The organism is Calditrichota bacterium, from assembly GCA_013112635.1.
Classification (GTDB): domain Bacteria; phylum Calditrichota; class Calditrichia; order Calditrichales; family J004; genus JABFGF01.
Genome location: JABFGF010000002.1, coordinates 634,384 through 692,054 on the forward strand (window position 1 = coordinate 634,384; position 57,671 = coordinate 692,054).

Annotated in this window: 44 protein-coding genes (2 of these 44 only partly in view); 22 read left to right on the forward strand and 22 right to left on the reverse strand. The window is 36.8% G+C overall.

What is annotated here, in order from left to right:
• The 7 genes from HND50_07870 to HND50_07900 form a co-directional block, all read right to left on the reverse strand.
• Positions 1 to 299, reverse strand: the 5' portion of a protein-coding gene (locus tag HND50_07870; protein NOG45132.1) for a hypothetical protein. 292 nt of this gene lie to the left of the window's left edge; only the first 299 of its 591 coding nucleotides appear in the window; its start codon is at positions 297 to 299; its stop codon lies beyond the left edge, outside the window.
• 14 nt (positions 300 to 313) lie between these two features.
• Complete coding sequence (locus tag HND50_07875) at positions 314 to 1,447, reverse strand: site-2 protease family protein (protein NOG45133.1); 1,134 nt, start codon at positions 1,445 to 1,447, stop codon at positions 314 to 316.
• A 41-nt stretch (positions 1,448 to 1,488) separates the two neighbouring features.
• Positions 1,489 to 2,196, reverse strand: coding sequence for a protein-L-isoaspartate(D-aspartate) O-methyltransferase (locus HND50_07880; GenBank protein NOG45134.1), 708 nt, complete (start codon positions 2,194 to 2,196; stop codon positions 1,489 to 1,491).
• Between the two features lie 107 nt (positions 2,197 to 2,303).
• On the reverse strand, positions 2,304 to 3,245 hold the full coding sequence (locus HND50_07885) for a histone deacetylase (protein NOG45135.1): 942 nt from the start codon (positions 3,243 to 3,245) through the stop codon (positions 2,304 to 2,306).
• 7 nt (positions 3,246 to 3,252) lie between these two features.
• Complete coding sequence (locus tag HND50_07890) at positions 3,253 to 4,998, reverse strand: GAF domain-containing protein (protein ID NOG45136.1); 1,746 nt, start codon at positions 4,996 to 4,998, stop codon at positions 3,253 to 3,255.
• A 120-nt stretch (positions 4,999 to 5,118) separates the two neighbouring features.
• Positions 5,119 to 5,457, reverse strand: coding sequence for an STAS domain-containing protein (locus tag HND50_07895; protein NOG45137.1), 339 nt, complete (start codon positions 5,455 to 5,457; stop codon positions 5,119 to 5,121).
• Between the two features lie 113 nt (positions 5,458 to 5,570).
• Entirely contained in the window at positions 5,571 to 5,876 is a 306-nt protein-coding gene (locus HND50_07900) for a hypothetical protein (protein ID NOG45138.1), read from the reverse strand.
• Between the two features lie 80 nt (positions 5,877 to 5,956).
• Here HND50_07900 and HND50_07905 point away from each other — a divergent pair, with 80 nt between their 5' ends.
• The 4 genes from HND50_07905 to HND50_07920 all read left to right on the forward strand — a co-directional run bounded on the left by HND50_07905 (position 5,957) and on the right by HND50_07920 (position 11,921).
• Positions 5,957 to 6,979 carry a methyltransferase domain-containing protein gene (locus HND50_07905; GenBank protein NOG45139.1) on the forward strand — a complete coding sequence of 341 codons (1,023 nt, stop codon included), beginning with the start codon at positions 5,957 to 5,959 and terminating at the stop codon, positions 6,977 to 6,979.
• A gap of 88 nt (positions 6,980 to 7,067) precedes the next feature.
• Positions 7,068 to 10,133, forward strand: a complete 3,066-nt coding sequence (locus HND50_07910) for an amidohydrolase family protein (GenBank protein NOG45140.1) — start codon at positions 7,068 to 7,070, stop codon at positions 10,131 to 10,133.
• Positions 10,133 to 11,437 (forward strand): amidohydrolase family protein, encoded by a 1,305-nt coding sequence (locus HND50_07915; protein ID NOG45141.1) that lies wholly within the window; start codon positions 10,133 to 10,135, stop codon positions 11,435 to 11,437. The genes HND50_07910 and HND50_07915 overlap by 1 nt, the downstream gene beginning before the upstream one ends.
• A gap of 22 nt (positions 11,438 to 11,459) precedes the next feature.
• Positions 11,460 to 11,921 (forward strand): DUF1456 family protein, encoded by a 462-nt coding sequence (locus HND50_07920; GenBank protein NOG45142.1) that lies wholly within the window; start codon positions 11,460 to 11,462, stop codon positions 11,919 to 11,921.
• A gap of 2 nt (positions 11,922 to 11,923) precedes the next feature.
• Here HND50_07920 and HND50_07925 read toward each other — a convergent pair whose 3' ends face one another.
• From HND50_07925 to HND50_07945, 5 genes are all read right to left on the reverse strand, one after another.
• Positions 11,924 to 12,622: a hypothetical protein gene (locus HND50_07925; GenBank protein ID NOG45143.1), complete on the reverse strand. Its 699-nt coding sequence runs from the start codon at positions 12,620 to 12,622 to the stop codon at positions 11,924 to 11,926.
• Entirely contained in the window at positions 12,619 to 13,890 is a 1,272-nt protein-coding gene (locus HND50_07930; GenBank protein NOG45144.1) for a hypothetical protein, read from the reverse strand. The genes HND50_07925 and HND50_07930 overlap by 4 nt, the downstream gene beginning before the upstream one ends.
• Positions 13,891 to 13,968: 78 nt before the next feature.
• Positions 13,969 to 14,418 (reverse strand): DinB family protein, encoded by a 450-nt coding sequence (locus tag HND50_07935; GenBank protein ID NOG45145.1) that lies wholly within the window; start codon positions 14,416 to 14,418, stop codon positions 13,969 to 13,971.
• 48 nt (positions 14,419 to 14,466) lie between these two features.
• Positions 14,467 to 15,234 carry a TIGR00266 family protein gene (locus tag HND50_07940; GenBank protein NOG45146.1) on the reverse strand — a complete coding sequence of 256 codons (768 nt, stop codon included), beginning with the start codon at positions 15,232 to 15,234 and terminating at the stop codon, positions 14,467 to 14,469.
• Between the two features lie 143 nt (positions 15,235 to 15,377).
• A complete protein-coding gene (locus HND50_07945) occupies positions 15,378 to 16,715 on the reverse strand; it encodes a DUF1565 domain-containing protein (protein NOG45147.1) in 1,338 nt (445 codons plus the stop codon).
• A 204-nt stretch (positions 16,716 to 16,919) separates the two neighbouring features.
• On the opposite strand from HND50_07945, the gene HND50_07950 reads away from it, so the two are divergent.
• The 5 genes from HND50_07950 to HND50_07970 all read left to right on the forward strand — a co-directional run bounded on the left by HND50_07950 (position 16,920) and on the right by HND50_07970 (position 22,108).
• Positions 16,920 to 17,354: an Hsp20/alpha crystallin family protein gene (locus tag HND50_07950; protein NOG45148.1), complete on the forward strand. Its 435-nt coding sequence runs from the start codon at positions 16,920 to 16,922 to the stop codon at positions 17,352 to 17,354.
• Between the two features lie 110 nt (positions 17,355 to 17,464).
• Entirely contained in the window at positions 17,465 to 17,620 is a 156-nt protein-coding gene (gene tatA / locus HND50_07955) for a twin-arginine translocase TatA/TatE family subunit (protein ID NOG45149.1), read from the forward strand.
• A gap of 168 nt (positions 17,621 to 17,788) precedes the next feature.
• Positions 17,789 to 20,404, forward strand: coding sequence for an ATP-dependent chaperone ClpB (clpB, locus tag HND50_07960; protein NOG45150.1), 2,616 nt, complete (start codon positions 17,789 to 17,791; stop codon positions 20,402 to 20,404).
• A gap of 92 nt (positions 20,405 to 20,496) precedes the next feature.
• Entirely contained in the window at positions 20,497 to 20,706 is a 210-nt protein-coding gene (locus HND50_07965) for a hypothetical protein (GenBank protein NOG45151.1), read from the forward strand.
• A gap of 85 nt (positions 20,707 to 20,791) precedes the next feature.
• On the forward strand, positions 20,792 to 22,108 hold the full coding sequence (locus HND50_07970; GenBank protein ID NOG45152.1) for a hypothetical protein: 1,317 nt from the start codon (positions 20,792 to 20,794) through the stop codon (positions 22,106 to 22,108).
• 1 nt (position 22,109) lies between these two features.
• On the opposite strand, the gene HND50_07975 is transcribed toward HND50_07970, so the two are convergent.
• Both HND50_07975 and HND50_07980 read right to left on the reverse strand, forming a co-directional pair.
• Positions 22,110 to 22,481 carry a response regulator gene (locus tag HND50_07975; protein ID NOG45153.1) on the reverse strand — a complete coding sequence of 124 codons (372 nt, stop codon included), beginning with the start codon at positions 22,479 to 22,481 and terminating at the stop codon, positions 22,110 to 22,112.
• Between the two features lie 9 nt (positions 22,482 to 22,490).
• Positions 22,491 to 25,700, reverse strand: a complete 3,210-nt coding sequence (locus tag HND50_07980) for a PAS domain S-box protein (GenBank protein NOG45154.1) — start codon at positions 25,698 to 25,700, stop codon at positions 22,491 to 22,493.
• Between the two features lie 606 nt (positions 25,701 to 26,306).
• Between HND50_07980 and HND50_07985 the strand changes: the two genes are divergently transcribed.
• Entirely contained in the window at positions 26,307 to 27,557 is a 1,251-nt protein-coding gene (locus tag HND50_07985; protein NOG45155.1) for a hypothetical protein, read from the forward strand.
• A gap of 71 nt (positions 27,558 to 27,628) precedes the next feature.
• On the opposite strand, the gene HND50_07990 is transcribed toward HND50_07985, so the two are convergent.
• From HND50_07990 to HND50_08005, 4 genes are all read right to left on the reverse strand, one after another.
• Positions 27,629 to 28,924 (reverse strand): MFS transporter, encoded by a 1,296-nt coding sequence (locus HND50_07990; GenBank protein NOG45156.1) that lies wholly within the window; start codon positions 28,922 to 28,924, stop codon positions 27,629 to 27,631.
• Positions 28,925 to 28,974: 50 nt separating this feature from the next.
• Positions 28,975 to 30,288 (reverse strand): peptide MFS transporter, encoded by a 1,314-nt coding sequence (locus HND50_07995; GenBank protein ID NOG45157.1) that lies wholly within the window; start codon positions 30,286 to 30,288, stop codon positions 28,975 to 28,977.
• A gap of 96 nt (positions 30,289 to 30,384) precedes the next feature.
• Positions 30,385 to 31,158, reverse strand: coding sequence for a phosphatase PAP2 family protein (locus HND50_08000; protein ID NOG45158.1), 774 nt, complete (start codon positions 31,156 to 31,158; stop codon positions 30,385 to 30,387).
• 47 nt (positions 31,159 to 31,205) lie between these two features.
• Entirely contained in the window at positions 31,206 to 32,666 is a 1,461-nt protein-coding gene (locus tag HND50_08005; GenBank protein NOG45159.1) for a peptide MFS transporter, read from the reverse strand.
• A 170-nt stretch (positions 32,667 to 32,836) separates the two neighbouring features.
• Between HND50_08005 and HND50_08010 the strand changes: the two genes are divergently transcribed.
• The 6 genes from HND50_08010 (at position 32,837) to HND50_08035 (ending at position 41,147) form a co-directional block, all read left to right on the forward strand.
• Positions 32,837 to 34,318 (forward strand): MATE family efflux transporter, encoded by a 1,482-nt coding sequence (locus HND50_08010; protein ID NOG45160.1) that lies wholly within the window; start codon positions 32,837 to 32,839, stop codon positions 34,316 to 34,318.
• Between the two features lie 118 nt (positions 34,319 to 34,436).
• A complete protein-coding gene (locus HND50_08015) occupies positions 34,437 to 35,837 on the forward strand; it encodes an aldehyde dehydrogenase family protein (protein NOG45161.1) in 1,401 nt (466 codons plus the stop codon).
• Between the two features lie 37 nt (positions 35,838 to 35,874).
• Complete coding sequence (locus tag HND50_08020) at positions 35,875 to 36,711, forward strand: DUF2911 domain-containing protein (protein ID NOG45162.1); 837 nt, start codon at positions 35,875 to 35,877, stop codon at positions 36,709 to 36,711.
• Positions 36,712 to 36,836: 125 nt separating this feature from the next.
• Positions 36,837 to 38,612: a HAMP domain-containing protein gene (locus HND50_08025; GenBank protein ID NOG45163.1), complete on the forward strand. Its 1,776-nt coding sequence runs from the start codon at positions 36,837 to 36,839 to the stop codon at positions 38,610 to 38,612.
• A 95-nt stretch (positions 38,613 to 38,707) separates the two neighbouring features.
• Positions 38,708 to 39,799, forward strand: a complete 1,092-nt coding sequence (locus tag HND50_08030; GenBank protein NOG45164.1) for a response regulator — start codon at positions 38,708 to 38,710, stop codon at positions 39,797 to 39,799.
• 61 nt (positions 39,800 to 39,860) lie between these two features.
• Entirely contained in the window at positions 39,861 to 41,147 is a 1,287-nt protein-coding gene (locus tag HND50_08035) for a site-specific DNA-methyltransferase (GenBank protein NOG45165.1), read from the forward strand.
• Positions 41,148 to 41,181: 34 nt separating this feature from the next.
• Here the strand turns inward: HND50_08035 and HND50_08040 are convergent, their stop codons facing one another.
• A complete protein-coding gene (locus tag HND50_08040) occupies positions 41,182 to 42,327 on the reverse strand; it encodes a hypothetical protein (GenBank protein NOG45166.1) in 1,146 nt (381 codons plus the stop codon).
• Positions 42,328 to 42,427: 100 nt separating this feature from the next.
• Between HND50_08040 and HND50_08045 the strand changes: the two genes are divergently transcribed.
• Positions 42,428 to 43,693, forward strand: a complete 1,266-nt coding sequence (locus HND50_08045) for an NAD(P)/FAD-dependent oxidoreductase (protein ID NOG45167.1) — start codon at positions 42,428 to 42,430, stop codon at positions 43,691 to 43,693.
• Here HND50_08045 and HND50_08050 read toward each other — a convergent pair.
• Together HND50_08050 and HND50_08055 are read right to left on the reverse strand one after the other, a co-directional pair.
• A complete protein-coding gene (locus HND50_08050) occupies positions 43,690 to 49,293 on the reverse strand; it encodes a tandem-95 repeat protein (GenBank protein ID NOG45168.1) in 5,604 nt (1,867 codons plus the stop codon). The genes HND50_08045 and HND50_08050 overlap by 4 nt on opposite strands.
• A 239-nt stretch (positions 49,294 to 49,532) precedes the next feature.
• Positions 49,533 to 49,952: a hypothetical protein gene (locus HND50_08055; protein ID NOG45169.1), complete on the reverse strand. Its 420-nt coding sequence runs from the start codon at positions 49,950 to 49,952 to the stop codon at positions 49,533 to 49,535.
• Positions 49,953 to 50,160: 208 nt separating this feature from the next.
• On the opposite strand from HND50_08055, the gene HND50_08060 reads away from it, so the two are divergent.
• Complete coding sequence (locus tag HND50_08060) at positions 50,161 to 51,318, forward strand: fused response regulator/phosphatase (protein ID NOG45170.1); 1,158 nt, start codon at positions 50,161 to 50,163, stop codon at positions 51,316 to 51,318.
• Between the two features lie 4 nt (positions 51,319 to 51,322).
• Positions 51,323 to 51,811 carry an STAS domain-containing protein gene (locus HND50_08065; protein ID NOG45171.1) on the forward strand — a complete coding sequence of 163 codons (489 nt, stop codon included), beginning with the start codon at positions 51,323 to 51,325 and terminating at the stop codon, positions 51,809 to 51,811.
• A 25-nt stretch (positions 51,812 to 51,836) separates the two neighbouring features.
• Here HND50_08065 and HND50_08070 read toward each other — a convergent pair whose 3' ends face one another.
• A complete protein-coding gene (locus HND50_08070; protein ID NOG45172.1) occupies positions 51,837 to 54,542 on the reverse strand; it encodes a carbohydrate binding family 9 domain-containing protein in 2,706 nt (901 codons plus the stop codon).
• A 90-nt stretch (positions 54,543 to 54,632) separates the two neighbouring features.
• On the opposite strand from HND50_08070, the gene recO reads away from it, so the two are divergent.
• The 3 genes from recO to HND50_08085 form a co-directional block, all read left to right on the forward strand.
• Positions 54,633 to 55,382: a DNA repair protein RecO gene (gene recO, locus HND50_08075; protein NOG45173.1), complete on the forward strand. Its 750-nt coding sequence runs from the start codon at positions 54,633 to 54,635 to the stop codon at positions 55,380 to 55,382.
• 165 nt (positions 55,383 to 55,547) lie between these two features.
• Positions 55,548 to 56,831 carry a glycine--tRNA ligase gene (locus tag HND50_08080; GenBank protein NOG45174.1) on the forward strand — a complete coding sequence of 428 codons (1,284 nt, stop codon included), beginning with the start codon at positions 55,548 to 55,550 and terminating at the stop codon, positions 56,829 to 56,831.
• 5 nt (positions 56,832 to 56,836) lie between these two features.
• Positions 56,837 to 57,671, forward strand: the 5' portion of a protein-coding gene (locus HND50_08085; GenBank protein ID NOG45175.1) for a hypothetical protein. 299 nt of this gene lie beyond the right edge of the window; only the first 835 of its 1,134 coding nucleotides appear in the window; its start codon is at positions 56,837 to 56,839; the stop codon falls past the right edge of the window.

Sequence of the window (57,671 nt, forward strand, 5' to 3'; positions counted from 1 at the left end):
GATTTTTCGGTAATTGTTAAAGAAAAGTCCTGAACTGCGTTTAACGAAATATCAATATAGGTTTTTCTTCCGGAGCTTGTTCTGGCTGTGCTAAAATTTATGGTTAAGTCATTTCCATTTACATTGCCATGAAAAACTGGTCTTGCAACAAAACTGTTTCTTATAATTTTCCCACTGTAATTATCTTCAAGGTCCAACATATTTCGATGAACAACATCCCATAAAGATTTTCGAAGATAAATCAACCCCGCCCAGGCAAGCAATAATAACAAAACAACCGATGCAGCAATCATAAGCATAAAAACAATTTCTCCTATTGAAAATAAATGGGCATGGGTGAAAAACAAATTATAAAAACTATGTATGAAATATAGCCAATTAGTTTTCGGCCAACTCCAATGTTAATCGATTCATCCAAAGTTGGCGGATGTTTAAACTTTATAAACAGAATAATTAAAAATGGCCAGAGAAAATACACCCATGAATTGTATTGGGAAATCAAAACAATATTTAACGCAATAAGAGCAGCAAATCCGGCGACTGCTATTCGTGCTGATTTTCCGCCAAACATTGCATGGGTAATGTGTCCGCCATCCAGCTGGCCAATCGGCATTAAATTAAGCGCAGTAATAAGCAGCCCAAACCATCCGGCAACGATATATGGAAAATGATACACTTCACTCATAGGCAAATAAGATCTGCCTGTTTTTTCTGCAATAAAATCGAATAAAATGTTGCTCCCAAAAGTAAGGGCTCCCGTTGTATCGGTGGCAATTGGATGCAATGATCCGATAAACTCCCACATTGCTTCTTCATTCGGGATTTGGTGAAAACCAATAATGAGAAAAATTAAACTTACAACAAAACCGGCAATGGGTCCTGCAACCCCAATATCAAAAAGTGCTTTTTTATTCGGGATCTGCTCCTTTAGGCGGATAAAAGCGCCAAGTGTCCCAAAATTGACTATAAATGGAAAATAGATGGGCAGGAAATACGGAAGTGTTACATTGAGCCCATAAAAACGGGCGAAAAGATAATGCCCCATTTCATGGCAAAACAAAATTGAAAGCAAAGCAAAAGAATAATTAAATCCGTAACTGAAGTTTTCCCATGAAGAAAACGGGTCCTTTTCTCCAAGTTGAACACCCGTTATTGTAGTGGTTAAAATGGTAACAAATAATAACAATATGGGAACGAATACCTGGTTCTTTCCAGGTTTATGATCCGATGAAAGAATCCTGAGGTAGTATTTTTTCTTGGAAAATTCAGCCTGAGAATAAAGTCCTTTACTTAACAGCTCTTCCTGTATTCCACGTATTTCATCATCTGTTAATTTATTTATGTCTTGCTTGTAAACCAGAAATCCATACATCCGCGCCCATTTATCAAGCTTTAAACGTCCGCGAATAACCGGTTCTGCAATTTCTGCACGTCTTTTTGAGTACAATTAATTCCTTTGATTTGTGTTACTAAAGCAGCGAATAAACATTAATCCTGGTTTTCCTGTTCTTCTTCTTCCTGAATTTTTCCTGTCATCGGAACAAACCGAACCGGTAAAACACTGTCCATTGTGTGGCCACCGTTATTTTTGCTAATTACAACTAATTCCTGAACATATTTTCCAACCGGCAAAATCATTCTGCCACCAACTTTTAGCTGTTCAAGCAAACGAGGCGGTATTGTTGATGGAGCAGCCGTAACCATAATCGCATCAAATGGGGCTTGTTCAGGCCAACCAAGATAGCCATCGCCCTGTTTGATAATTATATTTTCATACCCCAGGCTCGTGATTGTTTTTTGTGCACTTTCAGCAAGCTCTTCTATAATTTCCATCGAGTAAACTGTATCCGCAATTTGGGCAAGTATTGAAGCCTGATAACCAGAGCCTGTTCCAATTTCTAAAACCCGGTCACCAGGTTTAATGCGTAACTCATCTGTCATAAAAGCCACAATATAGGGCTGGCTTATCGTCTGTCCTTTTCCAATTGATCTGGCTTCATCATTATAGGCTGCGGCTTGATCTTCTTCCGGTACAAATTTATGTCTTGGAACAGTTTTCATGGCATTAATTACTAACGTGTCTTTTACACCGCGTGCTAAAATCTGGCGCTTCACCATCTCACTTCGTAGTTGTGTAAATTGATCTTCTGCCATTGTTTCCCTGTTTTTGCTGGTACAGGAAAATACAAAAAACATAGCTAAACAAACCAAAATTATTTGTTTGCTAAAATTCCCATAAGAAAATTCTATTAACCGTTTATTAATCACCATTTTTGCCTTCTTTTCACATCATGAAAAAAGTATTATTGGTTTAAAACCATTAAATGTTCGGTCACGCTTTCTGCAAGGCCATTTAAATCATATCCACCTTCCAGCATTGAAATAATTTTCCCATCACAATGATCATTTGCAAACGCGGTTATTATCTTTGTCATTTGTGCAAACCCATCACTGCTAACATTCATGCCGCCGATTGGATCTGAAACATGCGCATCAAATCCTGCTGAAATAAAAACTAAATCCGGCGAAAAAACTTTTCCAATTTTAGATAACGCGTCCGAAAGAATTTTACAATACGTCCCATCATCCTGGCTGGAATCTAAAGGAATATTGAGCGTGTAACCTACACCTTCATCAGCTCCTGTTTCATTCGAAAACCCTGTCCCGGGAAAAAGTGGAGACTGATGCAAACTCAAGTAAAACACATCATCACGATTATAAAAAATATCCTGTGTCCCGTTTCCGTGGTGAACATCCCAATCAATAATCAAGGCACTTTTAATATACTTTTTTTCAATGGCATAAGCGGCGGCAATGGCAATGTTATTAAAAATGCAAAATCCCATAGATCGGTTTTTCTCTGCATGATGGCCTGGTGGGCGAACGGCGGTAAAAATTCTGGAATGACTCTTTTCCTTAAAAACTAAATCCACGGCGTGTATGCCGGCACCAACAGCTTTTAAAGCCGCGCTTATTGATTGTTCACTTAAGATGGTGTCACCATCAATAACAAAATTTTCTATACCGTTTTGGGCAAGATTGTATTCTACCAGATTTTTGTTATGGGCAAGACAAAGTTGATTTTTAGTTGCCGGAGGTGGTGAGAAGTGTGAAAGCCGGGTCCAAATTCCTGATTTTTTTAAATGAGATTCAATGGCCCGTAATCGGTCGGCTCTTTCCGGGTGAAACTCTCCCGGATTGTGTTCAAGAAAAATGGGATCCGAAATATAGCCAATTGTGTTCATTAGGAAATTAACTTAATCTTGGAAAATAGATTTTGAATGTAGTGCCCTTATTTACCTCAGACTCAACTTCAATGCGACCCTTTTGTTCTTCAATAAGTTTCTTTACAATAGCCAAACCAAGACCTGTTCCGCCTTTTTTACCGCTTGTTACAAAAGAATCAAACAAAGTTTGTTTAATCTCGTCCGGAATACCCGCACCTGTATCGGAAAGAAGGAACACAACGTCGTTTTTTTCTTTATTGGCCGTAATAGAAAATTTTCCACCAGGCTCCATGGCTTCAAGTCCATTTTTCATAATATTCATAAAAATGCGCTGTATTTTTTCCGGGTCAACATAAATCATACTTGCAGTATTACAGGCTGTTTCAAACTCAAATCCTTTTTTCTTAACATCGCCTTCAAAAAATTTCTGAAACTCTTCAAGTATTTTATTAACTGCGCATTTGACTGGCAAAATACTGGATTTTCCTTTTGCAAAGTCCAATACATCGGTGGTCATGTTCGTTAAAAACTTAATTTGCTGAGTTATGATTTCAGAATATTCTTTACGTGTTTCAGCATCATCTTCATCCTGCAGCAGATCAACGAAGCCATAAATGTTACCCATCGGTGTGCGTAAATCATGCACTATTGTACTCATCATATTTCCTATGGAAGACAAACGGTCTGCTTTGATTTTTTCTTCTTTTAACTGAAATGTTTCAATGGCGCGGGAAATCTGGCCGCTAAGTGATGAAAGAAGACGAATGTCCGCCGAGCTAAAATAATCATTTTCAGTTGATTTGTTGTAAACCTCTAAAATACCGATAACTTCATCATTAATCTTTAAAGGAACACATACCAAATGTTTAATATCAACACCTAATTTTTTTGAAAACTCTTCACTAAAAAGCTTATCATTCTTAACATCGTTTGAAAAATAGAGTTCGCCACTTTGAACAACCTTTCCAACAATACCTGTATTTCCGGAAAAATGAAGGCTGTTGGCTTTTTCTGAGTCTATATTTTTAACAACGCGTTTAGAGTATTCATTTGTTTTGCGGTCGCGTAAGGTTATCAGCGCTGCTTCTACAACAATGGTCTCTGTAATTTTTTCAATTAAGATATTGAGTAGTTCGTTCAGGTCATAGGCTTTATTTAACTCTCGTTCAATATCAAAAAGCAAGTCCAGTTCATTTACTTTCTTTTCAAGCTTGGAATATAAATTTGAATTATTGATGGCGATAGCAATTTGAGAAGCCATACTTGCTAGCAATTCCTCGTCTTCTTCTTCAAAAACACCTTCACGTTTGTTTAATATCTGAAGTACACCAATAATATTTTTTTCTTTTTCTGCATCTTTTGATGCCTCAAAAATAGGCATGCACAAAATCGATCTTGTTTTAAAACCTGTTTTCTTATCAATCGCCGGGTTAAACCGATCGTCTTTATAAGCATCTGGAATGTTAATAACATCTCCGGTTTTAGCCACATGGCCTGCAATGCCAACTCCAATTTTCAGGCGGATTTCCAATATTTCTGCGTCTTGTGCTACTTTGGACCAAAGTTCGCCTTTTTCCTTGTCAACGATATAAAATGTCCCCCGCTCAGAATCCATCAAGTTGTTAACTTCCTGGATTACCAGCATAAGTAAACGTTCAATCCTTAATTCAGAACTTAAAGCCCGCCCAATTTGCTGGATGGATTTCATCTCAACGGATTTTCTATTGAATTGCTTTTCTAGTTCAGAAATCGATAATTTATGTTCGTCCATGGATTTACTTCCCGAATTATTCTTTAAGTGGCCGATAAAATATACTGTATCATATGCCTAAAACAAAAAAAGGGATCAGGTAAATTATACCTAACCCCTTTTAAGATTTTTTTTATTTTCTTATTCTATATTCGATACTGCCCGCTCAACCGTTTCATAGCTATCAAAAACTTTTATGAGCTGAGTTATTATAAGTAAACTTTGTACTTTTTCTGTAACCCGTGCCAAGGCAAGCTTTCCATCCGAATTTTTTAAGGTTGTCATACTGGCCATTAAAACGCCCATCCCGGAACTGTTCATCCATTTAACGTCCCCAAGATCGATAACTACTTTTTTGATTCCATCAGAAATCAATCCTTTTATATGTTCATGCACTTCTTGTGTCTCGGGGCCACCCATCATTTTACCGGACAAAGTAAGTATCGCTACATGATTCTCGATTTTTTCTTTAATCTTCATTGAAATCTCCCCAAGTATGGACTCTTTTAAAAGCAATGAAAAAACATATAATAAAATATAGATTGAGTCAAATTTTTTAAGTTATAATTATGTTTGACTCTTTACTGTTCTGCTTACTCGTTGTTTGAACTTTCTTCTTTTTCAGGGTAGTAGGCATGAATTTTACTATCGAAAAATTCATCTTGTGCAATAACGGTTGGATTTATTTCTTTTTCAAATTTCATATCTTCCATCAATTCACGATCGTAAACATCAGCTTCATCATACATATCCATATCATTCAGGATTTCATTTTCTTTTTTCTCTTCAAGACGAACGGAATTAATTTGGCGGGCACGTGCTGATATCAATAAACACGCTTCATAAATATTAATATTTTTTTTGTGCATTTTTCTTAAATCAAGCGTTTGAATCGCCATTCAATTCTCCGGGTTGTTGTTAAAATAGCTGATAAATTTATCAAATTGTTTCGTCATTGTCAAAAGAAACTTGATGGATTTTGAATTATTATGTCCAGAACCATATTCATATTTTTTTTATTATTGAAGATTTTATTTATCTTGGCATATCTGGTTTTTCTAATCAATCCAAAACCTTTACTCATTTTACCTATCCTATGTTGAAATCATTTATAAAAAAACTTTTGTGGCCTCCCCATTTATGGAAGGCTTTCACAGCGAAAAAAAGAAGAAAAAAAGTAGCCCGCTCTGCTGAAGACCCACAACTTAAACTGTATGATAAAATTCTCAATACAGGATTTTTACATTACGGTTATTTCGATGACCCAAAGAAGTCAGCCGGAGATATTTCACTGAATGATATTCGCCATGCACAAATCCGCTACGCTGAATTGATTCTGGATCAGATTTCAAATATCAAAGATGATATATTAGATGTGGGTTGCGGAATGGGCGGACTGATTGGACTCCTTCTCGAAAAAAACATACCAACAACCGGTGTTACTCCAGATCGCGTTCAGGTTAACTACATCTCTGAAAAATATCCTCAAGCCACATTGATTCATGCAAAATTTCAGAAGATGCCGGTTTCAGAGTACGAACAATTTTTCAGCACGATTGTTCACTCGGAGTCTTTGCAATATATGGGGCTTAATAAAGCGATTGAAAAGGTTCTTACGCTATTAAAACCTGGTGGCCGCTGGATTGTGGTAGATTATTTTCGAACTGATGAAGCTCATGAGAAATCTGGCCACTACTGGAATGATTTTGTACAAAAGCTTGAAGACAATAATCTTGAGATTGTATACAAACAAGACATTACTGCAAATATCCGGCCGACCCTGGATTATATTTATATGTGGGGTAATGAAATAGGAAAGCCTATTTTTGAGTTCATTGTTGCAAAGCTTGAAAGAAAACATCCCGGGAAGCATTATTTACTAGAAGAAACAATCGCTGCACTTGATCACAAAATCGAAGATAATTTAGATATTGTAAATCCTGATATTTTTACAAAAGACAAAAATTATATCTTGGTGAGTATTGAACGAAAAGCCGGGTAATGCTCTTTGTATTTTATATCTTCCAGGGTTCTCAATATCAATTATACAGCCTCTAAAAATTTACTTCTTAAAATTGAAAGGAATGTAAATGTTAAGACTTGTCTTTTTTTTCCTGATTATTTTAGCTACCTTTTTATTTGCTCAAACGACACCTCAATCCGGCTTATCTTCCAACACTCCAGATTTAGTTGTTTATATGAATGCCCGGATTAGCAACCCGGGACTATCAAAAGTTTCCAACACACTTATACTGGATGGTAAAACAATTGTTGCTGTGGGCGATAATTTAAAACCACCAAAAGGCTCGCAGATTATTGATACCAAAGGCGGCTTTATTTATCCGGGTTTCATCGAGCCATACACCCGTTATGGTGTCCAGGAATTAAAAAAAGGAAAGCGGGAAAGAAAACCAAAACCGACTATTTCGAGAACCGGGATGATCCATTGGAATGCGGCTGTGAAACCACAGAGGTCAGCAGCAAATGAATTTAATGCCAATGCAAAAAAAGCAGAAGAATGGCGAAAATCCGGGTTCACATTTGTACAGACAAACGGAATCGATGGGTTGTTCCAGGGCTCTGCTGCTGTTGTTTCACTGGGACAAGGTTTAGCCAACAATCTTATCCTAAATGATAATAGTGCTCAGTTTATGTCCTTCTCAAAAGGAACATCCGTGCAGGACAACCCTTCATCTCTTATGGGTTCAATTGCTTTGATCCGGCAAACTTTATATGATGCAAAATGGTATCAAAATGCCTGGAGTGCTTTTGACTCTAACCCAAACCAGCAAAGACCGGAGAAAAATATTTCTCTTCAGACACTGGCAAATGTCGTTAATAAAAAACAACCGGTAGTTTTCGGGGTATCAAATTATCTTGATCTGATGCGCGCCTCGAAAATCGCTGATGAGTTTGGATTGAAATTTATTTACAAAAGTGGTGGAGACGAGTATAAACGACTAGACGATATTAAAAAATTAAAAGCCACTTTAATTGTTCCAGTCAACTTTCCCGCAAAACCATTTTTAACCTCAGCCGACTTCGATGCGGATATCACCCTTGGTGAACTTAAACATTGGGATACTGCTCCTGAAAATGCAGCCCGGTTAGCCAAAGCCGGAATCCATTTTGCTTTTACCACAAATGGATTAAAAGATAAAAAAGCATTCTTAAAAAATGTCAGACAGGCTGTAAACAGAGGGTTGGATAAAAAAACCGCCCTCGCTGCACTTACAATTGTACCTGCAAAAATTGCCGGCATTTCTCAATTAGCCGGTTCTTTGGAAAAAGGCAAATCTGCCAGCTTTATTATTTCGGATAAGGATATATTTGAAGAGAATGCAACTATACAAACTGTAGTTGTTGAGGGAAAACGGTATGAAATTAATCAGCCACCGGAAAATGATGTTCGTGGTAAATGGCTACTGAAAAGTACAGGTTTTGAAAATGATATTACGTTATCTATAGAAGGAAAAATTGCATCACCAAAAGCATCCTTTCAGATTGACAGTTTAAAACTAAAAAGCAGCGGTTTTAGCATAAAAGGCAGCCGCATAGTTTTTAACATTACAAGTGACACTCTAAGTATTAATGCCCCACTTCGTTTTACTGGTCGGGTGACCGCTGAAAACCTTTCCGGCAAATCAGTAAATGCAAAAGGAGAACAAATTTCATGGACCGGGAAAAAGATTGATCCTTTTAATGAAAAAGAAAAAAAGAAAAAGGGGAGTAAAAAAAATAAATTAGCTTCATTTGAAACTACTTTTCCCAACAAAGCTTACGGAAGGAAATCGATTCCTGCTGTCACCAAAACTGTTGCAATAACCAATGCCACAATCTGGACTGCCGGAGAAAAAGGAACATTGGAAAACAGTGATATTATTTTCATGAATGGAAAAGTTTTGAAAATAGGGAAAGGCTTATCCATTCCAAACAGCGCCTTGAAAATTGATGGAACCGGGTTGCACATCACACCAGGCATAATTGACGAACATTCGCATATTGCCATTAGCCGTGGTGTAAACGAAGGATCCGAAGCCGTTACAGCTGAAGTACGAATTGGTGATGTTTTGAATCCAGACAATATTCACATTTACCGTCAACTTGCCGGAGGAGTTACAACCTCACAACTTTTACACGGTTCAGCAAATCCGATTGGCGGGCAGGCGCAGGTTATTAAATTGCGATGGGGTGCAAATGCTGACGGGTTAAAATATAAACATGCTCCGCCTTCCATTAAATTCGCTTTGGGAGAAAATGTTAAACAATCCAACTGGGGCGACAATTATAATTCACGCTATCCACAAACCCGGATGGGTGTGCGTGAAATAATGTGGGACACTTTTCAAAGGGCCAGAGATTATGAAAAAGAAATGATGGCATATGAAAAACTTTCATCATCAAAAAAGAAGCAAACCGTGCCACCGCGACGTAATCTTGAACTGGATACGGTTTTAGAAATTTTAAATAGCGAACGATTTATCCACTGCCATTCTTATGTTCAAAGTGAAATATTAATGCTAATGCGCCTGGCAGAAGAATTTGATTTCCGGGTTGCTACTTTTACACATATTCTCGAAGGATATAAAGTGGCCAAAGAGATGGCTGAACACGGTGCCATGGCTTCTACTTTTGCCGATTGGTGGAACTATAAATTTGAAGTTTATGAAGCCATGCCATACAACACAGCCTTGATGGCCAATAATGGTGTTGTTTCTTCAGTAAATTCTGATGATGCAGAAATGGCCCGACGTTTAAACCAGGAAGCTGCAAAAGCAATCAAGTACGGCGGTCTTTCAAAAGAAGAGGCAATAAAGCTTGTTACAATAAATCCTGCGCGTCAGTTAAAAATAGATAAGCATACCGGCAGCCTGGAAATTGGTAAAGAAGCAGATTTTGTAATCTGGAACGATGATCCTCTTTCAATATATGCCAGTGTTGTGCAAACCTGGATTGAAGGCCGTAAATATTTTGACGTTGAAGAAGACAAATTGCTTCGGAAACAGATTAAAGATCAACGCACTGCCCTGATTAAAAAAGCACTTCTTTCAGGAAAAGATAACGGCAATTCAAAAGGAAATGGCCAAAGACAAAAGCCTCCAAAAGAGGATTACAAATGTGATGATTTGACGGATTATATTGGAGGGCTTGAATAATGAAAATTCAAAAATATCTTAGGTTTTCTTTTTTAATAGTATTTATTTCTGTATTCAGTTTGTTTGCTAATGATCTGATTCCCGGCAAAAAACAGGACAAACCGATTGCTTTAACCAATGCCAAAATCTTTACTGTATCCGGTGAAATAATCGAAAATGGCACAATCATTTTTAATGATGGCAAAATAACTGCTGTCGGGGAAAATGATCTGAAAATCCTGCAAGGCTCAGAAGTTCATGACCTAAACGGAAAACATGTCTATCCCGGTATTATCGCTGCATATTCCCAACTTGGGCTAATGGAAATTCCTGCTGTTCGTGCTACACGTGATTATTCTGAGGCTGGCTCCTATAACCCCAATGCCCGTGCCGATATTGCCTACAATCCAGATTCTGAAGTTACGCCAACTGTACGTTCCAACGGGATAACCACTGCATTAATTGCGCCAATGAGTGGGCGAATTTCCGGGATATCATCCGTACTAAATCTGGATGCATGGAACCGTGAAGATGCCACTATTTTAAAAAATGCCGGGATGATTTTAAACTGGCCGGGGATGACGATCCGAACAGCCTCCTGGATAAAAGATTCACCGGCAAAACAGCAAGAAAATATTGATAAATCTCTTAAAGAAATAGATGATTACTTTGAGCAAGCCAAAGTTTATTATGAGGCCCGCAAATCAAATCCTGAAACAAAAATTGATATTCGTTTTGAATCGATGACAGATGTTTTGGATAAGAAAATGCCATTGATTATTTCAGCTAACGAGTACAAACAAATAGAGGCGGCAGTTAATTTTTGCAAGCGTCATAATCTTAAAATGATTTTGCTTAGCGGGATGGATGCCTGGAAAATGACCGGCTTGTTAAAAGAAAATAATATTCCGGTTATTTTGCGCCAAACACATACATTACCCCAGCGCGAAGACGAAGATTATGATATAGGATTTAAACACCCGGCTTTGTTGCGGGAAGCAGGTGTAAAATTTTGTATTGCTAAAACTACACGCGTTACATGGGCTTTATTCAACCTTCCTTTTTATGCAGGGACAGCTGTAGCCCATGGCTTAGATAAAGCAGATGCGCTAAAAGCGATTACACTGTGGCCGGCAGAAATATTAGGTGTGGACGATAAAATCGGCTCTCTTGAAGTTGGTAAAAATGCCACCCTTATTGTGAGCAGCGGTGATCTTTTGGATATGCAATCCAACAATATTGAAATGATGTTTATTGATGGCCGAAAAGTAGATTTAGATAATAAACATAAGCGGCTATATCGCAAATATAAAGCACGGAAATAACATTGGAAAAGAGAAACCCAAAATGACTAACAATGATGTTTTACGCCGGATCCGTTACAGCTTCGATTTTAGCGATCCGAAAATGATTGCAATATTTAAAGCCGCGAACCATGATGTTACCAGAGCCCAAATCAGCAGCTGGTTAAAAAAAGATGATGATCCCGATTATCTGGCCTGCAATGATATAACCATGGCTACTTTTTTAAATGGTCTAATTAATGAAAAGCGTGGCAAAAAAGAAGGGCCGCAACCCGAACCGGAGAAACGGCTGAATAACAATATCATTTTTAGAAAACTTAAAATTGCGTTGGATTTGAAAGCAGAAGATGTTTTGGCAATTATGGATTTAGCCAACTTAAAAATGAGCAAACATGAGTTGAGTGCCTTTTTCCGTAAACCGGGACATAAGCATTTCAGGGAATGCAAAGATCAAATCCTACGAAATTTTTTAAAGGGTGTGCAACTTAAATATCGTAAAGAATAGTTTTATTTCAATCTTTCCAGCTCAGCATTTATTTCGGTCAATGTCTTTCGGATCAGCGTAGAGAGAGTTTTATATCTTGCTTGGATTTGAGATTTAAAACCGATGTTTACAACAAACAAATTCGTAAAGGCTGAATCTTTTATTAATTTTTTAAACTCCTTCGATTGAAGCAAATTCTTCTTGTTATAAATGCTAATTAATGAGATCGGCGCCTCTTTCATCATATAAGGCATAACGTGCTCTAAAATCATAGTGCGGTCTATATGGATGTATTCTTTAATGTGGCTGTATTGATTTGCATAAATGTTAATAATTTCCGTTAACACCTTTTTATTTGATATGAGCTTTAACTGCCCTGTTGCCTGCAATTGTTGGAAGTGAACATTGCGGATTTCAAAAGTTGAGTAGTTGGCAAAATAATTAAGCGCATTTTTGATTGAATCCGGGTTGGCCTTTTTGTTGTTAACGTTTTGAAGAAAATACCGGTAATATCCGGAATAATCTTGTATTGTTTTTGCCTCATTAAAAATTGTTGTGGAATCCACCACAAGGTCATCATGGATGGCTTGCAAAGCTTCGATTTCGGCTTTATTGTTATCTCTTTCTTTGCGCCATTCGTTTAACATAAATGAAAGAGAAATCCCAAAAACAATTATTATAAATTCAAGAAAATATTCCGGAAGTTTATGCTTTATATTCATTCAAATAATCCATGTAAGGTTAGTGAAATGCCTTTGTATTTTGTTCCATGTAACGGGTGTTCTTTAGGAACATTGATATCCCCTTGAGAATAGCGTAAATCAACATGAGACAAAACAATATTTAAAAAGTCATCCTGATAATCGCTATTTATAAATTTAAAAATTCCGCGTGTTGAAAATGTCATTGCCGAATAGTGAACATATTGAGGAAAACCAGGGCCTTTCATTTTGTGAATTCCAAAAGATGCTGTTTCAAAAAGGTTTATGCGAACAGATGTATTAACCTGAACTTCTTCATCCGAATTTCCCTGATACATGTGCTTTCCCAAATCTATATCACCAAACCCATTTTGATATGACGCATCGACACCATTTCTTTTTACGAGAATGTCTTGTGCTTCGCGGGCCACCTCAAACTCAATAAATTCTAAGGGAATGTTATTAAACTCAGACATAAGTCCAAAAGAAAAACCAAGACCAAATTTAGCTGTTCGTGGCAAAGGATCAGCTTGTTCCGGATCACCATAGCTAATCATGTCTCCAATATTTGTGGTAGCATACCCCAGATAAGCATTAGAGAAAAGACTAGTGTTTTCATCTAGTAATACAGCTTTATCAATATTTTGTAGATGATTCTTTAAAATCGGTAAATCCACCATAAATCCAAAATCATGAGCGTTTGCATCTGCTCTTTCATCATCAATCTCCCTATCCACTGTAATTTTATGCGGCGCAGGGTTTGAGTTTATTTTTTTGTACGTATAACCAAATGAAAAGTGGGCAAAATATTCAAAACCAAAACCTACTGAATAAGCATCGTACATTTCATGAGAGTTAAATGCCCCCAATGTAAAGCCACCATCATCTGTATAAACATTTTCACCAAGGTCAAGCAATGTGTGCATATATCCAAGCCCAACATTTAGATCAATATCTTCGTAGACATCTTCAAAAATGTATCCGCCTGCAAAAGCTTGGCTTTGTAAATATAAATCATCAAAATCGAAACCTGGCAGCCAGTTCATTTTTTGTGGGTAAAATTGCGTTGAGAAATTATTATCACGACTAAAAACCCCCAACTGTGCCGGGTTATAATAAAACCCAAACGTGTCATCCGAAGGTAAAACCGTGTTTGCTCCCATATATGCACCAAGACCTGGTGAAGGGCCAATTTGAACAAATGGAACAGCAGTGCTTCCAGGTCCTTGCGAGAAAAGAATAAATGGTACAAAAAACAGAATTGTTAATAAAAAGGTACTCTTTTTCATGTTAACCTCATATGGAAATGTTCTAAGTTTCCATAATATAACTAACGGAATTGCAATATTCCAGATAAAAAGAAATACTTACCCAAGAAGCCGCCGGTGATAATTGATTTGCCCTAAATGATAATTAAGATGCCCATTTAGATGGATAAGAAAAAAAGCTGTTGTCATTTCGTAACCTAAAACCTGTTCAGGATATATTTTTTCAAGATCTTTTTCTGTCAGGCCGGACAGCGTTTGTTTAACTACATCCTGGGTTGTTTGTAGTTTACTAAGCAGGTCTATACGTGAAATGTTTTTTACAGAAAACTCTTTTTCTCTATCCCGGATGTAGCCGCTGTCCCCAAGTACATTGCCAATAAAATATTGCAGGTTACCAAACAAATGCAGGCACAAATTCCCTGCAGAGTTGTTGATTTCTTTGTCAACAATCCAGAGTGCACTTTCATCACTATAAAGCTCAACTTGTTTTTTTAAGCGCTTTAAGTCACGCTCAAATAATGATTTTAATGATTCAATTATCGTGGCCATGAAAGCTCCTTCTTTTGACTCATTTAAGTTTCAAATCCCGCAACCTGATTATCTGTCACCACTAACAATATTACCTAAAATGCCACCGCCTAAACCGGCAACACCTTTTTGTTCTCCTTTACCACCATAATTTGATGCCGCCGCAATACGATCAGCCAAACGAGAAAAAGGCAAGCTTTGCAGAAACACAGTTCCCGGCCCGGAAAGCGATGCCAAAAATAATCCCTCGCCACCAAAAAGGGCATTTTTAAATCCACCAATAAACTGGATATCATAATCAACGGTTGGCGCCATGCCAACCAGGCAACCCGTATCGACACGCAACGTTTCACCTTGCTCAAGATATTTTTCAATTATCGTTCCACCGGCATGGATAAAGGCCATTCCATCACCACTTAAGCGTTGTAGAATAAATCCTTCGCCGCCAAATAACCCCGCACCTAATTTTTTTGTAAATGAAATTTCAATCTCGGTCCCACTGGCTGCACACAAAAACGCATCTTTCTGGCAGATAAAATTCTTCCCAAAGTCAGCCAAATAAACCGGAATAATTTTTCCCGGATAAGGTGCACTAAAAGCTACATGGCCTTTTCCGCTTCCATTAAACAGGAATGTTGTAATAAAAAAACTTTCCCCGGTAAACATTCTTTTAAATCCACTAAACATACCACCGCCTGTATCGGTTTGCATCTCAATATCTTTTTCCATGTACATCATTGCACCTGCTTCAGCGCGAACACCTTCACCCGGATCAAGTTCAATCTCTACTATTTGCATGTCATCACCGATAATGCGGTAATCAATTACATCTGCCATAAAACCCTCCAAAAATTTTTATTTTTCCTAATTTTATTCTATTCATTTTTGTTATATCCAATCAAAAGGTTGGAGAAACAGATTACTGGAAAAATGTACAAGTACAGATTGTTAGCATCATTCCATTATTCCAATAATTCGTTTTAAAACTCATAAGCTCCAAAATCAAAAATCCCATTTTGGGGACGCTTTTTTCCGTCGATATCAGTTTTAATAAAATTAATATCTTTTGCAGAATCAATCGCGGGCGAGCCATTTTTTAAATGATAATCATGTTCTGACGGATTTACAAAAAAGCTGTTCACTTTATTAGGATGGATCGCAAGATTAAATTGTGTAATTTCTTTTGAAAAAATTTTGGGCATCTTTTTGCCGGTAAAAAGATTGTTCTCAACTCGAAAGTCGCCTGGCAATTTCCCGACCTTTCTCAAATGTTTTTTTATACCGCTACCAAAAGTATTATTTAAAAGATGCAGTTTTTTCATGTCATCTTCGAACCGAATTGCAATTTTGTTCTCATAAAAAAGTGAATTAATTACTATCACTTCTGCAGGAAACCTTAGCCGCATGGCAATTTCATTATCCCAAGATTTAATTCCATCCAACGTGCAGGTAACCGGATTTTTAATATTAAAAGCTGCTGCATTTTTTATACGTGTTGAATGAAATCCATAAGCCGAACAGTTTTTGATTTTTATATTGTGGGCCTTTGGATTATCCTCTTTATCGGCTTTAAGGTCTATTGCATTTTCCGCCATTATTTTACCAATAGCATCATTGGGCAATCCGGCCTCAGCGCTTTGATTTGCAGAAATAGGCTCAACCCAAAATGTACACCCTTCAATTAAAACGTTGTCCCAATCCGAGCGTGATGGAGAAATTTGGATGCAGTCACCGGTGATCTGAAAAATTTCACAATTCCTTATTGTAAGGTTTTTAACACCGGCGGTGCTGATGCCATGCGGCTCTTTTTTTGTTTTCGCATACCAACTAAATCCATGATGTATTTTACAATTTTCGATTAAGACATTTTCCACTGAAGCGATGGTAACAATATCTCGTTTTGAATTTTTAAACTCACAACCAATTATACTGACATTCCCCTCATTAATATCACACACAGGGCTTTCATCCCAAGCGCCGTCAAACAAAATATTTTTAACAACAATGTGCTCATTATTTATTTTAAGGGCTTTGCCTCCGCTTATAACTTGTACCACATTATTTTTAAAAGACTGTATCACGATTGGCTTGGCCGGCAAACCATCATTTTCCGTGTGAATCGCTTCATTATATTTCCCACTCAAAATATTGACAATATCGCCGGGTTGATCCGCCTGATCCAGTGCTTCAGAAATAGTTTTAAACGGTGCTTGACGGGAGCCGTTGTTAGAATCATTTCCTTTTTTGCCATCAACAAAATACTCCCCGGCAAATAGAAGGTTGGAAATAAGAAACAGCAGTAAAAAAAACTTTGTCATTTTTTAATAACCAATTTGTTAGCAGGTAAAGAGAAACTAAAATAAAAAACTCATTCTAACAAGATTGAATTCGTTTGGCAAATGGGCAGGATTTTCTGGCAATCTGACTTGCTGATTTTTAAAAACCTGCGTATAAGTCACAAAAAAACGGTTGGCATAATCATTGAAGTAATAAAAGCAACTTTCAACAACTGGAGAAAAGTTATGACATTTCAAAGATTTGGACCAAAGCGTAGAATGATAAATTTTAAAGGTGATTTTGACCGCCTGTTTGAAGAGTTTTTTGGTGGTTCTGATGATGAACTGGATAAAGGAGATGTTTCTCCAAAAGTTAGTATTGAAGATAAAGCAGGTGAGTATATTGTTCGATATGAGCTTGCCGGCCTCTCTAAAGAGGATGTAAAAGTCACTTATAAAAATGAAAAATTATACATTACAGGTGATAAAAAAGAAGAAGCAGAACAAGCGGTTTATTATAAGAATGAACGGAAATTTGGTAAAATTGCCCGTGGTATTGAAATACCGATGTTGATAAAAGCAGATGAAATTGATGCAGTTTTTGAAAATGGGCTTTTATCCGTAACGCTGCCAAAAGAAGAAGAGGATAAAGAACCAGGTATTGAAGTAAACATTAAATAACAACTCTGCGGCCTTCGTGGAATTCTTTAGCTTCGAAGGTCGCTTTATATTCTTGATCTTCAATGATTTGAAAAGTAGATTCATTACAAAACACATTTATTGAGGATTTTATGAATTTTGGAACAACAGAAATACTAATAATTGCTTTTATCATCGTTCTACTTTTTGGCGCAAAAAAATTACCCGATTTGGCAAAAGGGCTTGGCTCCAGTATTAAACAGTTCAAAAAAGGAATGGATGAGGAAGAAGAGAAAAAGAAAGAATAATTATTTAAAACGTACCCGCTTTATTTCCTTTAATCCCTCCTTTTTATTTTATAAATCTATTTTTTCTGTCGTTATTTGAAGAATATCAATCTTTAGTTTAAATCAAGAATGCAAGTTAATTGTAAATTGACTTTGCACTATTGAATGTTTTGACGAAATGGGAAAAAAATGAATTTTGAAAAATATACACTCAAAGCTCAGGAAGCAGTTTCTTCTGCAACTAAGTTTGCCCGAAAAAATGAAAACCAGCAAATTTCTCCTGCACATCTTTTATATGCTTTATTGGAAGATGCCAATGGAATCGTGAATACTGTTTTTAACAAATACGCGGTTGACCTGGAAACCTTCAACAGTTCACTAAACCAAAAAATAAATCAAATACCGAGGGTTCATGGCAATACAACTGAACAGGTCTATTTAAGTCCAGAGATTTCCACTGTTTTTGCCAAAGCCGAAGAAGAAGCAGAATCATTAAAAGATGAATTTGTCAGCACCGAACATTTACTATTAAGTTTATCCGATGGCTCATCCGATATTGCCAAACTGCTCAATAAAAACAGAATTACAAGGAACAATATTTTAATGTCTTTAAAAGATATCCGTGGAAACCAGAGAGTGACTGATCAAAATCCTGAAGCAAAATACCAGGCATTAGAAAAATACGGACGTGACTTAACTGAACTCGCCTTAAAAGGAAAATTAGATCCTGTGATTGGACGTGATGAAGAAATCCGCCGTGTTATGCAGGTCTTATCGCGCCGTACAAAAAACAACCCGGTGCTGATTGGGGAACCGGGTGTTGGTAAAACAGCCGTTGTTGAAGGCATCGCGCATAGAATTATTTCCGGCGATATGCCTGAAAACCTACAGGACAAAAAAGTTGTTGTTTTGGATTTAGGCGCATTAATTGCCGGGGCAAAATTCCGGGGAGAATTTGAAGAACGCCTAAAAACTGTCCTTAAAGAAGTAATTGAAGCTGAAGGTAAAATTATTCTTTTTATTGATGAGCTTCATACGTTGGTTGGCGCCGGCGCTTCAGAAGGTGCGATGGATGCCTCCAATATGTTAAAACCTGCTTTGGCCCGAGGGGAATTACACACGATAGGTGCCACGACTTTAGACGAATACCGAAAATATATTGAGAAGGACGCTGCACTGGAACGCCGTTTTCAACCGGTTGTGATTGACCAGCCAACTGTAGATGATACAATTTCAATCCTGCGTGGATTAAAAGAAAAATATGAGCTTCACCATGGTGTGCGTATTAAGGATTCAGCTATAGTTTCGGCCGCAGTTTTATCCGATCGTTATATCTCAGACCGTTTTTTACCGGACAAAGCCATTGATTTGATTGATGAAGCGGCATCACGATTAAGGATTGAAATCAATTCCATGCCAGAGGAACTGGATGATGTTTTGCGGCGCATAAAACAATTGGAAATTGAATCTGTTGCGTTAAAAAAAGAAAAAGATAAAAAATCCCGGGAACGTCTCGCCAATGTACAAAAAGAGGTAGCCAACCTAAAAGAATCTTCTTCCAAGTTGCATTTGCAATGGAAAACCGAAAAAGGGATTATTGCCAAAATTAACAATCAGAAAAGCAAAATTGATGACCTTAAAAACCTGATGGACCGTTATGAGCGTGAAGGCCAGCTTGATAAAGTTGCAGAGCTGCGTTATGGCTTAATACCGGCAACTGAAGAAGATATAAAAAAGCAGCATCAAAAGCTGATCCAAGCCCAATCTGCACATAAAATGCTAAAAGAAGATGTTGAAGATGAAGACATCGCACAAATAATTGCCAAATGGACAGGAATACCTGTTCAAAAAATGCTGGAAGGTGAAAAAGAAAAACTGTTGCAAATGGAAGATCGGCTAAGCCAAAGGGTTGTCGGCCAACCAGAAGCCATCTCCGCAGTTTCCAATGCAATCAGGCGGTCACGAGCTGGGCTAAGCGATGAAAGTAAACCGCTCGGATCATTTATTTTTATGGGCTCAACCGGTGTTGGCAAAACAGAGCTTGCCCGTGCTTTAGCAGAGTTTTTGTTTGATGATGAATCAAACATGGTTCGCATTGATATGTCTGAATACATGGAACGCCATTCTGTTTCACGATTGATTGGTTCGCCACCCGGATATGTTGGATATGAAGAAGGTGGACAATTAACTGAGCAAGTTCGCCGAAAGCCTTATTCTGTTGTTCTTCTTGATGAAATTGAAAAAGCTCATCCTGAAGTTTTTAATATTTTACTGCAGGTTCTAGAAGATGGCCGTTTGACAGATAATAAGGGACGAACCGTAAGTTTTCGAAATACAATCATTATTATTACTTCAAATTTGGGAGCAGAATATATCCGCGACCGATCGGCCGGACTTGCTGAAAATAATGGTTCTATTCAAGACAATATTTATGAAGACATCAAAGAAAATGTTTTACAAATACTGAAAAAATCACTACGTCCGGAGTTCTTAAACCGCATTGACGATGTGATTGTTTTCCATCCTCTAAATAAATCTGATATTCGGCAAATTGTTAAAATTCAATTTGAACATGTTAAATCTCTACTTAATCAAAAACAGATTTTGGTAGAAATATCGGAAGAGGCGCTTGATTTTCTGACCGATCATGGCTTTGATCCGGTTTTTGGCGCAAGGCCGTTAAAACGTCTAATACAAAAAGAGCTGATCAACGATATAGCCAAAGAAATAATTGCCGGAAATATTGCGGGTGGAGAGAAAGTAATTATTGATGCGCGGGATGGTAAAATACTTATAAAGCATTAAGCTATATCCGTAAATATATTTGAATTAATCTGTTACTTTTTAAAAATTGTTACATCAAACAGCTAAAACAGACACACTAAGATTAGGAAAATATGAATCCCAAATTTTTAAAAATTGGACTTTTTGCAGCTTTAGGAGCGAGTGCAGGCTTTGCATATTATTATTTTATCGGTTGTAATAGCGGGCATTGTGTTATTAGCAGCAATCCTTACATCAGTACAATTTATGGGTTGGTAGCCGGAGTTTTTATGGGATGGCCAACCAAACAAAAATTGAAAGAAAAAGATGAAAAACAATCCTGATTGGTTTTAGGATAAACTAAAGTTCTGCTCATTCCACACGAATTGAATATCCTGTTAAAAATTAAATATTTCAGCCGGATATTCAATGACTCAAAAACTTACCTCCATTTTTTATTTCATCATTCTATTTTTATGTTCTCTTTTTTCCGGATTAATATCCCAAACAAGAATTGATTTTAGCCAAAATGAAAAATTTCTCTCACTGGATTATAGTTCTTTCTACCCGCACTTAATGCTGAAACATAAAATTGGGGATTTTTATAAATTACCCAAAAACCCGGTTTTATCACCTGCCCGATCTGGCTGGGATCAACAGGATGTTGCAGATCCGTTTATACTTGTCACCGCAGATTCTATTTTTCTTTTTTATGATGGAAGCAACAAAGGCCACTATTCAATTGGTTACGCTGTTCGTGATGATGCCGGTTGGGCCTGGGTTAACCGAAAACAAATTTTAAAACCGGATAATCAATCCTGGCGTTCCTTTCATTTGATTGCGCCAACTTTCATTCCAGGAAATACTGACCATTTTATTTATAATGGTAATAGCAGCGACTCGGAGCTTGGTTATCAAATAGGCATGTCCCGAAAAGATAAATCAGAAAAATGGCTTTTTTCAAGTACAAAACCGCTTTTTAAAACTGATACGGGTAACTGGGATTTTGCAGGAAATGCTTACCAGGATATTGTCTATTTCCCAAATGAAAAGAAATATAGAATGTGGTTTTCAGGATTCTCCGGCCCTTTTGCAAGTATCGGAATTGCTGAATCTGATGACGGTAAATTCTGGCAAAAAAGCAACAAACCTGTTTTAGAATCTTCTCCGGGTGTTGTTGCGCCTGAAGTTGTTTTTAATGGTGAAAAATATATAATGTATTTTGCACATCTTGACCTTAGCAGTGGGTTTGGAACAAAAATTAAATCCGCTGAATCGGACGATGGTATTAACTGGGACAACATAAGAATCGTACTTAAGCCTGAAGCGAAATGGGAAGGTAAGCGACTTATGCGGCCTAATATCTCTTTTTTTGAAGAGCAGGTTCACCTATTTTATTGTGCGCAGAAAGGTTCCAAATGGCATATTGGTGAGGCAATCGCTGATGCTTTTTTTGAGAGCAGCGGTATCTGGCAATCGAAGGAAATTAAAAACGATTTTCAAAGACTGATAATTAAATATGAATTACCTTTTCAAACCGAAATTAAAATGGAACTTATAGATGGGAAACAAGGAAGTAAAAAGTTACTGGATTTGGAAAGTGAAAAAAAGGAACTAAGGACGGGTGTTTATCAATCATCTTTTATTCTTGAAAAAAAGACAGGTTCTTTTAAACTAAAAATACAATTGGCAACAAAAAATGAATTACGTTCACCGGTTATTTATCAAATAGACTTCGAGAAATAACCTAATTAACTAACAATTTTTTTACCTGTGATACAAATTCTTCACGGGAAAGCGGTTTGGTTAAAGTAGAATGGGCGCCTAATGCTTTAGCCATTTTTAAAGTACTTTGCGAATCGATGTTTAGCGCTCCTCCCGATATTGCAATTATTTTAACCATGGGATCTTCTCTCAGGAAAATTTGAATCAGCTCAATTCCTTCTTTTTCAGGCATAATTATATCGGTTACAATTAAATCCGGATTATATTTATGAAACTTTTTAATTGCTTCTTCACCATCCGCTGCGGCAACAGTTTTATAACCCTCTTTTTCAAGCATTTGCTGGAGCATTTCACGTACAAGTGTATCATCATCAACAACAAGAATTTTTGACATCTGTATTCCTTAATTTTTATCTAATATCTCCCTTGTCAGCTTGCCTAGAGTTCTTTTGCCAACAGGTTTATTAATATAACCCTTTATTCCCAAATCATAAACAATTTCCTCATCAATTGTTTCGCTATAACCGCTCATCAAGATTATCAATATCTCTTTACGAATTTTCATTAACTCTAAAGACAAATTGAGTCCTGTTAAACCAGGCATAATCTGATCTGTAATAACCAAATCAAAACTATCCGGATTATTTTTAAATACTTTCAGAGATTGAACACTATCATTCATAACAGTTACACGATAACCCAAGCTTTCTAATAATTGACCGGTAACGTTGGAAACCATTTTATCATCTTCAACAAGCAAAATGGTTTCGTTTCCACCAACTACTTCTTCCATAAAACTATCCATGGGTGATTCAATTACTTGAACTGTTGGCAAGTATACTGTAAAAATAGTGCCTGGGTTTGCATTAGAAACAGATATTTCACCTTTTAGAGAGTTTATTATTCCATGAACAACCGATAATCCTAAACCGGATCCTTCACCAATATTTTTTGTTGTAAAAAATGGGTCAAAGATCTTGTCATATACAGCTTTGTCAATACCTTTTCCTGAGTCTTGAACAACAAGCTTTAAATACTCCCCTTCTGGTAAGTCCATATTATTTTGATTTAGGCTAATCTTGCTTAAACTTATTTTTATTAGTCCGTTTTCCTCGCCAATGGCCTGATACGCATTGGTGCATAAGTTCATTACAATCTGATGAATGTGAGATGGATCGGCCATAACCATGGGGCAACCCGGGTCAATATTTTCTTGCAATTCAATTGTTGATGGGATCGATGAATGTAAAAACTTTACAGCTTCTTTCACCAGAATATTTACTTTTACCGGTTTAAATGTATTTTCTTTTTGACGGCTAAAAGTCAATATCTGTTCAACAAGCTCTTTAGCACGAACTCCGGCATTCATTATTGCTTTTAAGTTTGCCTGTGCAAGGCTGTCATCCGGAACTTCATCCATCGTTAGCTCCGAGTAGCCTAAAATTGCAGCGAGAATATTATTAAAGTCATGCGCAATACCACCGGCTAATGTACCCAGCGCCTCCATTTTTTGCGAAAGGACCAATTGTTTTTCCAGCTTTTTCCTATCACTTATATCCCTCTCAATACTATAAATATATGGTTTTCCATTAACAAGAACTTTACGGGCAGATACTTCAATCGGAAAACAGGATCCATCTTTACGCTTATCCGATGTTTCATAAACCATATGCTCCCCAGCAAGAATTCTCTCAACTCTGTTTGGGTTTCTTGTGGAAGATTCATCATCTTCAAGAACCGAAATTGGCAGGCCTATAAGTTCACTTTTATCATAGCCATGGCTCTTGTGCGCTGCTTCGTTTGCATCCATAATTAGAGCACCTTTATCAGACATTTCAATAAGGAAAATTGAATCAGCCGCATTATTAAAGGTTGTTCTAAAACGCTCTTCACTTTCTATTAATGCTTGTTGGGCTTTTTTAATTTCTGTTAAATCCTGAGTTGCAATTATAGCAAGCCCATTTTCGCCAAGGTTTCGTGAAAAATGTACTGAAATCTTTTCACCATTTAGAATTTTTATTTCAATCTCGGATTGATAATTATTAATTCCTTCTGCAATTGAGGCCAACTCATATTTAAAAATTCGATAAGAGTTTTCAGTGAAGGTTTTTTCGATATTATTTAAAAGCTGATCTTTATTTTGAGCCTTATATAAAACTACAGCTGCTTTATTTACATTTATAACTTTTATCATGCTTACGCATTTTTTTAGCTGATCTTGTTTCTGTTCAAAAAATTCTAAAAAATTACTTATTCCCGACTTTTTTTTTGCCTCTAAATATTCAATTATTTCTGAGTAATCCTCTTCCCATAATGGTACCGGAGAATTATCAAAAAGTTGTTTATACCTGGATTCATTTTGTTTCAAATAATTTTCAGAGTTTTTCCTTGAAGTGACATCTTCATGTATTAAAACAACATTCTTCACTGCGCCATCGGGATCTTTTAATGAATAAACTTTTGTTTGCAGCCAACGTTTTCTTCCAGGCATTCCTGCTATTTGTGGATCAAAGAAAACATCCGGTAAATCAATTTTATCCCCTTGGAACGATTTCGAAATAGCATCCATCATCCCCATTTTTTCAAGCAAAGGGTTATTAAAAACACTGTACTTATTAATTACTTCTTCTGCTTTAACCTGCCATAACTCTTCCCAAGCCTTGTTTACTTCCCGTAAGATTCCGTCTTTATCTAGAACCTCAATTGCCAGGGGAGATTGTGACATTAAGTTTTTGTAATTTTCTACACTTTCTTTTAAGGCATCATCTGTATTTTTTAGTTCAGTTACATCTTTCGCTATACACAAAATGCCTTCCCTGCCAGCAGGAATTTTAACTTTTCGCTCTGTAAGATACATATAAGATATTTTACCATCATGGCCCATATTCTTAACTGAATGCTCAAGAAGTTCTCCTGAATTAAGCTTTTTTAAATGCTCTTCAACTTCCCCAATCCTATCAGGATGTGAAAATGATCGGACATTTTTACCAATCAGGTCCTCTCCCGGATATCCAAGGGCCTTACTCATGGCAGGGTTACTATCTAAAATATTGCCATCCAAATCTTCTAACAATATTCCACTTGGTGATAATTCAAACAAGGTGTGGTAAAATTGATCCCTTTCTGAGAGCGTTTTTTTAATCTCTTTTCTTGCAGTAATATCTTTAGTTATTGAAATAAATTGTTTGGGATCATTATTCTTATCATAAATTACGCTAGCACTTATTTCAACAGTAAACTCACTCCCATCTTTTTTGATACAAACAAGTTCAATACCACCTAATCCTCCATGCTCAATAATCGTTTTTATATAATCTTGGATAAGAAGACGATTGTCTTCACGTATTAGTTCAGCGGCATTGGTACCAATTATTTCCTCTTTAGAATTGTAGCCATACATTTTTACTAATGAATCGTTCACATCAATTATATTAGCTTCTATATCAGAAATCGTAATACCATCGTAAAAAGACTTAAACAGGGATTCATAGCGCTCCGCCGCTTGAAAGGTATTATCATTAAACGTATTGCTTTTTAGAAGTTTTATTTCCCGTTCTAGATTCTGTACTTTTTTTATTAATTGTAATTTACTTTTTTTGTTTAATCGTTCCACACAATTCCCCAATAGAAAAATAATTAAGCCGTCCCTATGAAAGAAAAATATTCCTTTTTCAAAACTATATTTATAATTATTAAAGTAACTTGTTTTTCGACAAGGAATAAAAAAACAAAATATTTTTTATAATAATATCAAAAATATCTGGATTATTTGGTATGGAATTCACATAATCTGGAATTTCAATTTAAGACTCAAAATCGCTAACCTTTAATCAATAGGTTTTAAACATGCATTGCATTCACTAAGATACCAAGTAATCAAAAGCTCTCGGTCCTCAGCAAATCCTAATATTAAAACCTTGGTATTAATTTAGCATTTGATCAGGTATTCCTTGAAAATTTTAGAGATTAAATATTATTGTAGTCATAAAACCGGAAAATAGATAATGGTTTATTTTTTTTCATGAAGACACCTGGATTTTGGGGAAATAACCTTTCGACCCTCTGATACCTTCAAAAACAGAATAAAAGACATAAGCGTATTAATTCTTTTATTAACTATAATTTTTTGTATATTAAAGCGATGATATTTTATATCATCATCCCTCGTCCACCAACGTAGCAAACTAACTAATTTTTTAACTTTTCTCGAGGAGGCTTTATGAGGAGATTTTTAACTTTATTAATTTCCATTTCTTTTATTTATAGCGGAAGTGTTTTCGCAAATGGTTTAAGTTTGAACAGTGTTGGTACAAAAGCATTCGGTATGGGCGGCGCTTTTGTTGGTTTAGCAGATGATGCTACAGCCATTTATTGGAATCCGGCTGGATTGGCTGGTCAAAGCAATCAATTTTTAGCTTATTATACTGGAATTATGCCAATAGCAACTTATAAATATGATCTTGCCACTGTTGATGCTGAAATGACTTCCAACCTTTATTCAACCGGTGGATTATTTGCGGTTTATGGAATGGACAAAATGACATTTGGGCTTGGTGTTTATGTCCCTGCCGGATTAGGCGCTGAGTGGGATGGTGCAGATTTGGTACCTTTCTCCGCTGCACTTTCAGGAGCAACTGAATATAAATGGTTATCAGAAATAGGCGCAGTAACAATTGCTCCATCCATTGCATATCAAGTTAGTGATGATTTTGCAATTGGTTTAAGTATAAACATTTATTATGCAATGTTTGACTTATCCAGGTTTCAAGCATTTGATTTAAATGCTGATGGTGCTCCAGAAACCCCAACACAATACACAGAAGAATCTACTGGATTAGGATATGGAGTTACTCTTGGATTAAAATATAATGTTAATGATAAACTATCCCTTGGCGCATCTTTTAGAACAGAGACCAAAGTTGCAATGGAAGGCACTGCCGATCTTCCTGGATTACCTGCTGGTATAAACGAGTCAGATTTTGATAGAGATGTTTCGTTTCCTATGTGGATTTCCGGCGGTATTGCATACAAAGTAAATGAAAAAATTACAGTTGTAGCAGATGCACAATATAGTAATTGGGCTGCATTAGATGAGCTAGTAGCTGAGTATGACGCTTTACCTCAGGATGGCGTATTTAACCTAGAATGGGATGACGCGATACAATACAGAATTGGTACAGAGTTTATGGCGACAAAAGAAACAGCTCTAAGGCTTGGTTATTATTATGATCCAGCTCCTTCACCTGATGAAACTTTGAACTTCCTTTTTCCTTCATCAGAAAATAATGTCGTCACATTTGGTGTTGGACACGATTTTGGTAATTTCAGAGTGGATGCAGCTGGAGAATATCTTTTAGGTGCTGAAAGAGATGTAGACGCTCACCCGAATGCACTTATGCCTGAGAATGCTCCTGGGAAACATCAAATGGACATCTTTGCATTCAGTATTGCGTTTGGAATGGAATTATAAATAAAGAATTTAGATAGAAACTTTATTAAAACCATCCGGGTTACTCCCGGATGGTTTTTTTATTTTACAGACTACTGATCGTATTCTTCCAGCTCTTTAAACTCGCCTAATGTTTTTGTAAAAATATAAATGGCTAAAATTCCTAGAATGGTATGCGCTGCTAAAGTATACATGATGTATTCGGGGTTCCCGCCATCTTCAAAGATTCCCATAATCCATGTATATGCACCACTTGCAACGGCTCCGATAAAAATTGCCAGAAAGTTTGTACCCATATATAAACCAGCTTTTTCTTTTGGAGCAATCCACATTATATATTCTTGTATCCTAGGTGATGAAATCATTTCACCAATTGCAAATAAGAATACACCCAAAAAGACAAGCTCATTGATATTTGTTACTGCCATAGCCAATATAACAAAACCAATTGCAGCCACTAATAATCCAAACAAAAATGAACCAATAGCCGCGCGTTTTTCAAATATTCTTGATACGAAGACTTGAAAAACTAAAATTATATATCCGGTATGAGATATGGCTTCAGCGTTTATTCTCCAGGTTCCATCAGCATCGCTAGAAATCAATTGGGTTAACCACTCACCAATTACAGGTTTTACAGACATATATAAGGCAGCAGTATTCATATAGTCATTTATATAAACTGCTAAAACATTAAAAAATGCCCAAAACGGCATCCAGAAGAAAAAGCCAAGCAAGATGATAAAAGTCGCAAATTTACCATCAGACAATGCTTCCCCCATATCCTTAAATTTTTGTTTAAGGGTAACGCCTTCCAGATCACGCTCCGGTTCCTTATAGAAAAAGATGGTTACAAGAAACATCAAACCAACAGCGGCGGCGGCTGTATAAAATGCATAATCCCAGGAGATAGCACGTAATTTACCCATAACAATCGGACCAAATGATGCCCCTAAGTTTACCATTGCGTAGAAGATTCCAAAACCAAGTGTCTTATTCGTTGAATCTGTTGTAACCCTTATCGTAGAAGAAACCAATGGTTTAAAAATACCCGCTGCAAAGCCGATTGATAGCATAGTTAAAGCGATACCTGAAAAAGACTTTGTTACAATTAATAACAATATCGCTGGCAGATAAGCAATGTATGATACAATCAGCATCTTCTTAAAGCCATACTTGTCCGCCAAAGTCCCGGAGAACAGTGGAGTTAAATAAGACAAACCAAGAAAGATACTCTGAATCACACCCAAATCACCACGATCATATCCTAGCTGCTGTAAATAAAGCCCAAAGCCCATGTAAATGCCATAATAGGCAAAGCGTTCAAAAACTTCGATTGAGTTGGCTACCCAGAAAACAAATGGATAAGCCGTCCGTTTTTTTTCCATAACTACCTCAAATTAATTAGATTTTTTTGTTAATAACGAGTAATTCATTTTTATTCGTGATACATCTCTTCTGCGCCATGAGTTAGTGCTTTTAACTTTTTGAAGAACACTAAAAGTAAAAGACCGAACAACACACAGAACACAAAAATACCAGTAAATACCTCAAATTCCCCGGCATGTTGTGCAAGTTCTCCAAGCATCCCGGCCAGTTTACCACCCAACCCGGTAGCAGCAAAATATAGACCCATCATCATCGATGAATATTTTAGCGGAGCCAGTTTTGTAATAAAAGACAATGCGACAGGAGAAAGCGATAGTTCACCGATAACGTGAAGTAAATAAGCGGCTACAAGCCACACAAGCATCGCTTTTCGACCATCAACTGCATCTAATTCAATAACAGCCGCACTTAACATCAAAAAACCTGTTCCCATAACCATCGTACCGATAGCCATTTTAAAAATAGACGATGTTTCCTTTCCTCTTGTTTGCCTTTTTGACCACAACCAAGCGACTGGAAAACCAAACATTATCACAAAAAGCGCCGGAACAGATTGGAACATACCGGTTGGAATTTCCCAGCCAAAAACAACACGATCAATACTGTCACGGGTAAATAAGTTCATTAATCCACCTGCTTGTTCGTATGCGGCCCAAAAAACAATCACAATTAGAAATGATATTAACAATACAATTACACGGTCTTTTTCGATTTTTGTTAACGGTGCATTTGTATTAGTGCCCTCAATCTTTTTAGTGGGCATAAAGTTTCCTACTTCTTCCAGATATTTTTGACCCCACAAATAAACAATCAATCCCAAAATCATACCAATTCCGGCTAAGCCGAATCCATAATGCCAACCATAAACTTCACCTATATATCCCACAAGAAGAGGAGCAGCAAAGGCCCCAACATTTATGCCCATATAAAAAATAATAAACCCATTGTCCCTGCGAGGATCGCCTTCCTTATATAAACCGCCAACCATTGTGGAAATATTGGGTTTTAGCAGACCAACTCCCATAACCAAAAGAGTTAATCCAATATAAAACATTTCAATTGAGTTAGAGACTAAGCTAAATTGGCCAGCTATAATTAATAGACCGCCCAATAAAACAGACTTTTTTTGGCCCAAAAATCTATCCGCAAGAATACCACCTGGAAAAGACATGAAATAAACAATTCCAAGATACCAACCAAACAAGGCCATTGCTTCTGCACTATTCCAACCCAAACCCGGATTATCGCCAACCGTTTCTTTCGTAATATATAGTACCAGAATAGCACGCATTCCGTAAAAACTGAAGCGCTCCCACATTTCCGTAAAAAATAATATTAAAAGTCCTTTTGGGTGTTTTCCCATTCTTCCTCCAAAAAATCTATTAAAGTTGATGAATTACTGAATTGTTGAATTTATGATCAGAACAGAAATTCAATATTTCAACAGTTCATTTCTATTTCAAAACAGGATCGTAAAATTTACCATTGTCGTTGATATTTGTTTTGATCCACCTCTTTTAAAAAAACGCTTGCTTTGATTTTTTGCAATTACATAACCCATCATACTCCCAATAATTGCTCCGGTTAAAACATCACTCATATAATGGCGGTCGCTGGCTATCCTTAAATAGCCCGTCAACGAAGCTAGCGTAATTGCCGACCCCCAAATTAATGCAGAATTGTGCGGATTTTCTTTTTCCAGGATATATGACATGGATGTAGCTATTGCGAATGAAAAACTTGTATGCCCACTAAAAAAGGAAAGAAAATCATCATCAGCTTCAGCTTGAATCGATTTGAAATAGGAATATGGTCTTTGACGGGCAAAAGCATACTTTGAAATATTTGTCAGGAACGCAGTTGCAGCCAGGGCTTGTATGTTCAATAACAAATGCCTACCATAATTGTGATCAGATAATAAAGGAGACCAAAAGACTGATGGCCCCAAAAGTCCTTTTAATATAACGTCACTTACTAAAGCCGCCTTATCAAGATTTGAATTATCCCATTTTAACTTATCACGAAAAAACAAATCAAAAGAAAGTGGCTCAATCCACTTAGGATTTTGTGGCGTTAGAGCTTCTTTAAAAAAAAGTTCGCCACTGGCAACAAGTGCTACTCCTCCATAACCTAAAAAATAATCTGTACTATTTGCTTGTGAGTAAATTGACCCGGTGCTGGTAAGGAAGAGAAATGTAAAGATTACAATTTTAAGATGTTTCTTATTTTGCATAAAATAAAAAACGCCCTGTAAAATACAGGGCGCTATTCTTAATAAAACTATTTAATGCCACCAGCCAATTTGTTTATTGGTTTTGCAATAACAAAGAAGAGTAAACCAAAAACTGCTACAAATCCGGCAACAACACTATAAAGTAAATCTTGCGGGAAGTGTTCGATATAAGTAGCAACCAAACCTGCAGTTAAATTACCAAGTGCCGCACCCAAAAACCATGTTCCCATCATCTGGCCAACAAGACGTTTTGGGGAAAGTTTTGTAACGCTGCTAAGTCCAACCGGACTTAAACAAAGCTCTCCAACAGTATGGAAAAAGTACGTCACAACAAGCCACATCGGGCTAACTTTTCCAGCTTCTGTAAATGATGCGCCCCAGGCTAAAACAAAAAAGCCAACGCCAAGAATGAACAAACCAAGACCAAATTTTATCGGAATTGATGGGTTCTTATCTCCAAGCTTTACCCATAATGCACCAATTGCCGGTGCTAAGATCACAATAAAAAGTGGATTGATATTTTGTAACCACGAAACAGGCAGCTCCCAGTTAAACATTGTCCTGTCTGTTAAGTCACGCGCAAAAATTGTCATCGATGATCCCGCTTGCTCAAAGCCGGCAAAGAAAACAACTGCACCAAGGAAAAGAATAAAAATCATACCAATACGTTTTTTCTCTTCCGCATTTTTTGTAGCAAACATAATTATGGATAAGAAATAAAGTACGGCTACAGCTAACAGGATATAGCCAGTGTTTTTTGCAAAATCAACAATATCAAATGTGCCTGTCGAAGCAAAATAAAAATAGATTCCGGCAACTATAACCAATGTTGCGGCTATACCCATATAAAATTGGCGAAGCCCGCTTGCTTTCATTTCCGGGGATGCTGCATCACCTTTTAATAATCCAGCGCCTTCTAAAGCTTTTTTACGTGTTAAAAATTGAATTACACCAAGAGTCATTGCAATACCGGCAGACAAGAAACCAATATGCCAGCTTACTTTTTCACCAAGAAAACCAACAATTAATTGTCCTGCAACGGCACCAACATTTATACCCATATAAAAAATTGAGAACCCGGCATCTCTTCTGGCACCACCTTCAGGATACAAATCACCAACAATTGCACTTACATTAGGTTTCAAAAGTCCCGTACCTAAAATCACTAAAAAAAGACCCAGATAAAAGGTTACCTGTCCGGGAATTGCAAGCGAATAGTTGCCCGCAGCAATTAAAATCCCGCCAATTAAAACAGCGTTTTGTTGCCCTATTATTCGGTCTGCAACCCAACCACCCGGCAAGGCCATGGCATAAACACCAAAAGTATATAATCCGTAAATTGCCGCTGCTGTTGCACTGTCAAACTCAAAACCGCCAGTAACCACCGCTGCGGTCATAAAAAGAACAAGAATAGCCCGCATTCCATAATAACTGAATCGTTCCCACATTTCAGTCATAAAAAGAACCTGGAGCCCCTTGGGATGCTCTTTAAACATTAAAACCTCCATAAAAATATTTTTGAATTAGATATCTAAAGGATAGTTGAATAAGTTGATAATATAGGCATTCTGACAATAAACATAAAGTGCTTTTTTATAAGCTGCTTTTAATCTAATTTCAAAACTCCTTTTAAATAATAAGTGAAACTTACTTTGAGATAAAAAGTCAAAATAAAATCATGAGAAAAAACTCCTTAAAAGAACTCTTATCCATTATTTCCGAAAGCTTAAAAGGCGGCGAAAAAGATTTTACGACCGGAAGTATTGGCAAGGCCGTTTTTCTGCTTTCAGTACCTATGATTCTTGAAATGGCCCTTGAGTCTATCTTTACTGTTGTTGATGCGTTTTTTGTTGGAAGGCTTGGTTCGGATGCCCTTGCTGCAGTTGGTGTAACAGACGCTGTAATTACGCTTATTTTTGCTGTTGCGATTGGAATTAGTATGGGCACAACAGCAATGGTTTCCCGCAGAATTGGTGAGAAAAATCCGGAAGCTGCATCAACTGCAGCGGCCCAATCGATATGGCTGGGAGTATTTATTGCAATACCATTTGCTGTGTTTGGTCTTATTTTTCCAAAAGAAATACTGGGATTGATGGGAGCCACCGAGCAGGTTGTTGAAACAGGCTGGGGCTTCACGGCAATGCTGCTTGGCGGGAATATAACTATTATGCTCCTTTTTATTTTGAATGCTGTATTTCGCGGGGCTGGTGATGCGGTGATTGCCATGCGTGTTTTATGGATTGCCAATGGAATAAACATAATTTTGGATCCTTTGCTTATTTTCGGAATTGGTCCTTTCCCTGAGCTGGGTGTGACCGGTGCCGCCGTTGCAACAACAATTGGTCGCGGAACCGGGGTTTTGCTTCAGCTATATGTTTTGTTTTCGGGTAAGGGGCGCATAAAAGTCAGCAAGGAAAATATGAAGCTGGATTTAAAAATTCTTTTCCGGCTAATAAAAGTATCCATCGGTGGGGTGTTTCAATTTATCATCTCCACCTCTTCCTGGGTTGCTCTTGTACGCATTCTTGCCCTGTTTGGTAGTGCGGCTCTGGCAGGTTATACAATTGCAATTCGAATAATTATTTTTGCCATTCTCCCTTCCTGGGGTATGGCCAATGCAGCTACAACTTTGGTTGGCCAAAATCTTGGTGCCGGCAATCCGGACCGGGCAGAAAAATCTGTATGGATTACGGGGTTTAGCAATTTCTTCTTTCTTGTTATGGTTGCAGCAGTTTTCATAACCATTCCGGAATATCTTGTTGGGATCTTTACAACTGACCCGGAAACTTTGGCAATTGGAAGCACGGCTTTGAGGATAATCAGCTATGGCTACGGCTTTTATGCTTTTGGTATGGTGATGATTCAGGCATTTAATGGAGCAGGTGATACATACACACCGACAAAGATAAATTTTTTCATTTATTGGATGTTTCAAATCCCGCTGGCATTTATATTATCCAAAGGTTTTGCCGGTGTAAAAGATGTTTTATCCTGGTTAGGCCAGTGGCTTTTTGATAGAGATATTTTACTTTTCCCAAATACCGAAAGTATTCTCCATGAACAGGGTGTGTTTTGGGCAATAATGATTGCTGAAGCGATGCTGACAATTGTTGGTGTTATTGTTTTTAAACGCGGCAAATGGAAAGAAAAACAGGTTTAATACAAAAAAATAGTTTGAATAAAACACGGAGATACATAGAGCCCTGAGGTTTTTGTATTATTATTTCTTTCCTTAGCGTTCTTGGCAAACTCTTGTAGTGAATAAAACTGGCTATAACATGAATCCATATCAAACCATTTTTGAAGATCAGCAAAAACATTTTCTCAAAGAGATCAAAAACAGCACTGCCAAAGAGCGAATCGCAAAACTAAAAAAATTACGGTCCTGGATTTTTTCTCATAGACAGGAAATCCGGAATGCTGTTTATAAAGATTTTAAAAAACCGGCTGTTGGCGTTGATCTTTCTGAAATAAAGGTTGTTCTCAACGAAATTGATGTCGCCACCGGAAACTTAAAAAAATGGATGAAGCCTAAAAAAGTGCCTACACCAATCACTTTTCTGGGCACCAAATCCTGGATAGAATATGAAGCCAAAGGTGTTGCCCTTATTTTAGCTCCCTGGAATTTTCCTTTTCAGTTGACAATCGGGCCCCTCGTCTCAGCCATTGCAGCAGGAAATTGCGCCGTTGTAAAGCCATCAGAGATGAGTGAACACACATCAGATTTGATGAAATCCATGATCTCAGATTTGTTTGATGAAAGTGAAGTAACAGTTGTTTTAGGTGATTACAAGGTCTCAGAGAGTTTATTAAAATTACCTTTTGACCATATCTTTTTTACAGGCAGTCCACAGGTTGGTAAAATTGTTATGAATGCAGCGGCTAAAAACCTGACATCTGTTACATTGGAACTTGGTGGCCAAAACCCTGTGGTTGTTGATGAAACAGCCCGGATTAAAGACGCGGCCAAAAGGCTTATTTACGGAAAGTTTATGAACAATGGCCAATCCTGCGTTTCGGTTAATACTGTCTATGTCCATAAGTCAAAACAGGATGAGCTGGTTACAGAATTAAAAAGTGAATTATCGAAGGCCTTTCCCGGAGATGCTTTTAAAAACGAGGATTATGCACGGACTATTAATGAAAAGCATTTTCAGCGCGTCAAAAACCTTTCTGTAGATGCCGTTGAAAAAGGAGCAGAAATTATTACCGGCTCTACATTCGATGAAGAAGATTGTTATATTGCCCCGACAATATTGAACAACGTACCCCGAGAAGCGAATATTTGTAATGAAGAAATTTTTGGGCCGGTGATGCCGATCCAATCTTATGAAAATATTGAAGACGTTGTTTCAGAAATAAACAATAAAGAAAAACCGTTGGCACTTTATGTTTTTTCACAAACTAAAAAAAATATTAATTATATTTTAAAAAACACATCCTCCGGGACCACAGCAATAAATGAAACAACCTGGCAGTTTGGTCAAAAACATCTCCCGTTTGGTGGTGTAAATTCTAGTGGCATGGGTAAATCTCATGGACATCATGGTTTCATGGCATTTACAAATGAGCGTTCCATGTTAAAACAAAAAAATGGATTTACTATTGCACAACTTGTTCATCCGCCATATACAAAAAGTGTTAAATGGATTGTAGATTTAATAGTTAAATATTTATAATAACATAGATTGCTATCAATAATAAATGGAGAATAATATGAGAATATTAATTGCTTTTATTTTAAGTTCAAGTTTTTTGTTTTCACAGGTAAAAACACCACAGCCAAGCCCCTTTAGCACAATTACACAGGTTGTAGGGATTACAGAAATTGCAATCGAGTACTGCAGACCCGGAATAAAAGGACGCAAAATTTTTGGTGGATTAGAACCTTACGGCAAAGTGTGGCGAACCGGAGCAAACGAAGCTACAAAAATTAAATTCAGCACGGATGTTACTCTAGAAGGTAATGAAGTTCCTGCAGGTGAATACAGCATTTATACAGTTCCCGGAGAACGCGAATGGAAAATTATAATCAATAAAAAACTAGACGGCAGACAGAACCATGCCAAAGAACATGATTTAGTTACTTTCAAAGTTAAACCCAAGTTGACACCGCTGCCTGTTGAAAGGTTCACAATTGATATTGCGGACATTACGGATAACTCAGCAAATATAGTTTTGATGTGGGCCCAAACACGCGTTAGCTTTAAAATGGGTGTTGATACAGATAAAATGGTTATGGAAAGTATTAAAAATTTCCGTGACTCGGATGATGAAAAAAGCGCCGGTGCATGGTACAGTTCTGCCCGTTATTATTTTGAAAATGAAAAAAATCTCGAAGAAGCGCTGGAAATGGTTTCAAAATCACTTGAAATAAATGAAAAACCTTTTTGGGTCCTTCGTTTAAAATCACAAATTTTAGCAGCAAAGGGTGATTATGAAGAGGCTATTGTTTGGGCAAAACGTAGCCTGGTAAGCGCACAAAAAGCCGGCAATAATACGTATATTAAAATGAATGAGACTGCAATTTCCGAATGGAGTGCAAAGTTGTAATTAAATATGAATATATTAACTTGTATGTGAAACCAGGCAATTATTATATCATAAATTCCGTATGCTACTTTTAGGTACCGGTTTGATTGTTGTAGTGACAAGTCTACATAAAATGTTGGCATAATATGCCCAGATTAAAATTCAAAGATTTAAAAATAAAAACCAAACAGACCCTTGGTTTTGGCACTATCCTTTTTATCCTAATCGCGGTCAATCTCCATTCTATCTATAATATGAGAGAATTGCGCCGCGAATTAGAGATTTCTTCTTCTAATTCTCTACCACGCGCCATCGCAATTGCAGATATAAACTATTATTCATCTAATCTGCGCATTGCCCAATTACAGCTCAGTTTTGCAAAAACGGATATACAAAAAGAGGAGCACAATAAAAAAATATCCAAGCTGATCGATGATATTAATCAAAGCAAAGATACTTATGAATCCTTGATAAGCGAATCTAAAAAACTAAAACTGTACAGCAAAAAAGAACAAGAACTTTATGTAGATTTTGATAGTTTATGGGATGAATATCTTGGGTTTAGTCTCAATTGTGTTTTACTGTTCCGGGAAAATAAAACTGAACAAGCCATTACTTTGTTAAACGGTGATGCCAAAAATATATTTGATGCATACAGTTCTATTTTAACAGAAATGGTTCGCTTGTACGATCAGTATTTACTTGAATCGGTTGCCCGGGCGACAGAGACATTTTTAAGAGCAAGGAAATTTACAATAACCCTCCTGGCTGCAACAATTATAATTTCCCTCATTATGGCTATAGCCATTGTACGCTTGATTACAGTGCCGGTCAGTCGGCTGGAAAGTGCTGCACTGGCAGTTGGTGAGGGTGATTTATGGGTAAATGTTAAATATCGCAGCAAAGATGAACTTGGAACCCTGGCGACTGCCTTTAATCGAATGATTAAGTCTTTACGCGAGGCTCAGGAGAAAGCAGAAGAAAAGTCTGCCAAACTGGAGTTACAGTGGGAAGTTTTACGGGAAACCCATGATGAACTTCAGGAAAAATCCGTTTTACTGGAGCAGCAAAAACAGGAAACCGAACAAAAAAATGCAGACCTGGAAAACACACTTGATCGCCTTAAGGAAGCTCAAAACCAGCTTGTACAATCTGAAAAAATGGCCTCAGTAGGGCAGCTTACAGCAGGAATTGCACATGAAATAAATAATCCTATCAATTTTGTTTCTGCCAATATAAAACCATTAAAAAGGGATGTTGCAGATATAATTGATGTGCTAAAAAAATATGAACAGGCTGTAACAACAAGTTGCCTGGATAGCAATTTTGAAGAAGTGGATAAGCTAAAAAAAGAAATCGATTTTAATTATGTTTTGGAAGAGATTGACAAATTGTTAGATGGAATTGAAGAGGGTGCAAGGCGCACGACTGAAATCGTAAAAGGACTGAGAAACTTTTCCAGACTTGATGAGGATGAACAAAAACTGTCGGATATTCAACAGGGTTTAGAATCCACTTTAATGGTACTGCATAATGAACTCAAGAATAAAGTTCAGATAAAAACCGAATATGGCAACCTCCCACAAATATTATGCTATCCCGGAAAACTAAACCAGGTATTTTTAAATATTTTACAAAATGCCAACCAGGCAATTAATGAAAGTGGTGTCATAACAATCAAAACCTGGATGGACAAATCCTGGGTTTATATATCGATAAAAGATGATGGCAATGGAATGTCTGAAGATGTTTTAAAACGTGTGTTTGAACCTTTTTATACAACAAAAGATGTTGGTAAAGGAACCGGCCTGGGATTATCAATAAGCTATGGAATTATCCATGACCATGATGGAGATATTGAAGTTTTAAGTAAACCCGGTAAAGGATCCGATTTTATAATTAAGCTGCCATACAAATATTAAAACTGCCAAATTCACAATTAATTAATTATCATTGAACATGTCAGATTTAATTTCGTAGTTTGCCAAAATTGCCTGCTTTTCACAAAGGAAAAACCATGGAGAATTTAAAACCAACTATCCTGTACGTGGATGATGAACCTCAAAATCTAGTTTCATTTAAAGCTGTTTTTCGCCGTGACTACAATGTAAAAACAGCTATTAGTGGTGAAGAAGGTTTATCAATTTTACAAAACGAACCTGTGGATGTCGTTATTACTGATCAACGCATGCCTCAAATGACCGGGATCCAGTTTTTAGAAAAAGTAATTCCTCAATTTCCAAATACCGTAAGAATGATATTAACCGGCTTTAGCGATGTTGAAGCCATCATCGGAGCAATAAATACAGGTCAGGTTTATCGTTATATTACAAAGCCGTGGGATGAAAATGAATTGCGTATGACTATTGAAAATGCCTGTCAGCTTTCGGAGTTACAATCCAAAAACAGGCAGCTCATTTGCGATTTAAAATCGAAAATAGAGGAACAGGAAAAAACATTACAATTGTTTATGCGCTATGTCCCCGAGCCCGTTGTTGAAAAAGCCCTGAATTCTACAGCAGACTCTATTTTTGATGGTGAGCAGCGAAATGTGGCCGTTCTATTTTGTGATATCCGTGGTTTTACCCCAATGAGTGAAGAGTTAAACCCTAAAGAAGTTGTAAGTTTTTTAAATGATTATTACAGCATGATGACAGAGGTTATCCGAAAAAGCAATGGTACGGTAGCGCAATTTGTTGGAGATGAAGTTTTTGCAGCATTTGGCGCCCCGCTCGCCACAGAGCAGAATGAACAAAATGCTGTGTTTTGCGCATTAGAAATGATGCGCCAGTTAGAAAAGCTCAATTCAAAATATAATGAAAAATTTAATCGTGAAATAAAAATGGGTATTGGTATAAATTCCGGAGAAGTGGTTGCTGGAAACCTCGGTTCTGCAGAGCGAATGGATTACTCGCTAACCGGTGATACAGTTAATACGGGAAAACGAATTGAAACTATCACTAAAGAGATGCCAAACTCCGTTCTTGTTAGTGACGCCATTTATCAAAAAACCAAAGAACTGTTTAACTTCAAAGAATTTGAACCTCTTTTTGTAAAAGGTAAAAAGGAAAAAATTCAGGTATATGAGGTCCTTGGAAGAAAAGAATAATGTGCCGGGCTTCAAGTTAGATTTGCATCAAACTTAAAATTATCAGGAAAAACTCTTTAAAATGCACACAGTAACAAATCATAGAATTATTAATGGCGATTCCAGGGAAATGCCAGAAATAGAAAATAACTCCGTTAATTTAGTAATCACCTCCCCACCATATTGGCAGCTAAAAGACTACGAAAATGAAAACCAGATTGGATATAACGATACCTATGAAACATATATAAACAACTTGAACCTGATATGGGAAGAATGTTTTAGAGTACTGGATAATGGGTGTCGATTATGTGTAAATATTGGCGACCAGTTTGCACGATCCGTTTATTATGGCAGATATAAAGTGATCCCAATTCGGACGGAAATAATTAAGTTTTGTGAATCCATCGGCTTTGATTATATGGGTGCCGTAATTTGGCAAAAAAAAACGACAACAAATACGACAGGTGGAGCAAGCATCATGGGAAGTTTTCCTTTCCCACGGAATGGAATTTTCTCAATTGATTACGAATTTATTTTAATATTTAAAAAACTGGGTAAACCCACAAAGCCAGACCCTGAAAAAAAGAAACTTTCAAAACTGACAACAGAAGAGTGGAAAGAATATTTTTCCGGGCATTGGAATTTTGGTGGTGCTAAACAGGATGGCCATATCGCCATGTTCCCCGAGGAATTACCCAAAAGGCTAATAAAAATGTTTTCTTTTGTGGGTGATGTTATCCTTGATCCATTTGCAGGAAGCGGCACAACATCTTTAGCTGCAAAAAATTTGGACCGTAATTCTGTTGGTTATGAAATAAATGCTGATTTTATTCCATTTATTAAAGCAAAACTAAATTCTGATTATGACGATGCTGTTTATGATTTTACAAAGCAAAAATCAATTAAAACCGACTTTAAAAAACGGATTGAGAACTTCCCTTATGTTTTTAAAGATCCTCATGCTTTAGATAAAAATATTGATCCAAAGAAATTACAATTTGGTTCAAAAATTGATAAGAACTCTAAAAAAAGAGAAGAATATTTTAGTGTTAAACAAATTATTTCTCCAGAATTATTACTATTAAACAATGGTTCGAAAGTGCGCTTGCTTGGGATTAAAGAAAATAAAAAACTGAATGGGGCCGCTGTAGAGTTTCTTTCCAAAAAACTAAAAGGCCAAAAAGTGTTTCTAAAACATGATGTCCAAAAATATGACGATGAAGAAAACTTGCTTGGCTACCTTTATTTGAAAAATAAGACCTTTATAAACGCGCATTTAATTAAAAATGGTTTGGCTCAAGTCGACACTTCGATTGAATATAAAAATAAAAGCAAATTCTTGGGACTGGAAAAAAACAATAAATAATTGTCGGAATTAATTAAAATCCACACCTTAATAATTATTCATTTTTATCAAAATAAATACCGCGTTTTTCAAGCTCGCACATAAACTCAAAACCAGGAATAGAGAGTTCCTGTTTTAGCACACCACGGTCTTTGATTTTTCCTTCAATTAGCATTTGCAAAATTATTGATGCCGGAAAAGCCGTTGTGCGCATCATAGCTGTAAGGTTATTTTTTTTATCCTCGTATTCGATTGCCTGATACGAAACTACTTTCTCTCTCCCTTCTTTTTGACCTTTCGCTTCAACCCGAATTAGAGCCACATCTTCACTTTCATAAGAAAGCAAACTGTTAAGCATCGCTTCAAATGCAGCACGTGTATTTACAGATTGACCATCAAAGTCAAAATGTGCTTTCTTTTCCGTAAAACCTAAATCTATCATCGCTTTCATCAAAGAAGCATGGCCCGGATAGCGGATTGTTTTATAGTCGAGATTGATCACATCTTTTTCAAATGTTTGCGGCAGTGTAGACGTACCTCCGGATGTATAAAAGGCTTCTAATTTGCCAAAGGGATGTGGAAAATCGAGAGTTTCAAGGCCAGTCATTGACTCCACTTTTTTAATTTTGCCGTCTTCGATAACAACCGTTGGTTCAATATATTCATTTATCAAGCCATGTACTGAAAACACAATTTTATACTTTAAAGGGGTTTGCGGAGAAAGAGGTAACCCCCCAACTCTGATTTTTACATCATCAACACGGGCCAACTGATCCATTGCATAAGCTGCCACAATTGAGACCATCCCAGGCGCAAGACCACAATCCGGCACTATGCCAACATTGTTTTCTTTTGCTTTGTGATCAAGCCTGAATTGTCTTTCTACGACCGTGTTATTACCACCGAGGTCTACAAAATGTGCTCCATTTTCGATGGCCAACTCAGTCAGATCTAAATTATAATCATATGGTACAGCGCTGATAACACCTGATACATTTTTAAATAGTGGTTTTAATTGATATAAACTATCAGCCTCTATACAATTAAAGGATAACAATGGATTATTAAAGTGAGCTTTCATTGTATCCAATGCGGATTGCTCCCTATCTACAACAACAATTTTTTGAATATTTTTATTTTTCAACATATCAAAAACAAAACCATATGCCATACGACCGGCGCCAAGTACTAAAATGTTCATAGAAGCTACTCCAAATATTTATAAAAATGTGATCACATTCTTTTGATAATCTACTAAATCCATTTGTAAATTCCTTAACTATTTAAAAGAAGGATTTGAAATGCCTAAACACAAAGTTGTTATCGTCGGTGCCGGATTTGCGGGTTTGTATGCAGCAAAATCTTTAGCAAAAAAAGATGTGGAAGTGACCCTGATTGATAAAAGAAATTTCCACCTTTTTCAGCCTTTACTGTACCAGGTAGCAACTGGTGGATTATCTCCCGGGGATATTGCTTCGCCTATCCGCGCTATTTTTAAAAAGCAGAAAAATATTACAGTTTTGCAAACTTCCATTGAAAAAATCAATTCAAAAAAGAAAACTATTATAACCGGTGAAAAGGAAATTGAATATGACACTTTGATTATCGCAACAGGCGTAAAACATCACTACTTTGGAAACGATCAATGGATAAATGACGCGCCCGGTTTAAAATCAGTTGAAGATGCTTTAAAAATAAGAATGCGTATTATGCAGGCATTTGAAAAGGCAGAACTTGAAAGTGATAAAACAAAAAAATGCGAATGGCAGCGGTTTGTTATCGTAGGCGGCGGGCCAACCGGAGTGGAGCTTGCAGGAGCTCTGGGTGAGTTGGCCAATCAAACTCTGCTTGGTGATTTTCGCAATATTAATCCTGAGGAAACTGAAATTTACCTGGTTGAAGGGGCTGAAAGAATTTTGCCAACATTTTCCGCAAAGCTTTCATCTAAGGCAAAAAAGTCTTTGGAAAAACTATCTGTATCTGTTTTGACAAAAACACTTGTTGTGGATATTGACAAATCACTTGTCCGGTTAAAAAATGGCGACTCTGAGAAAGTGCTTAATGCCCGGACTGTTTTATGGGCCGCTGGTGTAAAGGGATCTTCCGTTGGTGAATTGCTGCAAAATGAAAATGGTGTGAAGTTGGATCCGGCAGGAAGGGTTATTGTAAATTCCGACCTTTCCATTCCTGGAAATAAAGACATTTTTGTAATAGGAGATCTTGCCCATTTTGAAACCGAAGAAAAAGAGATGCTTCCAGGCGTTGCGCAAGTAGCCATGCAGCAAGGTCGTTATATGTCGCAACTTATTTTGAGACGACTAAAAGGGCAAGGCATTGGTCCATTTAAATATAAAGACAAAGGAAACATGGCAGTAATTGGCCGTAAAGCTGCTGTGGTTCAAATGGCAAAACTTGAGTTAAGCGGATGGCCTGCCTGGTTAATCTGGATTTTTATCCATATTGCATATTTGATTGAATACGACAGTAAAACGAAAGTTATGCTGCAATGGGCCTGGAATTTTTTTACAAGAAAACGGGGGGCTCGCCTAATTACAAAGATGGATTAACGGATAAGAAACATTTTTTTAATTTTTGTAAAATTCTTTTTGCCTTTGGAGCTAATCCTGTAAAAATATATACCGGATGAAATGTTTGTTGTCCAGCGAACTTCATGAAAACCCGCAGTTTGGTTTCCACTAAAAAGAGTTTCAATTTTTTGGCCGACGGTATTAAATATTTCAATTTTAACCCGTGAGTCAGACGGAAGACCATAGCTGATTGTTGTCGTGGCATTAAATGGGTTTGGGTAATTTTGAAAAAGCACATATTTTTCCGGAACACCATCACCATTTTGGTCATATTTTGAAACCGGAAAAGAAACAACCAGGTTTATTGTCGCAGTATCTGCCAAACCTCGCGCATCAGTTGCAATAAGAAATAATCTAAACTCACCAAAAATTTCCGAAACATTAATAAAAAGACTATCCTGATTTTGACTTAAAACTATTGCACTTGTATCGCTGAAAAATGACCAGCTGATTTCATCAATTGAATTATCAATGTCTTCAACATTTTCGTATAAGTTTATTGCTTTGATTTTATCATTTACAATTTGCAGTTCATCCACAAATGAAACAACTGGTTTATCATTGACAGCCGTTACATTGATTGGCCAATATGTTGAATCTGATTTTCCGCCGGGATCGTTTACAACCACTAAAAGGCTGTCTTTTCCAAACCAATTCTCCGGAGATGAAATTGTTAAATTATTGAGATCTATTTGTGCCGATAATACATTTGAAATAAATACGAGATTTAAGGAATCTTTTGGGTTATCAATATCTGAGATGAACGGATCAAAATAAGAATTTTCCAAAATAAAAGGAACATCTTCTAGGATTGATAAAACCGGAATTTTGTCAATTACGGGACGATCATTTATGGCAGAAATTTTCACACTTATTGTATCTAATGCTTGCAACCCGCCCGGATCACTAATATTAATCTCAACATCAAATTCCCCAAAAACATTTTCCAAAGATGAAAAAACTATAGCCAGGCTAAGGCTATCATCATAATTTAAAAGTTGGCTCACACCGGACAAAACACGGCTGCTAACTTTCAATTCCCGGTTAGGATTATCAACATCGTGTACAAAAGCGTTAAGGTCCAAAGCATAATTTCCATCTTCATCAAAAACTATATTTGGGATTGAACTGATGATCGGCGCATCATTTATTGCTTTTATTTTTATTTTTACCGTATCTAAAGCTGTTAAACCTTCCGGGTCCTTTACTGTAAAACCAATCTGAAAATTTCCAAAAAGATTTTCCTGAGGAACAATGCGCACAAAATGATGATTGATAATTGAAGCGGATAACGTCTCTCCTGAAAAAATTTCTACCCCAAAACTAAGACTTTCATTAGGGCTTTCCTCGTCCGATGCATGTATTGACAAATCAATTAAAATAGAATCGTCTTCATTAAAGATTATATCCGGCACGTTCTCAATCACAGGAAAATCATTTACTTCGATGACATTTATTTTAGTTATCAAAGTATCCTCACTAATCATATCCGACACTCTGATAATTACTTCCTGATTCGTGCCAATATCTGAAACAAGCGGTAGGCCGGTTAAAAGACCATCAGTAGAAACAGATATCCAATTGGGGAGTTTCTGAGCAGTAAAAACCAGAGTATCACCATCTGTTTCCTGTACAAAAAGTGTGTCAATAAACAGCTGGTCTTCTAAAGCATCCGGTAAGATAGAAGTTATAAAAACAGGTGGATCGTCAACACCCATTATGTGCACAATAACAGTATCAACAGCTGAAAGGCCACCGGGATCGTTTACGATAAAACGAATTGGGAAATCACCAAATACATTTTCATCCGGAATAATTTCAACTAAATGTCCATCGGTAACTGTAACATTTACACCGGACTCGGGCACTAAAACCTCGGCGAGAAAAATTAATTCATGCAGTTCATTGTCTTCATCAGAAACATAATCCAGTAAATCAATACTCGTAGAATCATCTTCCTCAAATGTTACATCCGGTACTCCTAATATAACCGGTGCATCATTTACCGGAACCACATCCATCGTGGTGGAAAGTGTATCTTTTAAGCCAAGCGGATCAGAAACAACAACTGTTACTTGCTGATCTTCTCCCGTATCACTGTTCAGGGGCATGCCACTTAGCAAACCGCTACTGGAAACTGCCATCCAGGTCGGAGCCGAAATTTTTGTGACCGTTAAAAGAATATCATCCACATCAAACGTTTCTAACTGAACGACATAACTGGAATCTTCGGCAGCATTAGGCAAGCTTGTTGTTATAAATTGTGGCGAATCATTTATATTGTTTACCGTGAAAAGTACCTCACTTTGGTCCGATAAATTATCCGGGTCAGTAGCCTTAAATATAATTTCTTCAAATCCAAACCAGTTGCTGTCTGGTGTTGAAACACTTGCTTGGTTCATTTCATTAATCAAAACAATAAGATCGCTGTTTCCTGATTTTGTCCAGACAATTTGGTCCTTAGGCGTATCGATATCCTCGATAAAATTATCAAGAAAAATAGTTTGGAAACTAGCTCCCTCCATTATGTTTTGCGATGGAATATCTGTCATAACCGGTGCATCAGGAATATTCGTTACGGTGAAAATAACATTTACAAAATCTGTTACAAAAGATGGATCAGTCGCTGTAAACTTAATTGTTTCACTGCCAAACCAGTTACTATCAGGAATGCTTATCCGGGCAATATTATTTGCATCAATTAAAATGCTTAGCTCAATGTCACCTTCATGGTCCCAATTAATTTCGCTATCTGCGTTATCTACATCATGGACAAAATCGTTTAAATGAATCGGTTCAAATTCTGTTCCTTCATCAATTGTCTGGTTCGGGATTGCTGAAACCACCGGCGCATCGTTTACAGGGTTTACCCTAAAAAGTACCGAAACCGAATCAGACAAAGAACCAGGATCAGTAACTTTAAATTTTATCGTATTGTCTCCATTCCAGTTTTCATCATTTGCACTTAAAGACGCAACACCATTGGTATTTATGATGACACTTATATCCGGATTTTCCGTAACAGTCCATTGTAATTCTGAAAATGTATTATCAATATCCTGGGTAAATAATTTTAAATCTATTGCTGTGAAGGCGCTCCCTTCATCAACTGTTTCACCGGAAATTGGGGAGAGCACCGGAGCATCGTTAATATTGATTACATTGATTGTTGTTTGCAGCGTATCTTTTGCAGCGCCTTCATCGGTTACAGTAATTTTTACAGGAATTGCTGTCCCACTGTGTTCATTAAGTGGAAAGCCAGACAAACTCCCATTTGCAGAAACATCCATCCAAACAGGGACATCCAAAGCTGAAAATGTTAAAATAGCACTCTCTTCGTCGGTGGCGAAAACCGTATCGGTATAAGCGATATCTTCAATTCCGTTTATTAAACTGGTCGTTGTTATAACTGGGTTGTCATTCACTTCAATCACTGTGATTTGACTAAACAACGTATCAGATAACTGCACTACGCCGTCATCTGTCAATTTAATTTGTAGCGGAAAAGTACCAATGTGAGAGAGGTTTGGTCTGCCGGTTAGAACCCCTGACGTGGAAACTGACAACCAGATTGGACCAGAAATTTTTACAAAACTAAGATTATCATTATCAGGGTCACTTGCCTCAAGAGTAAAAATATAATCCTGGTCTTCAGTTGCAGAGTCTACTTCGGTAGTAGTAATAGTAGGATAATGATTTGAAATATTATTTCGGTCACCAATTGTAAACTCTGAGAGGCTGTCCACTGAAAAAGTAATTGTATTGTTTGCAATTGAGTGAGAACTGTTGGGAACAATATGCCAGCTATGAGAGGAGCTGTTTACAACCCGGTAAAAAATTTTGAGATTGTTTTCATCCAAACCAGTAATTTGGTCCGCGTTATATTTTAAAGAAATTTGAGTATTTGTTATCGTGCCTTTTTCAGAGCTCAACACCCAGGAAACTTGTGCTGTATTATCGGGATAATCGGAAGCCGGCTTACTCATTTTTCTTTGAACATGGAAAAGCCCGTCAGAACCTGTAGAGAAATCAACGCTAATGTTTTCATCACGCATTAAAAAATTGGGTCTGTCACCCGCCGATAAATAATGTGGAATCGCTGCGGGCTCACCCGTCACTTCATTTGAAATATGATAAATGCTTCCTGACTCAAGGCTATCATTATTTGTAGCTAAAAAAGCACTGCTTACTATATCTCCAAATCCATCCGCATTAAAATCCACCCCGGATGTTGATCGGCCAAAATTGTCACTTGCGAATGTGCCGTCATATCTCAGATCAAAATTTGTTGAGGATTGCAAGTCAAGCAGCTCAGCACTGGTGTAAGAATTATTTCCATAAATAACATAAACACTCCCAGAGTTAGTGCTGTCATTATAGTCTGCATAATATGAACCGAAAAGTAAATCATGAAAACCATCGCCATTAATATCGTTTGAAGAAACACTAAGCCCGAGGAGTTCATCGGCAGCGGCTCCATCAAACCGGAGATTAAAATTATTCACTAAAGTAAGATCGATGTCTTTTTCAACAACCGGTAAAGTTGATCCATTGATTAGATAAAAACTTCCAGAACGGTTGCGAGAATTGAAATCAGACCCGGCTGCACCCAAAATCATATCATCAAGTCCATCACCATTAAAATCGCTACAAACGCCTGACAATCCCAATACATCATTTGTTGCCGTTCCGTAAAAGCGCATATCATAATTATTCTGATCGGCAAGAGATAAACTTAGCCCATTTGGGTTTTCATCCTTTCCGTAAATTATAAAAATGCTGCCATTGTCAACTCTCAGATCTGTGTTTTGATAGGGGGCGCCAACCATTAAATCTATAAATCCATCGCCATTTAAATCGCCTCCAGCCAAAGAGGCTCCCAAGCTATCACCTTTTGCACTGCCGGTATACACCTTATTATAAGATGTACTTTCAGAAAGATCTAAGATAACACCTGTGCCGGAGCTGTTGTTTCCATAAACAATGTAAATACTTCCTAAGTCCTGGCTTTCATCGTTGTTAGCAAGAGCTGCCGACATTATTATGTCATCAAAGCCGTCGCCATTTACATCCCCACTAAGCACTTTTTCGCCCAGACGGTCATTTCTCAGAGCACCGTCAAATCGGATACTATAATTATTTTGATCCTCAAGATCCCTAATTTTTTGAAGGCCAAAATTTGCTGATCCATGAATTACAAAAACACTCCCTGAGCCTAGTTTACCGTTTGTGTTTGAAGTATTTGCACCAATTAAAATATCATCAAAATTATCGTTATTTAAATCACCGGAAGCAACTGAACGCCCCAGCTGATTTTTTTTGTCTATTCCATCAATACGAACATCGTAATTAGCAGGATTATTTAAATCAGAAATTACAGCTTTGGAATCAGATCCTTTTCCAAAGATTATAAAAACACTTCCTGAGTTTAAGCGGTTATTAGCAGAGTTACGGTAGGCGGCAACAATAAGGTCCTGAAATCCATCACCATTAATATCGCCATAAGCAATACTTTGGCCAAGCCTTGCGTCTTTAAGCGGTCCATCAAAACGGGTATTAAAATTCTGTGAATCACCCATATTTATTTGTGAAAATACAAAAGAGGAAGAAAGAAATAAAACAATGGTCAGGCTCGAATAAAACCTGGTTTTGGAAGAAACCTGGCTTTTACACATGAGTATATAATAAACCCGTTATATTTTGAGCTAATATACAAAATATAAAAAGCAAAAAAATAATTATTCAACAAAACCAAGAATTTTTTTATTATGCCTCTAAGACCGCTAAAACTATTTAACTTGTAAGTTTGAAAATATTGCTATCCCTTAAATCCAATCTGTTTATGTTGACCATCGCAAAAGGGTTTGTTTGCAGATGCACCGCAGCGACATAATGCCGCTTTATCACCCTCTTTAATAATGTTTCCATCAGCATCTTTTACGCAAAAAGACCCGCTTAATAACAAAGGTCCGTTCTTCATCATATTTACTTCTAAAAGTTTACCGTCTTCTTCCTCATCGCCTTTAGTTTTAAGGTAAGACAATGCCTGTGATGGACATGTATTTATAGTCTTCATTATATTCTCTGCAGTTGCAGCATTAACATCAATCCACGGTTTTCTCTTTACATCAAAAACGCTTGGTAACCCACCCACACATTTTGCTGAATGAATGCAGAGCCCGGGCTTCCATAAAACGGTGATTTCTTCATTTTTATATTTGATTGTTTTTTCGGCCATATGTTTTTAACTCCAGAAATTTGTCTTAATTATTATTGGTTTTTAACGCTGTTTCTATGTTAATAATTTCAAAATGTTTTCGGTTACCTAAAAATTCAATTTATGCATGACAACTAAAAAACCCTTTTTTGTATAACCTTTTAATAACTTGGTCGAAATAGTAAACATGAACCCAAAATATTAACGGTTTACCCATAAGGATTGATCAATGGAAAAAATTGAAAAGAAATTAATTTTAACAATTGATGACGATCATGATACACGTGCACTTTTTAAAATGGTTTTGGAAGAAAATAACTTCAATGTTATTGAGGCCGCTAACGGAACACGTGGTATAGAAATCTTTGAGGCAGAATCCCCGGATCTTGTTTTACTTGATCTTAGAATGCCCGGGATAACTGGGTTTGATGTTTTACATCATATTACAAAAATATCTCCAACTACACCTGTAATCGTTATTTCAGCCACTGATTCGATTGATGACGTTGTTGAATCGCTGCGTTTCGGTGCCTGGGATTTTATTTTAAAGCCTATGCAAACTTACAACATAATGTTGCACCGTGTTAACCAGGTTTTGGAAAAGTCGAACCTGAAAAAGCAAAATCTTGAATACCAGGGACTTCTTGAGGATGCAATTAATAAGTTGCAGAATGATTTAAAATCGGGCCAGGATATTCAAATTAAATTACTGCCTGACAGCACAGTCACTTTTAACGGATATCAGTTCAATAGTTTAATATTACCTTCCCTATATTTAAGTGGTGACTTTTTAGACTATTTTGCAATAAATGATAAATACACTGCGTTTTACATTGCAGATGTTTCCGGACATGGTGTATCGTCTGCTCTTGTTACCGTTTTTCTAAAAAGCTTTATGAACAAATGCATTGATGATTATAAGCAAAGCAATAACCAGACAGTTTTAGATCCGGGAAAATTATTACAAACACTCAATCAAGATTTTTTAAATGAGCATCTGGATAAATTTAGCACTTTATTTTTTGGATTAATCGATCACAATGATAATAAACTGATCTATTGTAATGGTGGACATTATCCGTTCCCGGTATTAAGGCAAAATGAAAAGTGCATTATTTTAGAATCAAAAAATACACCCATAGGAATAATGCCGGACATCGCTTTTGAAAATATTTCCGTTCAGCTAGAAGAAAACTTTTTTTTAGCATTCTTTTCCGATGGAATTTTGGACATATTACCACAAGATTCGCTTGATGAAAAAATTAATCTATTGAATGAGTTATGCATGTCGGACAGAGAAACATTTCAAAACTTCATATCCGGGCTTAAAGATAATTCGGCAGGTTTGCCAGATGATATAACAGTTTTAACTATTGAAAAGGGCTGATAAAATGTGTGCCGGAAAGATACTGTTCGCTCAAAAATCCAATGTGTGTTATCTTAAACTGATCGGTGAGTTAAGATATAATTTAAGCCAGGGATTTGACAGTATTGTAAAGCAGGAATTAAAGAATGATAAAACAAACACTTTTATAATTGATCTGTCCGAAACAGAGTATCTCGATAGTACAAACCTTGGTATTATTGGAATGGTTGCAGCTGGCCTAAAAAACAAATCCGATCAAAAACCAAGGCTAAATGCGCCAAATAAAGACATACAAACGATACTCAATTCAATGAGTTTTAATACTTTGTTTGAAATAACCAATAAACCTCTTGTTGAAGACCTGCACTTCAAAGATACATCACAACTCGGGACCAATTTAAGGGATTCAAAAGACTTGGTTTTGGAATCTCATAAAACACTTTCTGAAATGAGTTCTTATAACAAAGAAAAGTTTATACCGGTTATTGATGCAATCCTCAAAAAGAAAAAATAATACCCAACTCAAGTAATATCATTATCTAAAATCCAAGCCAATAAGTGAATTTAGCTAAAAATATATTATCCGGTTCTCTGTTTAAAAACCGATCCGGAAAAGGTTTTGAAAAACGTATACGGCCATTATTTTCAAAGTCTGATCGGTTTTGTGTCCAGGCCAGAAATAGTGTTGAGCCTGGCTGATACTCCCAACGCATTACAGCATTTCCTCTTAATGAAGTAAATGTGAAATCTGGATTATCCCAGCTCAAACTTGGTGCTTGCCCAACACCATCAACATCTGCAGTATAGGTTTGGCCATCATAAGAGATTGTAGAATTTCCACTACCAAAAGTATTAAAATCATAGCTATTACTGCGTGCAAGATATTTAAAATTAAAATAATCCCCACTGGATATAAGCGGCTGAACATAAACTTGCAAACTAAGCTCTGGAGAAAAAGTCCAGTTTAATCTAAAACTGGATGAAAATGTTTTGCGGTGCATCTCAGCAAAAATATATCGCTTTCCATAGGTTTCTGTAGCTGTTATATCTTCATTATCGCCATTTGCACCGGGTACCCATTGCGCAACCGGAAAATCCCAACTAAAATTTGGATAAACAGATAAGGCAACATTATCGGATGGTTTCCACTCAATTTCCAACCCGGCACTATAGTCCTTAGAACCTGATTCACTTAAATATGTAAAGCCATCTACTTCAAAAACAATGTCTTTGCGATTATCGGACTCAGCCGAAGCAAAAAACTCAAATCCTGCTTTATTTTTCGTTAAAGGACCACCGCGTGTCCGGTCAATATTTGTTGTTTCCGGATTTACAGCAAAGCCCATGTCAAGCTCATAATAATTCAAAAAGCGGATATATACATCTGACCAAATTCCGGCCCAGGTTGTGTTTCCATCAAAATCTTTCGAACCAAAAAGAGAACCCAAAACTGAAAGATACCGAAAATATTCCGTTGGTTTTGTCCAACGATACCCACCGGCCATATGTGCATTAATTACATTTGTGCGCCACATAAACCCAAGATCGTTCACATCAAAACCCGGATCAATAATACCAAGTGCTGAATTAAATCGCCAGTTACCTTTTTGCTTATTTATGGCCACGCGTCCTGCAAACCCATTTAGCGATGTTGCATTCGAATCGAGTGATGCATAATCAAAATCAGGCCTGTGGTACCTGTGACGTGAGCTCCGTTGTAAATTAGTAATTTTAGTTTTATTACCATGAACACTTGAAAAACCGGTCCATCCATTAACAACCCACATTTTGTCATCATCAAGAAAAGTCCAGCCATCTAATCCAAAAGAATAGGCTTCACTATTTACATAGTCACGCAAGCTGTTGTTTTTAAAATTTCTGATTGTTGCTGTAGAAATAAGCCCTAAAGCATGGCGGCCTTCATCAAATTCTTTTTGAACCCGTAAAACATTGTAAGAGCTCAGTGGCTCAACCTCAAACTCGTCCTGTTTTCCGCGAGTAAACTCATTTGTAAGAGAATCTGTTCGGCCAATATGCTCAAAGTCTGCATACTCACGATCTGTAACAGCTGTAACAAATCCCAAATTCCATCCATTGCCAAGCTTTCCGGATATTTTTCCAGCACCTAAAATTCGCGAACCATCAGGCCTGTCTATAAACTCTGCCGATTCCGGATTTGGTCCTGTAGGTGCTTTTCCAATTCGCCGGCTGTAAAAAAAATTGGGGTCTCCCCAGTTAAATCCCCAGTTGCTGTTTGAACCACCTCTGCCAAACCTAAAAATTGATGCTCCTTCAATAAAAAACGGGCGGCGCTCAGAAAAGAATGTTTCAAAATCACTAAGGTTAATCACAGCGGGATCTACTTCAACCTGTCCAAAATCAGGATTAATTGTTCCATCTAAAGTTATATTACTGGTAATACCATATTTAAAATCGGCCCCCACACCATATTGCTGACGTGAGCCATCGTTGAACGGGTTTCCTTTCTCTGTTTGGATATGCTCGGATTTTACTCGAACATATGGCAAAATTTGAAAGTTATTTGATGGTTTTAAACCCTCCAATCCAACCAGATCAACAAATCTTGAAACAAAACCGCTTTCATCTTTGGGTTTGTATGAAAGAAAAACTTCTTCCTGATTCCGGCTAATTTCACGTATAAAATTAATGCCCCACACAATATTTGTTTCTTCTTTAAACCTAAGCTGTGAAAACGGAATTCTCATCTCTACATTCCAACCATTTTCATCGATTGTTGTTTTTCCAACCCAGACTCCATCCCAGGAATCATCATCCCAATCGTCATTATATAATACACCATCGTAATATGTACCTGCTGCACTTAAACCAAAATAAAAGCCACTTCTTTTGTCATAATATGGATCTACATAAAATCCAAACAAGTCAGTATCCATGCTTTGATCTTTTCTGCCTAACCTTGCCATAATTGAATCTGGCTCTGAATCAAACAACCGGGCCGCAACATATAAGTTTTCATCATTATAGGCGATATAAACTACCGTCTTTTGGCTTGGGTCTGCTCCTTCTTTTGGATCTCTTTGCTTAAAGTATGAGATACCTTTATTTTCATTCCAGACTGATTCAATAAGCAGTCCATCAATTGTTATTTCTTCAGTTACCCGAATGGCAGTAATTTTTTCTGGAGGGCCATCATTGGGGTCAGCAAAAAGTATTGTTGAAAAAAAGAAAACCAGGAGAATAAAAAAAATAGTATCAAGTTTCATAAAACCTCTTTAATGATATTTAATATGGTGTATATTCGGTTAGTCTTCTTCTTGACGCATTTTTTTGAAAAAAGTTAGCCAAAAAAAATTATGAGCAATACAGTAAAAACAAAAGCCTTGGTTTTAAGCTCAATCCGATGGAAAGAATCCAGCAAAATTGTAACTCTTTATTCTGCTCAACTTGGAAAAATAAAAGTTATTGCAAGGGGTGCATATAAAAACAACAGTGCCTTTGCCGGAAAACTGGAATCGCTGCAACTAAGTGAGTTTATTATCTTGTCTAAAGAGAGCCGGTCTTTGCAAATCCTTAAAGAGGTTGAGCATTTCAATTCCTTTAATACTATCCGAATGGAGTTAAATAGGCTTCCTTATGGCTTAGCTATTCTGGAGTTAATTAACCAGGTTTTAGAAGACGGCTCTCCGGACGAGGTTTTCTTTGATTTTATTGTTGAAATGTTGCATGCGCTTGAAAACACAAAGTCTCCAGCAAATGTGCTTATTTATTTTTTACTTAAACTTTCTTCGTACATGGGTTTTAAGCCATCTTTGCAAGATTGCAGCGCTGGTGATCTTTCAAAATGTGCTGATAAAGTATTTCTATCTTTGGGAAACGGAAAGATATTTTGCCGGAATTGTCCTACCTCTTACCCCAACCCAATTCAACTTCAAAAAGAACAATTCTTTTTCTTAAAAAACTTACAAAATTTAAATCATCGCCGATTAGGAAAGTGGGAGTTTACCCGCTTCGATACGATGATCTTAATCCAACGGCTGATTAGTTATATTAATTTTCATTTTGAAAAAAATATTCATATCGAAGCTCTCCAATTATTATCGTAAATATTAATACAGCAATACCAATATCCTGATCTAAGTGGATTTGTTTGGTTATCGCAATTGAAATTTAGTAAATTCGGTGCCCTTTTAAATATAGGGCAGATTAATTTACAATCATTTTGATTTTTTGGGAGGAAAAGTGTGGCAAAGCCATCTTCGAATAAGGTAATGGATAAAATTGTTTCGCTGGCGAAAAGAAAAGGCTTTATTTTTCAAAGTAGTGAAATTTATGGCGGGATTAACTCTTGTTATGATTACGGTCCGCTTGGCATTGAACTTAAAAAAAATGTAAAAGATTTATGGTGGAAAAGCATGGTCTACGAGCGTGATGATATTGAAGGCGTTGATGCCAGTATTTTAATGCACCCACGTGTTTGGGAAGCATCAGGCCATGTTGACGGTTTTACCGATCCGCTTGTTGATTGTAAAAATTGTAAATCACGCTTTCGTGAAGATAAAATTGACACAACAAAACCATGTCCGGTTTGCGGAAACAGGGATACTTTCACAGATGCCCGTTCTTTTAACCTGATGTTTAAAACATTTATGGGCCCGCTGGAAGACTCAGCAAGTATTGTTTATCTTCGCCCCGAAACTGCACAAGGTATATTTACAAACTTTCACAATATTCGTGAAGCATCACGCCAGAGATTGCCATTTGGAATAGCCCAGATTGGTAAGGCTTTTCGAAATGAGATTACTCCCGGAAACTTTACTTTCAGGACACGTGAATTTGAACAAATGGAAATGCAATTTTTTGTAAAACCCGGTGACGATGAAAAGTGGTTTGAATACTGGATGGAAAAACGGTTGGAATGGTACAAACGCATCGGTCTCAATAAGGACAAACTTCGTTACCATGAACATGGTCCCAATGAACTCGCTCATTACGCAAAAAAGGCTTTTGATATAGAATATGAATTTCCTTTTGGCTGGCAGGAAATTGAGGGTATTCATAACCGTACTGATTTTGATTTAGGCAAACATGCTGAGTTTTCCAGCAAAAATATGAGTTACTTTGATGACCAGGTAAAAGAAAAATATATTCCTTATGTTATCGAAACATCTATCGGGTGTGACAGAACCGTTTTGACTACTTTGATCGATGCTTATGTTGAGGAAGAAGAACGTACTGTATTAAGATTTGCACCTGCAGTTGCACCGATTAAAGCAGCTGTTTTTCCTTTGGTAAAAAAGGATGGTATGCCGGAAATTGCTAAAAAGATTGTAGATGATTTGAGAGGCGAATATCGCGTTTTTTATGATGAAAGCGGTGCTATCGGCCGTCGCTACAGAAGACAAGACGAAGCAGGGACACCATTTTGTATAACAATTGATAATGATACGCTTGAAAAAAATTCCGTTACAATTCGTCACAGGGATAGTATGCAACAAATAACTGTGGCTGCCGGACAGGTAAAAAAATATCTGGCTGAACAGTTAGGTTTATAAGGAAAATGGCGGGGTATTCAGCTTTGGCAAATAAGAAATCTGAGAAATATAATAACTTGTTTGTAAAAATATTGAGCAAAGTTCTTTTGGCTCAAATTATTTTCCAAATAATATTTACAGGTTTATTATTTTTTGTTTCGCATGTGGATATTGGTACAATTCAGTACGTAAATATCAGCAGCTATATTCTCATTTTTATTCTTAGTCTTTTTTCACTCAAATACTCCATTGCAAACCGCCCGTTAGTAATGTTGTTCATTGTAATTTTTTTCTATCTGGCGGTTAATCCGATTGTTCTGTTATTTGGGACTTTCCTCCCATACAATCTTCAGATTGTTATCACTACAACATTGATGTTACTTATAACTTCGTATTTATTTTTTTATTCAATATCACCCAAAGCTGATGAAACTTTTACACACCTTCTTTATGCATTCTTGATCACAGCTACCATTATTCTTTTAACATACGCCAACCTTGATATATTTTTTGATTATACAACTTTGGATTATTCTCTTGAAAAGGATCAAAAAACATATTGGGATTTATACTCATCAGTACAACTTGGGTCATACTATGTTTACCTTGTAAATTTTTCGTTGTTATTATTTATATGGTTTATTTATAACCAAGGGCAATATATTCTCTCAGAATATTTAGCCTCTCTTATTGCAATCCATACTTTGATGATAGTTAATGAAATTTACCAGTTATATAATCATATGCATCTGTATGAAAATTACATTGAGGCACAATATTTTAATGCCGTAATAAACATTGGTTATATTTCAATTTGGATTATCCGTCTTCAATATCTATCAAGCCCGGAAAGCGAAAAAA

What these genes read in the sequence shown, in the direction of transcription:
- HND50_07985 (NOG45155.1), top strand. Translation starts at nt 26,307, where the DNA reads ATGAGGAGATTTTTAACTTTATTAATTTCCATTTCTTTTATTTATAGC.
- HND50_07915 (NOG45141.1), top strand. Translation starts at nt 10,133, where the DNA reads ATGAAAATTCAAAAATATCTTAGGTTTTCTTTTTTAATAGTATTTATT.
- HND50_07880 (NOG45134.1), bottom strand. Translation starts at nt 2,196, where the DNA reads ATGTTTTTTGTATTTTCCTGTACCAGCAAAAACAGGGAAACAATGGCA.
- HND50_08065 (NOG45171.1), top strand. Translation starts at nt 51,323, where the DNA reads ATGTGTGCCGGAAAGATACTGTTCGCTCAAAAATCCAATGTGTGTTAT.
- HND50_08080 (NOG45174.1), top strand. Translation starts at nt 55,548, where the DNA reads ATGGATAAAATTGTTTCGCTGGCGAAAAGAAAAGGCTTTATTTTTCAA.
- clpB (NOG45150.1), top strand. Translation starts at nt 17,789, where the DNA reads ATGAATTTTGAAAAATATACACTCAAAGCTCAGGAAGCAGTTTCTTCT.
- recO (NOG45173.1), top strand. Translation starts at nt 54,633, where the DNA reads ATGAGCAATACAGTAAAAACAAAAGCCTTGGTTTTAAGCTCAATCCGA.
- HND50_08015 (NOG45161.1), top strand. Translation starts at nt 34,437, where the DNA reads ATGAATCCATATCAAACCATTTTTGAAGATCAGCAAAAACATTTTCTC.
- HND50_07900 (NOG45138.1), bottom strand. Translation starts at nt 5,876, where the DNA reads ATGGCGATTCAAACGCTTGATTTAAGAAAAATGCACAAAAAAAATATT.
- HND50_08035 (NOG45165.1), top strand. Translation starts at nt 39,861, where the DNA reads ATGCACACAGTAACAAATCATAGAATTATTAATGGCGATTCCAGGGAA.
- HND50_08020 (NOG45162.1), top strand. Translation starts at nt 35,875, where the DNA reads ATGAGAATATTAATTGCTTTTATTTTAAGTTCAAGTTTTTTGTTTTCA.
- HND50_08000 (NOG45158.1), bottom strand. Translation starts at nt 31,158, where the DNA reads ATGCAAAATAAGAAACATCTTAAAATTGTAATCTTTACATTTCTCTTC.
- HND50_08055 (NOG45169.1), bottom strand. Translation starts at nt 49,952, where the DNA reads ATGGCCGAAAAAACAATCAAATATAAAAATGAAGAAATCACCGTTTTA.
- HND50_08045 (NOG45167.1), top strand. Translation starts at nt 42,428, where the DNA reads ATGCCTAAACACAAAGTTGTTATCGTCGGTGCCGGATTTGCGGGTTTG.
- HND50_07885 (NOG45135.1), bottom strand. Translation starts at nt 3,245, where the DNA reads ATGAACACAATTGGCTATATTTCGGATCCCATTTTTCTTGAACACAAT.
- HND50_07970 (NOG45152.1), top strand. Translation starts at nt 20,792, where the DNA reads ATGACTCAAAAACTTACCTCCATTTTTTATTTCATCATTCTATTTTTA.
- HND50_07950 (NOG45148.1), top strand. Translation starts at nt 16,920, where the DNA reads ATGACATTTCAAAGATTTGGACCAAAGCGTAGAATGATAAATTTTAAA.
- HND50_07945 (NOG45147.1), bottom strand. Translation starts at nt 16,715, where the DNA reads ATGACAAAGTTTTTTTTACTGCTGTTTCTTATTTCCAACCTTCTATTT.
- HND50_07975 (NOG45153.1), bottom strand. Translation starts at nt 22,481, where the DNA reads ATGTCAAAAATTCTTGTTGTTGATGATGATACACTTGTACGTGAAATG.
- HND50_07940 (NOG45146.1), bottom strand. Translation starts at nt 15,234, where the DNA reads ATGGCAGATGTAATTGATTACCGCATTATCGGTGATGACATGCAAATA.
- tatA (NOG45149.1), top strand. Translation starts at nt 17,465, where the DNA reads ATGAATTTTGGAACAACAGAAATACTAATAATTGCTTTTATCATCGTT.
- HND50_07935 (NOG45145.1), bottom strand. Translation starts at nt 14,418, where the DNA reads ATGGCCACGATAATTGAATCATTAAAATCATTATTTGAGCGTGACTTA.
- HND50_07920 (NOG45142.1), top strand. Translation starts at nt 11,460, where the DNA reads ATGACTAACAATGATGTTTTACGCCGGATCCGTTACAGCTTCGATTTT.
- HND50_07965 (NOG45151.1), top strand. Translation starts at nt 20,497, where the DNA reads ATGAATCCCAAATTTTTAAAAATTGGACTTTTTGCAGCTTTAGGAGCG.
- HND50_08030 (NOG45164.1), top strand. Translation starts at nt 38,708, where the DNA reads ATGGAGAATTTAAAACCAACTATCCTGTACGTGGATGATGAACCTCAA.
- HND50_07995 (NOG45157.1), bottom strand. Translation starts at nt 30,288, where the DNA reads ATGGGAAAACACCCAAAAGGACTTTTAATATTATTTTTTACGGAAATG.
- HND50_08025 (NOG45163.1), top strand. Translation starts at nt 36,837, where the DNA reads ATGCCCAGATTAAAATTCAAAGATTTAAAAATAAAAACCAAACAGACC.
- HND50_07930 (NOG45144.1), bottom strand. Translation starts at nt 13,890, where the DNA reads ATGAAAAAGAGTACCTTTTTATTAACAATTCTGTTTTTTGTACCATTT.
- HND50_07990 (NOG45156.1), bottom strand. Translation starts at nt 28,924, where the DNA reads ATGGAAAAAAAACGGACGGCTTATCCATTTGTTTTCTGGGTAGCCAAC.
- HND50_08040 (NOG45166.1), bottom strand. Translation starts at nt 42,327, where the DNA reads ATGAACATTTTAGTACTTGGCGCCGGTCGTATGGCATATGGTTTTGTT.
- HND50_08070 (NOG45172.1), bottom strand. Translation starts at nt 54,542, where the DNA reads ATGAAACTTGATACTATTTTTTTTATTCTCCTGGTTTTCTTTTTTTCA.
- HND50_08050 (NOG45168.1), bottom strand. Translation starts at nt 49,293, where the DNA reads ATGGGTGATTCACAGAATTTTAATACCCGTTTTGATGGACCGCTTAAA.
- HND50_07890 (NOG45136.1), bottom strand. Translation starts at nt 4,998, where the DNA reads ATGGACGAACATAAATTATCGATTTCTGAACTAGAAAAGCAATTCAAT.
- HND50_07895 (NOG45137.1), bottom strand. Translation starts at nt 5,457, where the DNA reads ATGAAGATTAAAGAAAAAATCGAGAATCATGTAGCGATACTTACTTTG.
- HND50_08010 (NOG45160.1), top strand. Translation starts at nt 32,837, where the DNA reads ATGAGAAAAAACTCCTTAAAAGAACTCTTATCCATTATTTCCGAAAGC.
- HND50_07925 (NOG45143.1), bottom strand. Translation starts at nt 12,622, where the DNA reads ATGAATATAAAGCATAAACTTCCGGAATATTTTCTTGAATTTATAATA.
- HND50_08060 (NOG45170.1), top strand. Translation starts at nt 50,161, where the DNA reads ATGGAAAAAATTGAAAAGAAATTAATTTTAACAATTGATGACGATCAT.
- HND50_08005 (NOG45159.1), bottom strand. Translation starts at nt 32,666, where the DNA reads ATGGAGGTTTTAATGTTTAAAGAGCATCCCAAGGGGCTCCAGGTTCTT.
- HND50_07910 (NOG45140.1), top strand. Translation starts at nt 7,068, where the DNA reads ATGTTAAGACTTGTCTTTTTTTTCCTGATTATTTTAGCTACCTTTTTA.